This window comes from Pseudarthrobacter sp. NPDC058329, assembly GCF_042879835.1.
Classification (GTDB): domain Bacteria; phylum Actinomycetota; class Actinomycetes; order Actinomycetales; family Micrococcaceae; genus Arthrobacter.
Genome location: NZ_JBHVZR010000012.1, coordinates 1 through 56,973, shown reverse-complemented (window position 1 = coordinate 56,973; position 56,973 = coordinate 1). Strand labels below are relative to the sequence as shown.

At 66.3% G+C, this 56,973-nt stretch carries 49 protein-coding genes (1 of these 49 only partly in view); 17 read left to right on the top strand and 32 right to left on the bottom strand.

Annotated elements, in window-relative coordinates:
- Positions 1–1,038, bottom strand: partial view of a M20 family metallo-hydrolase gene (locus ACFVYC_RS15370; protein ID WP_387551727.1) — the 5' portion only. 246 nt of this gene lie to the left of the window's left edge; 1,038 of the gene's 1,284 nt are visible here — the first part of the coding sequence; its start codon is at positions 1,036–1,038; its stop codon lies off the left edge, out of view.
- 303 nt (positions 1,039–1,341) lie between these two features.
- Between ACFVYC_RS15370 and ACFVYC_RS15365 the strand changes: the two genes are divergently transcribed.
- Positions 1,342–2,715: a protein kinase gene (locus tag ACFVYC_RS15365; RefSeq protein ID WP_387551724.1), complete on the top strand. Its 1,374-nt coding sequence runs from the start codon at positions 1,342–1,344 to the stop codon at positions 2,713–2,715.
- 5 nt (positions 2,716–2,720) lie between these two features.
- On the opposite strand, the gene ACFVYC_RS15360 is transcribed toward ACFVYC_RS15365, so the two are convergent.
- The 4 genes from ACFVYC_RS15360 to ACFVYC_RS15345 form a co-directional block, all read right to left on the bottom strand.
- Positions 2,721–3,767, bottom strand: a complete 1,047-nt coding sequence (locus tag ACFVYC_RS15360) for a Gfo/Idh/MocA family oxidoreductase (RefSeq protein WP_387551722.1) — start codon at positions 3,765–3,767, stop codon at positions 2,721–2,723.
- Between the two features lie 95 nt (positions 3,768–3,862).
- Entirely contained in the window at positions 3,863–4,879 is a 1,017-nt protein-coding gene (locus ACFVYC_RS15355; RefSeq protein ID WP_387551719.1) for a sugar phosphate isomerase/epimerase family protein, read from the bottom strand.
- A gap of 17 nt (positions 4,880–4,896) precedes the next feature.
- Positions 4,897–6,339, bottom strand: a complete 1,443-nt coding sequence (locus ACFVYC_RS15350) for a sugar porter family MFS transporter (protein WP_387551716.1) — start codon at positions 6,337–6,339, stop codon at positions 4,897–4,899.
- A gap of 17 nt (positions 6,340–6,356) precedes the next feature.
- Complete coding sequence (locus ACFVYC_RS15345; protein WP_387551713.1) at positions 6,357–7,553, bottom strand: Gfo/Idh/MocA family protein; 1,197 nt, start codon at positions 7,551–7,553, stop codon at positions 6,357–6,359.
- 157 nt (positions 7,554–7,710) lie between these two features.
- Between ACFVYC_RS15345 and ACFVYC_RS15340 the strand changes: the two genes are divergently transcribed.
- Positions 7,711–8,730, top strand: coding sequence for a LacI family DNA-binding transcriptional regulator (locus ACFVYC_RS15340; RefSeq protein ID WP_387551710.1), 1,020 nt, complete (start codon positions 7,711–7,713; stop codon positions 8,728–8,730).
- A 72-nt stretch (positions 8,731–8,802) separates the two neighbouring features.
- Here ACFVYC_RS15340 and ACFVYC_RS15335 read toward each other — a convergent pair whose 3' ends face one another.
- From ACFVYC_RS15335 to ACFVYC_RS15320, 4 genes are all read right to left on the bottom strand, one after another.
- Positions 8,803–9,750, bottom strand: coding sequence for an ATP-binding cassette domain-containing protein (locus ACFVYC_RS15335; RefSeq protein ID WP_387551707.1), 948 nt, complete (start codon positions 9,748–9,750; stop codon positions 8,803–8,805).
- Between the two features lie 10 nt (positions 9,751–9,760).
- Positions 9,761–10,807 (bottom strand): ABC transporter permease, encoded by a 1,047-nt coding sequence (locus ACFVYC_RS15330; RefSeq protein WP_387551704.1) that lies wholly within the window; start codon positions 10,805–10,807, stop codon positions 9,761–9,763.
- A 66-nt stretch (positions 10,808–10,873) separates the two neighbouring features.
- Complete coding sequence (locus ACFVYC_RS15325; protein ID WP_387551701.1) at positions 10,874–11,869, bottom strand: substrate-binding domain-containing protein; 996 nt, start codon at positions 11,867–11,869, stop codon at positions 10,874–10,876.
- A gap of 154 nt (positions 11,870–12,023) precedes the next feature.
- A complete protein-coding gene (locus tag ACFVYC_RS15320; protein ID WP_387551698.1) occupies positions 12,024–13,082 on the bottom strand; it encodes a Gfo/Idh/MocA family oxidoreductase in 1,059 nt (352 codons plus the stop codon).
- A 215-nt stretch (positions 13,083–13,297) separates the two neighbouring features.
- Here ACFVYC_RS15320 and ACFVYC_RS15315 point away from each other — a divergent pair, with 215 nt between their 5' ends.
- Positions 13,298–13,678 (top strand): hypothetical protein, encoded by a 381-nt coding sequence (locus tag ACFVYC_RS15315; protein ID WP_387551695.1) that lies wholly within the window; start codon positions 13,298–13,300, stop codon positions 13,676–13,678.
- Complete coding sequence (locus ACFVYC_RS15310; protein WP_387551692.1) at positions 13,642–14,367, top strand: cupin domain-containing protein; 726 nt, start codon at positions 13,642–13,644, stop codon at positions 14,365–14,367. Before ACFVYC_RS15315 ends, ACFVYC_RS15310 begins: the two co-directional genes overlap by 37 nt.
- Positions 14,368–14,453: 86 nt before the next feature.
- Here the strand turns inward: ACFVYC_RS15310 and ACFVYC_RS15305 are convergent, their stop codons facing one another.
- Genes ACFVYC_RS15305 through ACFVYC_RS15290 form a run of 4 tightly spaced genes read right to left on the bottom strand, consistent with a single transcriptional unit; the run spans position 14,454 to position 19,209 of the window.
- Positions 14,454–15,695 carry a DUF3500 domain-containing protein gene (locus tag ACFVYC_RS15305; protein ID WP_387551689.1) on the bottom strand — a complete coding sequence of 414 codons (1,242 nt, stop codon included), beginning with the start codon at positions 15,693–15,695 and terminating at the stop codon, positions 14,454–14,456.
- A complete protein-coding gene (locus ACFVYC_RS15300; RefSeq protein WP_387551686.1) occupies positions 15,673–17,424 on the bottom strand; it encodes an FAD-dependent monooxygenase in 1,752 nt (583 codons plus the stop codon). Before ACFVYC_RS15300 ends, ACFVYC_RS15305 begins: the two co-directional genes overlap by 23 nt.
- Positions 17,424–18,281: a fumarylacetoacetate hydrolase family protein gene (locus ACFVYC_RS15295; RefSeq protein WP_387551683.1), complete on the bottom strand. Its 858-nt coding sequence runs from the start codon at positions 18,279–18,281 to the stop codon at positions 17,424–17,426. Before ACFVYC_RS15295 ends, ACFVYC_RS15300 begins: the two co-directional genes overlap by 1 nt.
- 16 nt (positions 18,282–18,297) lie before the next feature.
- Positions 18,298–19,209: an alpha/beta hydrolase fold domain-containing protein gene (locus ACFVYC_RS15290; protein ID WP_387551680.1), complete on the bottom strand. Its 912-nt coding sequence runs from the start codon at positions 19,207–19,209 to the stop codon at positions 18,298–18,300.
- 430 nt (positions 19,210–19,639) lie between these two features.
- Here ACFVYC_RS15290 and ACFVYC_RS15285 point away from each other — a divergent pair, with 430 nt between their 5' ends.
- On the top strand, positions 19,640–22,630 hold the full coding sequence (locus ACFVYC_RS15285) for an S-layer homology domain-containing protein (protein ID WP_387551677.1): 2,991 nt from the start codon (positions 19,640–19,642) through the stop codon (positions 22,628–22,630).
- A gap of 112 nt (positions 22,631–22,742) precedes the next feature.
- Here ACFVYC_RS15285 and ACFVYC_RS15280 read toward each other — a convergent pair whose 3' ends face one another.
- From ACFVYC_RS15280 to ACFVYC_RS15265, 4 genes are read right to left on the bottom strand one after another with little or no spacing between them, the layout of a single operon-like run.
- A complete protein-coding gene (locus ACFVYC_RS15280) occupies positions 22,743–23,687 on the bottom strand; it encodes an alpha/beta hydrolase (protein ID WP_387551674.1) in 945 nt (314 codons plus the stop codon).
- Positions 23,684–24,676: an alpha/beta hydrolase fold domain-containing protein gene (locus tag ACFVYC_RS15275; RefSeq protein WP_387551671.1), complete on the bottom strand. Its 993-nt coding sequence runs from the start codon at positions 24,674–24,676 to the stop codon at positions 23,684–23,686. The genes ACFVYC_RS15280 and ACFVYC_RS15275 overlap by 4 nt, the downstream gene beginning before the upstream one ends.
- Positions 24,673–25,545, bottom strand: coding sequence for an alpha-L-rhamnosidase C-terminal domain-containing protein (locus ACFVYC_RS15270; protein WP_387551668.1), 873 nt, complete (start codon positions 25,543–25,545; stop codon positions 24,673–24,675). The genes ACFVYC_RS15275 and ACFVYC_RS15270 overlap by 4 nt, the downstream gene beginning before the upstream one ends.
- On the bottom strand, positions 25,449–27,419 hold the full coding sequence (locus tag ACFVYC_RS15265) for a family 78 glycoside hydrolase catalytic domain (protein ID WP_387551666.1): 1,971 nt from the start codon (positions 27,417–27,419) through the stop codon (positions 25,449–25,451). The genes ACFVYC_RS15270 and ACFVYC_RS15265 overlap by 97 nt, the downstream gene beginning before the upstream one ends.
- Before the next feature lie 147 nt (positions 27,420–27,566).
- Here ACFVYC_RS15265 and ACFVYC_RS15260 point away from each other — a divergent pair, with 147 nt between their 5' ends.
- A complete protein-coding gene (locus ACFVYC_RS15260) occupies positions 27,567–28,397 on the top strand; it encodes an IclR family transcriptional regulator (RefSeq protein WP_387551663.1) in 831 nt (276 codons plus the stop codon).
- Positions 28,398–28,420: 23 nt separating this feature from the next.
- Here ACFVYC_RS15260 and ACFVYC_RS15255 read toward each other — a convergent pair whose 3' ends face one another.
- The 6 genes from ACFVYC_RS15255 to ACFVYC_RS15230 all read right to left on the bottom strand — a co-directional run bounded on the left by ACFVYC_RS15255 (position 28,421) and on the right by ACFVYC_RS15230 (position 37,880).
- Complete coding sequence (locus tag ACFVYC_RS15255) at positions 28,421–29,776, bottom strand: Nramp family divalent metal transporter (protein ID WP_387551660.1); 1,356 nt, start codon at positions 29,774–29,776, stop codon at positions 28,421–28,423.
- Positions 29,777–29,903: 127 nt separating this feature from the next.
- Positions 29,904–32,201 carry a family 78 glycoside hydrolase catalytic domain gene (locus ACFVYC_RS15250; RefSeq protein WP_387551657.1) on the bottom strand — a complete coding sequence of 766 codons (2,298 nt, stop codon included), beginning with the start codon at positions 32,199–32,201 and terminating at the stop codon, positions 29,904–29,906.
- A gap of 33 nt (positions 32,202–32,234) precedes the next feature.
- Positions 32,235–33,242, bottom strand: a complete 1,008-nt coding sequence (locus tag ACFVYC_RS15245) for an oligopeptide/dipeptide ABC transporter ATP-binding protein (protein WP_387551654.1) — start codon at positions 33,240–33,242, stop codon at positions 32,235–32,237.
- Entirely contained in the window at positions 33,239–35,314 is a 2,076-nt protein-coding gene (locus ACFVYC_RS15240; RefSeq protein ID WP_387551651.1) for a dipeptide/oligopeptide/nickel ABC transporter permease/ATP-binding protein, read from the bottom strand. The genes ACFVYC_RS15245 and ACFVYC_RS15240 overlap by 4 nt, the downstream gene beginning before the upstream one ends.
- On the bottom strand, positions 35,311–36,264 hold the full coding sequence (locus ACFVYC_RS15235) for an ABC transporter permease (protein ID WP_387551648.1): 954 nt from the start codon (positions 36,262–36,264) through the stop codon (positions 35,311–35,313). The genes ACFVYC_RS15240 and ACFVYC_RS15235 overlap by 4 nt, the downstream gene beginning before the upstream one ends.
- A gap of 59 nt (positions 36,265–36,323) precedes the next feature.
- On the bottom strand, positions 36,324–37,880 hold the full coding sequence (locus tag ACFVYC_RS15230; protein WP_387551646.1) for an ABC transporter substrate-binding protein: 1,557 nt from the start codon (positions 37,878–37,880) through the stop codon (positions 36,324–36,326).
- A gap of 224 nt (positions 37,881–38,104) precedes the next feature.
- Here ACFVYC_RS15230 and ACFVYC_RS15225 point away from each other — a divergent pair, with 224 nt between their 5' ends.
- Positions 38,105–39,391: a glycoside hydrolase family 1 protein gene (locus ACFVYC_RS15225; RefSeq protein WP_387551643.1), complete on the top strand. Its 1,287-nt coding sequence runs from the start codon at positions 38,105–38,107 to the stop codon at positions 39,389–39,391.
- On the opposite strand, the gene ACFVYC_RS15220 is transcribed toward ACFVYC_RS15225, so the two are convergent.
- Positions 39,366–39,779 carry a hypothetical protein gene (locus tag ACFVYC_RS15220; RefSeq protein ID WP_387551641.1) on the bottom strand — a complete coding sequence of 138 codons (414 nt, stop codon included), beginning with the start codon at positions 39,777–39,779 and terminating at the stop codon, positions 39,366–39,368. The genes ACFVYC_RS15225 and ACFVYC_RS15220 overlap by 26 nt on opposite strands.
- A 276-nt stretch (positions 39,780–40,055) precedes the next feature.
- On the opposite strand from ACFVYC_RS15220, the gene ACFVYC_RS15215 reads away from it, so the two are divergent.
- The 7 genes from ACFVYC_RS15215 (at position 40,056) to ACFVYC_RS15185 (ending at position 46,497) form a co-directional block, all read left to right on the top strand.
- The gene (locus ACFVYC_RS15215; RefSeq protein WP_387551638.1) at positions 40,056–40,505 is read left to right on the top strand and encodes a helix-turn-helix transcriptional regulator; all 450 of its coding nucleotides are present in this window, start codon (positions 40,056–40,058) and stop codon (positions 40,503–40,505) included.
- Positions 40,502–40,921 carry a VOC family protein gene (locus ACFVYC_RS15210; protein ID WP_387551635.1) on the top strand — a complete coding sequence of 140 codons (420 nt, stop codon included), beginning with the start codon at positions 40,502–40,504 and terminating at the stop codon, positions 40,919–40,921. The genes ACFVYC_RS15215 and ACFVYC_RS15210 overlap by 4 nt, the downstream gene beginning before the upstream one ends.
- Before the next feature lie 83 nt (positions 40,922–41,004).
- Positions 41,005–43,407 (top strand): ATP-binding cassette domain-containing protein, encoded by a 2,403-nt coding sequence (locus ACFVYC_RS15205; protein WP_387551632.1) that lies wholly within the window; start codon positions 41,005–41,007, stop codon positions 43,405–43,407.
- Positions 43,400–43,984: an MOSC domain-containing protein gene (locus ACFVYC_RS15200; RefSeq protein WP_387551629.1), complete on the top strand. Its 585-nt coding sequence runs from the start codon at positions 43,400–43,402 to the stop codon at positions 43,982–43,984. The genes ACFVYC_RS15205 and ACFVYC_RS15200 overlap by 8 nt, the downstream gene beginning before the upstream one ends.
- Before the next feature lie 70 nt (positions 43,985–44,054).
- Positions 44,055–44,663, top strand: coding sequence for a sugar O-acetyltransferase (locus ACFVYC_RS15195; protein WP_387551626.1), 609 nt, complete (start codon positions 44,055–44,057; stop codon positions 44,661–44,663).
- On the top strand, positions 44,660–45,241 hold the full coding sequence (locus ACFVYC_RS15190) for a TetR/AcrR family transcriptional regulator (RefSeq protein WP_387551623.1): 582 nt from the start codon (positions 44,660–44,662) through the stop codon (positions 45,239–45,241). Before ACFVYC_RS15195 ends, ACFVYC_RS15190 begins: the two co-directional genes overlap by 4 nt.
- Positions 45,238–46,497: an MFS transporter gene (locus ACFVYC_RS15185; protein ID WP_387551620.1), complete on the top strand. Its 1,260-nt coding sequence runs from the start codon at positions 45,238–45,240 to the stop codon at positions 46,495–46,497. The genes ACFVYC_RS15190 and ACFVYC_RS15185 overlap by 4 nt, the downstream gene beginning before the upstream one ends.
- Before the next feature lie 15 nt (positions 46,498–46,512).
- Here the strand turns inward: ACFVYC_RS15185 and ACFVYC_RS15180 are convergent, their stop codons facing one another.
- From ACFVYC_RS15180 to ACFVYC_RS15145, 8 genes are all read right to left on the bottom strand, one after another.
- A complete protein-coding gene (locus ACFVYC_RS15180; RefSeq protein WP_387551617.1) occupies positions 46,513–47,502 on the bottom strand; it encodes a cyclase family protein in 990 nt (329 codons plus the stop codon).
- Positions 47,499–47,753, bottom strand: a complete 255-nt coding sequence (locus tag ACFVYC_RS15175) for a hypothetical protein (protein ID WP_387551614.1) — start codon at positions 47,751–47,753, stop codon at positions 47,499–47,501. The genes ACFVYC_RS15180 and ACFVYC_RS15175 overlap by 4 nt, the downstream gene beginning before the upstream one ends.
- Positions 47,754–47,764: 11 nt before the next feature.
- The gene (locus ACFVYC_RS15170) at positions 47,765–49,102 is read right to left on the bottom strand and encodes a TRAP transporter large permease subunit (protein ID WP_387551611.1); all 1,338 of its coding nucleotides are present in this window, start codon (positions 49,100–49,102) and stop codon (positions 47,765–47,767) included.
- A gap of 79 nt (positions 49,103–49,181) precedes the next feature.
- On the bottom strand, positions 49,182–49,961 hold the full coding sequence (locus ACFVYC_RS15165; RefSeq protein WP_387551608.1) for a DUF1932 domain-containing protein: 780 nt from the start codon (positions 49,959–49,961) through the stop codon (positions 49,182–49,184).
- A 22-nt stretch (positions 49,962–49,983) separates the two neighbouring features.
- Positions 49,984–50,613: a methyltransferase gene (locus ACFVYC_RS15160; protein WP_387551605.1), complete on the bottom strand. Its 630-nt coding sequence runs from the start codon at positions 50,611–50,613 to the stop codon at positions 49,984–49,986.
- A gap of 35 nt (positions 50,614–50,648) precedes the next feature.
- Positions 50,649–51,653 (bottom strand): tripartite tricarboxylate transporter substrate binding protein, encoded by a 1,005-nt coding sequence (locus tag ACFVYC_RS15155; protein WP_387551602.1) that lies wholly within the window; start codon positions 51,651–51,653, stop codon positions 50,649–50,651.
- Positions 51,654–51,701: 48 nt separating this feature from the next.
- The gene (locus tag ACFVYC_RS15150; RefSeq protein WP_387551599.1) at positions 51,702–53,204 is read right to left on the bottom strand and encodes a tripartite tricarboxylate transporter permease; all 1,503 of its coding nucleotides are present in this window, start codon (positions 53,202–53,204) and stop codon (positions 51,702–51,704) included.
- Between the two features lie 2 nt (positions 53,205–53,206).
- Positions 53,207–53,710, bottom strand: a complete 504-nt coding sequence (locus ACFVYC_RS15145) for a tripartite tricarboxylate transporter TctB family protein (RefSeq protein WP_387551596.1) — start codon at positions 53,708–53,710, stop codon at positions 53,207–53,209.
- Positions 53,711–53,828: 118 nt separating this feature from the next.
- On the opposite strand from ACFVYC_RS15145, the gene ACFVYC_RS15140 reads away from it, so the two are divergent.
- From ACFVYC_RS15140 to ACFVYC_RS15130, 3 genes are all read left to right on the top strand, one after another.
- Positions 53,829–54,629 (top strand): IclR family transcriptional regulator, encoded by an 801-nt coding sequence (locus ACFVYC_RS15140; RefSeq protein ID WP_387551593.1) that lies wholly within the window; start codon positions 53,829–53,831, stop codon positions 54,627–54,629.
- Between the two features lie 213 nt (positions 54,630–54,842).
- Positions 54,843–56,522 carry a thiamine pyrophosphate-dependent enzyme gene (locus ACFVYC_RS15135; RefSeq protein WP_387551934.1) on the top strand — a complete coding sequence of 560 codons (1,680 nt, stop codon included), beginning with the start codon at positions 54,843–54,845 and terminating at the stop codon, positions 56,520–56,522.
- A 66-nt stretch (positions 56,523–56,588) separates the two neighbouring features.
- On the top strand, positions 56,589–56,973 hold a 385-nt coding region (locus ACFVYC_RS15130), incomplete at its 3' end, for an aldehyde dehydrogenase family protein (RefSeq protein ID WP_387551590.1).

Genomic DNA, 56,973 nt, shown 5'->3' with positions numbered 1-56,973 from the left:
TCCTTCCGGCTGGTAGGGCGTGACGGGCCAGCAGTGGGATCCGGTCTTGCGGATGTCCACGCGGGCTGCCTGTTGGATCTGCTCGATGCGCTCGTGGAGCATCCGGTCCGCCTCCTCGAGGAGCCCCCCGTCGGCGGACCTTAGGTCAAGGAGCAAGTTAACCAGCGAGGGCACGACGACGGGCGAGTTGGGATAGACGTCAAGCTGGCCTACCGAGGTGTGGACAGCGCCGGCGGGAAAGTGATCTGCGATCTCCCTCGCGGCGACCACAAGCATCGACGCACCAAGGAGGGCGTCCCGCCGGTCCGCGATGACCGTTGAGCCGGTGTGCGCCTGTTCGCCGAGGACCTCGAACTGGTACTTGTTGGCTGCCCAGTTGGAGTCGACGACGCCGATGGTGATGCCGTCGCGTTCCATGCTGCGGCCCTGTTGAATGTGGATTTCGGCGGCGTAGGCCGCCGTCGGCCCGGTGCCCCGGCCGAGCGAAGCGGTGGCTTCCAGCGCTTCCCGGACGGTGATGCCTGCCGGGTCGGTGATGGCGAGAACGTGCTCGGCCGTCATTTTTCCGGTGTAGACAGAGCTGCCCATCATCGACGGCTTGAAGCGGGCGCCTTCCTCGTTGAACCAGTTCACAACGGCCAGGTTGTACCGGGGAGTAGTCGCGCCGGCACGCCATTCCTCTGCCAGGCGGAAGGCGGCATGGGCGGCGGCGAGGACACCGTAGGCGCCGTCGTAGCGTCCGGCGGTCGGCTGGGAATCGAGGTGGGAGCCGACCAGAACGTACGGTGCACCGGGATTTAGTTCCAGCAGGCCAAACTGGTTGCCGACCTGGTCGAAGGACACGTCGAACCCTTTGTCCCGAAGCATGCCGGCCAGCCAGGCCCGCTGTTCCCCGTCCGCGGGTGAACCCGCCTGGCGCTCCACTCCCCCGCCGGGCGTGGCACCAAAAGCGCTAAGGGTGGCGAAGTCCTGCAGGAACACGGAGTCGGCTCCCGTGAATTTGGTGGGATCTGGTTCCGGCACGGCACCGTTGCTCATGATTGTCCTTCGGGCTCGATGAATGGTTCACACAATCGTCTCAAGACCACATCGCGCAGGCACTGGGACGGAACAACCAATCCAGCCGATTGCATTGTGAATCTGCACATCAGCCGGCGATTCCAGGGCCCGGGGGTGATGTCCTCAGCCGGTGCGCCTGACATGGAACTCGTTTACGATGTAGAGCGAACTGCTTCATCACTCCCACTCGGCCCGACGACGGTCTCCCGCCGCCCGCTGTGTCAGGGCAGCTGAGTAATTCTGCACGCCAGAAGGTGCAAGCAAGCGACGTGAGGAACGATGATGGCGGGATCGATACGGAGCGGTTACCTGCTGAGCGGGCGGTACCGGGTCGAGGAATTGATCGGCCTCGGAGCGCAGTCAAGCGTCTACCGTGCCGTGGATGAGTTGCTCCGCCGCGACGTTGCGGTGAAGGTGTTCCGCCAGCACCACGGGAACCTTGAGCAGGTCCGTCGGCAGGAGGCGGAGGTGCGCATCCTGGCGGGCATGAGCCACCCGGCGCTCGTCACCCTTTTCGACGCCGGGGCGGACCTGAGTGATCCGCAGGAACCGTGCAGTTACCTGGTGATGGAACTCGTCCGTGGCCCTGACCTGCGCCGCCGGGGCGCTTCGGGTCCGATGTCCGCTGCCCGCATCGCCCATATCGGGCATGACCTGGCCGATGGCTTGGCGTACATCCATCACCATGGCATCGTGCACCGGGACGTCAAGCCGGCGAATGTCCTGCTCGTCGAGGACGGCAACGGTGGGCACAGGCCCCGCGCCAAGCTCAGCGACTTTGGCGTCGCAATGCTGCTGGGCGAAGGACACGAAGTCATCGACAGCGGTTCATCCGGGACGCCGCACTACCTAAGCCCCGAACAGGCGGCCGGAGAGCCGGCAGGGCCGGCAAGCGATGTCTACTCACTGGGGCTCGTCCTCCTCGAAGGGCTGACCGGGGAAATCGCCTATCCAGGCGCTCCCATACAGTCAGCCCTGGCACGGTTGCTGCGTGATCCCCATATTCCGGCGGACATCGCCCCCAAATGGGTGGAGCTGCTGACCTTTATGCTGTCCCGCGACCCCGCCGCCCGGCCGGCGGCCCGCGAAGTGTCATTGTCGTTGCGGCAGGAAATCGCCACGAGTTCCGGCAGGCGGCGTACCGGGTCCCCGGACCCTGCCCAGGACGAGGAGGCCAGGATGCGGGCAGTCCACCGGTACCGCATCCTGGATACGCTCCCCGACGGGACGTTCGACCGTGTGGTCGCCGTCGCTGCCCGCATGTTTGCTGTTCCGGTCGCCATCGTCAGCATTGTGGACCACGACCGTATCTGGTTCAAGGCCCGGTACGGTACTGATGTTGAGCAGATCGGGAGGGACCCTGGACTCTGCGCCTCGGCAATCCTGCAGGACGAGGCATGGGTCGTGGAAAGCGCCGCCACGGATCCGCGCACCCTGGCGAATCCCCTGGTCGCAGGCGAAGCCGGCATGCAGTTCTACGCCGGTGTGCCGTTGCGCACCCCTGACGGCTACAACCTCGGGACGCTCTGCGTCCTGGACCACAAGCCAAGGGAATTCACGGTCCACGACACGGAAACGCTGGAGAACCTGGCCGCGATCGTGATGAATGACCTTGAGCTGCGGCTGCAGACAAGGCGGAGCCTCAGCCGGGACTGAAAGTACTAATACCTCGCGTCAGAATGAGGCGCGGGAAGCGTCAGAAACCGGTGGTCTGCTGGGGTCGGGACCCGCGTGCCGGCTGCTGCCGATTCAGCAGCGGCGAGGGCAAGGGCAAGCGCAGCGCGGCCATCATGCAAGGAGGCGATGGGCTTTTCCCCGCCCCGGGCAACGGAGACGAGGTGCTCGATCTCCTCGCGGTACGCCGCTTCGTAGCGGTCACCGTAGTGCGGGACAAAGGAGTCCCCGGCGTTGGTCCCGTCCCTGCAGGAGCCACGAACCAGCGTGCCGGTGGCGTTGGTGACCGCAAGTGTCCCCAAGGGCCCGGCTGCCTCCAGCCGCTGGTCGTAGCCTGACGCGTTGCTTCGTGAGTTCAGGATGGTCACCAGCGCACCGTTGGCCGCGGCGAGGGTCACCACGGCCCCGGACGCATCACCCAGGGCGGTCAGCTCCGGGTTGGTCTGCTGGATGGACGCCTGCACCGAGGCAAATTCCCCGGCCACCAGGAACCGGGCCATGTCCAGATCGTGGATCATCATGTCCCGGAACAGGCCACCAGAGCCTGGAACGTACTCCAAGGGTGGCGGGGCAGGGTCGCGGCTGATAATCAGCAGCTGTTCCACGTCGCCGATCTCACCGGCTAGAACCCGACGGCGGACGGCGGCAAAGGATGGGTCAAAGCGGCGGTTGAAGGCGACCACTACACGGTCAATGGAATCACCCACTGCCGCGATGCACCCGTCCACCCGTTCCAAATCGAGGTCCACGGGTTTCTCGACAAGCACGGCCTTGCCGCCGGCGACGGCCTGGACGATGTGTTCGGCGTGGAACCTGTTGGGCGACGCGATCACCACCGCGTCAATGTCCGGGCGCTCGAAGGCTTCATGGACATCCATGCTGGTGGAGCCGTACGCGGTGGCAAGGGCAGCCGCACCGGAACCGCCGGCAACCGCAGCCAGGCAGGCGCCGGGGCTGCGCGAGATGTTGCCCGCGTGGATCGTTGCCATTTTCCCGGACCCGATCACGGCGATCCGGACTTTTCGACTGCTCATCAAAGGCTTTCAAGTTGCTGTGCACTCACGCCGTGAAGGCAGCACAGCCCGGGGCGGCATCCCGGAAGATGCCGCCCCGGGCCAAGGGGGCAGGGTTAGTGGCTGACCAGCGAGGTCCGGAGCGCAGCGTCGGCATCGCGGAGGACCTTCGCGGCCACCTGCAGGCCCTCGATCCGGCCAAGTGACACATCCTCGTGCTCGATGTTCACCAGCATCTCCGGGTCCACCTCGTGCAGCGCCCGCAGGAACTCGGTCCAGTAGGCGGTGTCGTGGCCGCGGCCCAGGGCGACGAAGTCCCAGGCGGAGTTCTTGGGCCATTCGTTGGCCCACTCGTCGCCGCCGAGGTTGGTGCGGTTCTCATCAGGGGAAAGCCTGCGGAAGCTGTTGTCCAGCACGCCGTACAGCGCCGCGTTCTCCTTGTTGACCCGGACGTCCTTGGCTGCAGCCTGGAACACGAGCGGGCCAAGTTCGCGGACCACCGTCACCGGATCCATCTGCTGCCAGAACAGGTGCGACGCGTCCAGCTCCACACCAACATGGGTGGCGCCGGTCAGCTCAACCAGCTTGCGGACGTCGGCGGAATTGAACACCAGGTTCTGCGGGTGCAGTTCCAGGGCCACCTTGACGTCCAGCTCCCGGGCCAGCCCGTCAATTTCCTTCCAGAACTTCGCAGCGATCTCCCACTGGTAGTCCAGGACGTCCAGCGCAGCGGAGTTCCAGGCGTTGACGATCCAGTTGGGAACAGTCGCTCCGGGCTCACCGCCCGGCAGGCCGGACATGGTGACCACACGGTTCTGGCCCAAGCGGTGCGCCAGGCGGATCGCCCTGCGGATATCCTCCGCGTGCTTCTCACCGATTTCACGGTTGGGATGCAGCGGGTTGCCGTTGCAGTTCAGGCCGGCAATGGCAACCCCGGTGCCCTCGAAGGTCGCCAGGTACTCGTCCCGGGCTGCGTCGCTCTGCAGGATCTCGTCGATGTTGGGGACATGGACCGGCGGCAGGAAGCCACCGGTGTTGATCTCGATGCCGGTCAGGCCCAGGTTGGCGATGACCTGGAGGGCCTCGGGCAGGGGGCGGTCGTGCAGGATTGCGTTGTAGACGCCGAGTTTCATGTTGACTCCTTAGGAAATTAGGTGGTTTGAGCGGGTTCTGCTGTGCTGCCCTCGCGGATCAGCGCTTCGTTGCAGCCGTTTTTGAATTCCTCTTCAAGCTCTTCAAGGGATTTACCCTTGGTCTCCGGCATGTAGGCCTTGAGGAAAACCAGCCCGGCGATGCCCAGCACCACAAAGATGAAGAACGTCCCAGAGATGCCAATCATGCTGACCAGCACCGGGAAGAAGAGCCCGATGAGGAAGTTGATGATCCAGAGGGCGAACACGCACACACCCATCCCGGCGCCGCGGAGCGTCAGCGGGAACACCTCCGAGAGCATCAGCCACGTCACCGGGCCAATGGAGCCCTGCATGAAGGCGAGGAACGTAGTCATCAGCGCCAGGAACAGCACCGCACGCAGCATGCCCGGTTCCGTCACCAGGGAAACGATGCCGATCAGGAACAGCGACGAGGCTGTGCCCGCCAGTCCGACGAAGAGCATGGGCCTGCGCCGGACCCTGCCGAGCAGCGCCATGCCGGTGATGGCCGCCGCGACGGACACTGCACCGTTGGCGATGGTCGCCCACAGCGCCCCCGTGGTGCCGAAGCCTGCTTCGGAAAGGATGGAGGTGCTGTAGTACATGATGGCGTTGACTCCGCTGATCTGTTGGATCACCGCAACACCCAGCCCCACGATCAGGATCCGTTTGGTCCAGGAGTGCGCGAGCAGCTCCCGCCACCCGCCCTTGCTGGACTCGTAGTCCTCACGCGCCATGCGGATGACATCGTCGAATTCCCGGTGCAGCTCGTTCTCCGGCCGGACCCGGCGCAGCACATCAAACGCCTCTTCGCTGCGTCCCCCGGCTGCCAGCCAGCGGGGCGATTCTGGCAGCACCAGCGTGCCGAACCAGAGCACGACGGCGGGCAGCGTGGCAAGTGCCACCATCCACCGCCAGATGTGGTCGTCTCCAAAGAACGTCCCCAGCAGGGCGTTCGACACGTAGGCGATCAGCTGGCCGGAGACGATCATCACCTCGTTCTGCGTGACGATCCGTCCCCTGTCCTTGCTGGACGCCATCTCGGCCAGGTACACGGGCACCGTCACTGACGCGCCGCCCACGCACAACCCCAGGAGGAACCTGGCCACCACCAGAAGTTCAGTGGTGGGCGCAGCGGCGGCGGCCGCCGTCGTGATAAAAAACGCGACGGCGAGCCAGCGGATGGTGCGTCGCCGGCCGTTCCGGTCCGAGAGGCGTCCGGTGTACATGGCACCGAAGGCCGCACCAAGCAGAAGCGCTGACGTGACCAGGCCTTCCTGCAGCGGGTTCAGCGCCAGGTCGTCCCGCATGAACGGCAGTGCGCCGTTGATGACGCCGGTGTCGTAGCCGAAGAGCAGGCCGCCGAACGTGGAGAAGAACGCGATCTTCCGCATGAACTTCCGCGGGGCCGCCGCCTCGGATGTTGTTGCCCGGGCTGTCATCCGTTCACCACCGGCGCTTACGCGAACGCCGGCTGCGGGATGGCGACGCTGCGCCCGCCCAGCTGCGCGGATTCGGTGACGGCCGCAAGGATCTCCATGTTGCGGACGCCTTCTTCGAACGTGGCGCAGCGCGGCAGGGACTGCGTGGCGGGCAGGCCGGCCACCTCTTCGAGGAAGGCGCGGGCCTGGTAGCCGAAGGCGTCGTTCTGGCCGAAGCCCACGCTGGGGGCGTCCATGGCCAGGCCGCCGGCGATGTAGGGGTGTTCCGGCCCAAGGACCACCTGGCGGTAGCCGTTCCGGGCCGAGGCGCCTTCGTTGAGGAACAGGCCGATTTCGGCCGGGCGGCGCTGGTCGAAGAGTGCGGCGCCGTTCTCGCAGAAGACCTCGAACGTGAGGGTGTTGGCGTGCCCGGCAGCAACGCGGGAAACGGCAAGGCTGCCGACGCCGGTGGCGAACTCCGCGGAGAAGGCGGCAACGTCGTCGTTTTCGACGGGTTCAAAGACGTTGCTGACGGCGGAATGGTCGTGGCCCATGACGGCGCCCAGGGGCAGCGGGCGCTGCGGGATGACTGTGCTCAACTGCCCGCCGCTTACGGACTGGATGTCACCGCAGAGGAATTCTGCCACGTAGGCGAGGTGGCTTCCGACGTCGGCCAGCGCGCCGCTGCCGGCACCGCCCTTGTAGCGCCAGCTCATAGGTGCTTCGGGGCTGCAGCCGTAGTCGGTCCAGTAGCGGCCGCTGAAGTGGAGGACCTTGCCCAGGGTGCCGGACTGGATGAGGTCGCGGATGTAGGCAATGCCGGGGGTGCGCCGGAAGGTAAAGCCGATGCGCCCCAGGGACGTGGCGTTGCGGGCAGCCTCGGCCATGGCACGGGCATCTTCCATGGTGTCGCTGAGGGGCTTCTCACACAGGACGTGCTTTCCTGCGGCCAGGAGGCCTTCGACAACTTCGCGGTGGAGCTTGTTGGCAATGACCACGCTGACCACGTCGATGTCCTCCGCCTCGGCAATGGCCTGCCAGGAGCTGTCGTGCCGCTCGTAGCCAAACCGCCGGGCTGCGGCAGAACCGAACTCAGCGTTGACGTCGCCGATGGAGACGAGGCGGATCTCCGGCAGGTCCGGGGAGTAGAGGGTGGAAGCTGTCCGGTAGGCCGCTGCGTGCGCCTTGCCCGCCATGCCGGCGCCGATTACTGCGACGCCCAGGGACTTGCTCATGTGTTTCTCCTTTGAAAACCTGCCCGAACCCTGCTGATCGGGTACCGGGATGTGCCGGGAAGTTGTACGCTGTTTGGAGCGCTCCATAAAACTGTAAGGACCACACTTTGTCCTGTCAATCCCTTTTGGCAACGACTTGGAATGGGATGATTGCACGGTGAAAGCTTCAACGGATCCCGGATCTGCCCGGCCAACGATCTACGACGTGGCGAACCGCGCCGGTGTCTCCAAATCCCTGGTTTCGCTGGTCCTGCGCGGCTCTCCGAATGTCAGCGGGGCACGGCGCGAAGCGGTGCAGACGGCCATCGATGAACTGGGCTACCGGCCAAGCCGCGCTGCGAGCGCGCTGGCCGCGAACCGCACGCAAAGCATTGGCCTGCTGATCGACGACTTCCACAACCCCTGGTTCGTGGAATTCCTCCGCGGCCTCCGCTCCGTGCTGGATTCGGCGGGGTGGAATGTCTCCGTGGCGGACCTCCAGCTTGAGGCGCTCTCCGGACGCAATCCCTTGGACGGCTTCCTGGCCATGCACGTGGACGGGCTGATCATCGCCGCTGAGCCGCACACTGCGCCTCCACTGCGCCACCTGGATGTCCCCTTTGTGGTGGCAGGCGTCCGCGAGCTCGACGCCGGCCCGGCAGATGTGGTGGCCAGCGACGAGGTACGCGGCGCGGGGCTTGCTGTGGAGCACCTGGTGCAGCTCGGTCACCGCCGCATCGCCCACATCACCGGGTTGGGTGGATCCGCCAAGGCGCGGCGGGAGGGCTACCTGCGTGCTGTCTCGACGGCGGGGCTGCCGCCCCTGCTGGCGGGCGAGGCCGGGGGCACCACCGAGGAGGCCGGCTACGCCGCCACACGGGAACTGTTGAGCCGTGACCATGGCGTGACTGCCGTCTTCGCCGCCAATGACACTATGGCGCTGGGCGCCCTCGCCGCACTCAAGGAGCAGGGGTTGCGGACCCCTGAGGATGTCTCGGTGGTGGGGTACGACAACACGGCATTGGCCGAATCCCGCTATCTGGACCTGACCTCCATTGACAGCCACAACGCCTCGATCGGTGCCGAAGCGGCCCGGGCGCTGCTCGGCCGCATCGCGGAGCCGAAAGGCCCGCACCGGCAGCTGCTGCTGGCGCCGTCCCTCATAGCGCGGGGTTCGACGGCGGCTCCCGCTTCCTGACCGGGCGTTGCCGCACACGCCGCAACCCGCCGTCGTGCTGGCGACGGCGGGCACGGAGCGGCGGCGACGGGATCAACGCCCGGTTTGGCCGGTGACAGAGGCTGTTTCGGCCTTTACTTCCGCCAGGACCTCGCGGTGGCCGCCCAGGGACTCGAGCTCGTGGGCAAGCTCGGCCAGTTCGGCTCCACCGGCCATCTGGGCGGTGAGCTCCTCGAGCGTGATGTCCTTCTTGTCGTAGTAGCCGATGGAGCGGCCGCGCTTGAGGAGCAGGAAGCGGTCCCCCACCGGGAACGCGTGGTGCGGGTTGTGGGTAATGAAAATGACGCCCAGGCCGCGGTCGCGGGCCTGCAGGATGTAACGCAGCACCACGCCCGACTGCTTCACGCCCAGGGCCGCCGTCGGCTCGTCCAGGATCAGCACCTTGGCGCCGAAGTAGACGGCCCGGGCGATGGCTACGCACTGGCGCTCACCGCCGGAGAGCTGCCCGATGGGCTGCTCCACGTCGCGCAGGTCGATGCCCATGTCCGCTAGTTCCTTCTTGGTGATCTCCTTCATTCTCGGGACGTCCATGCGCCGGAACGGACCTGAGCCAGTGGTCAGTTCGGAGCCCAGGAAGAAGTTGCGCCAGATGGGCATGAGGGAGACGACCGCGAGGTCCTGGTACACGGCTGCGATGCCGGCATCGAGCGCCTCGCGCGGGGAACCGAGCTTGCGTTCCTCGCCCATGATGGAGAAGACACCCTCGTCGTGCTGGTGCAGGCCGGCGATGATCTTGATCAGCGTCGATTTGCCGGCGCCGTTGTCGCCCAGGACGCAGGTGACACGGCCGTTGTCCACGGCCATGGTCACATCATGCAGCGCGATGATGTTGCCGTAGTGTTTGCCCACGGCATCGAGCTTGAGCAGATGCACCGCCCGGTCCGTCAGCGGGTCGGTCTCCCCCTTGAGCAGGGTCTCATTGGTGATGCGCGCCCGCTTGCCGGTGGCCTTAGCGGTGGTGTGGTTGGTTTCGGCGGTCATGGTCCTACTCCTACTTCAGGTCCGCGCGGCGTTTGACGATGAGGTTCACAATGGTGGCCAGCAGCAGCATCAGGCCCAGGAAGAACTTGAACCAGTCAGGGTTCCACTGAGCGTAGACGATGCCCTTGTTGGCCATGCCGAAGATGAACGCCCCGATCGCCCCGCCCACCGCCGAGCCGTAGCCGCCGGTCAACAGGCACCCGCCGATCACCGCGGCGATGATGTAGAGGAACTCGTTGCCGATTCCCTCACCGGACTGGACGGCGTCGAACGCGAACAGGTTGTGCATGCCCAGCACCCAGCCGCAGAACCCCACGGCCATAAAGAGACCGATCTTGGTTTTGGTCACGGGGACCCCCACGGCGCGGGCAGAGTTGGCGTCGCCGCCCACCGCGAAGATCCAGTTGCCCACCTTGGTGCGCATGAGGATCCAGGTGGCCACGGCCACCATGGCGATCCAAAAGAACACCGTCACCTTGATTTCGACGCCGGCCAGGGTCACCGAAGAGGCGAAGATGGCGCGTGCGGAGTCGAAACCGTCCATGTCTGCGATGGACGGGGAGGAAACCCCGCCGCCGATGGCCCGGGTGAGGGCAAGGTTGAGGCCGGTGAGCATAAGGAACGTGGCCAGGGTGACGATGAAGCTGGGCAGTTTGGTTTTGACCAGTATCCAGCCGTTGATGAAGCCGATGGCAAGGGACATCACCAGAGCCAGGGCCACCCCCACCCAGACGTTGACGGAGAAGTACCAGGAGAAGAGCGACGCCGTCAGGGCTGAGCTGATAACGGCCACACCCGTAGAAAGGTCGAACTCTCCCCCGATCATCAGGAGGGAAACGCCCACTGCCATGATGCCGATGGTCGAGGCGCCGTATAGCACCGTGGCGAAGGCGTTGGGCTGCAGGAATGTGCTGGAGACCAGGGAAAAGAAAACGAAGAGGACCACGGCGCCCACCAGGGCGCCTACCTCGGGCCGGCCGAGGAGCTTCTGGAACGGATTGCGCCGCCCCACCCGTTCGTCGAGGACCGGGGGTACTGCCAGTGCTGTCTGTGTCATCGGAATACTCCTTGTTGGTCAGGGCTGCGGCTGCAGGGCAGAGTGTGCAGCCCTTGTCCAGGGTGGCTAGCGGATACCCGCGTCGGCGAACTTCTTGACGTCGGCCACGTTGTCCTTGTCCACGATGGTGGGACCGGTCAGCACCGGCTGGCCGCCGCCGATGAGGAAGCCGCCACGCTTGAACTGCCACAGGGCGTCGACGGAACCGTACCCCTGCAGCCACGGCTGCTGGTCCACGGTGAACAGCAGCGAACCGTCTTCGATCTTTGCCGCGAGTTCCTTGTTGAGGTCGAAGCTGGCTACCTTCGCCTGGCTGCCGGTTTCCGCGACGGATGTCAGCAGCGTCAGCGTGATGGGGGCGCCGAGGCCAATAATGACGTCGGCGTCCCGGGAGGCCTGGAGTTTGGCGGTGGCCGTGGAGGCGACAGCCGTCATATCGGAACCGGTGACATACAGGACTTCAGTTCCGGGGACCTTGGCCTTCACACCGTCACAGCGGTTTTCCAGGCCTACGTGGCCCTGGACCTGGATGACGCAAATGGGGCGCTTATAGCCCTGGTCTGCCAGCTTCTGGCCCACGGCCTCACCGGCCAGCTTGTCGTTCGAGCCGAAGTGCGTGAACGCACCCAACTGCTTGGAGACGGTCTCTCCGGCGTTCAGGCTGACCACCGGAATGCCGGCATCGGTGGCCTTCTTGATGGCATCCTTGAGAGCTTCAGGGGTCGCCAGCGTTACTGCGATGCCGTCCACCTTCTGGTTGATGGCCTGCTCGATCAGCTGCGACTGGCGGCCTGCTTCGGGATCGTTGAGGTACTGAAGCTCAACATTGTCCTTTGCCGCAGCCTCCTCGGCTCCCTTTCGGACAATGTCCCAGAACGTGTCCCCGGCCGGGGCGTGCGTGATTAAAGCCACTTTCATGCGGTCGGTGGTGGCCACCTGGCCTGCCGAACCGGCTCCGGCGGTGTCGGTGGACCTGCCACCTTCACTTGAGCAGGCCGTCAGGGCCAGCATGGGGATTGCGGCGGCGGCAACGGCGGCGCGGCGCCAGGCAAACTTCTTCACTCGTGATCTCCTTCGATCATCTGACTCGTAAACTCGCGCCGGGCGGGGCGGGAATGGAGCCCGCAACCCGGGAGCGTGACGCACCCCACATTTGGAGCGCTCCAGAAAAGCATAAAAAGGACGACTTTGTCCTGTCAATAGATCGCGGAAACGTTTAAGGCTCGGTGATGACTTCTGTGGTGCCCTCCCGTGCGCTCTTCCGGGCGGCATCCAGTACTACGAGGGTTCGGATGGCCTCCCCGGCAGGCACAGGCGCCGGCCCGCCGTCACGGATGGCGCCAGCGAATGCCGTGTAAAGATCGTGCCATCGCCCCTGCGCTGAAGGGATGTGCTTCCGGCCGGCAGCGGTGGACAGGGTTCCCCAGTGCTCCGGGGCCTCGTAGCCCCATTCATCCGGCGTGGCTGCGGGCCGCAATCCCGAAAGAACAGCCCCCGCCTGTACGTCCATGGCCAGGGAGAGGTAGCTCCCCTTGCTGCCATAGGCACGGATTTCCCTGGCCTCGGCGTGGTTGGCTTTGCTTGCTTCTGCGTAGGACCGGACACCGCTGGCATGGAGGAGGTCGAGGGTGAAGCCGGCGTCGGCGGGGCCGGAATCCGTCTCCACCCAGTCAAGGTGCGCAGTGACCGAGCGCACCGGACCCAACAGCCAGATCAGCTGGTCCACCAGGTGGCTGCCGATATCCAGCAGCATCCCGTCCGCTTCGCCGGCCTTAACGGAGCCGGGATTGTCCTGGTCCATACGCGAATGGACACGCCAGATGTCCCCCAGCCGGCCCTCGGAAACCACTCCCGCCAGGGTCTGGGCATCCGCGTCCCAGCGCCTGTTGTGGTAGGCGCTGAGGACAACGCCCGCCTTCTCCGCTGCGGCGCCGAGGTCCCGTGCCACGGCCGCCGAAGGGGCGAATGGCTTGTCCACCATGACGTGCAGGCCGGCAGCAATCGCCTCAAACGCCAGTTCCGGGTGCGTTTGAGGCGGCGTGGTGATGGTGACTGCGTCAACTCCGGATGCGATCAGTTCCTTTAGCGTCTGAAACACCGGGACGCCGGGCCAGTCCGCGGCCACCGAAGCGGCGCGTGACGGCGAGCGCGTGACCACTCCACCCAGGGCCAGCCCCTGCGCCGCCTCGATGAACGGGGTGTGGAAGTTCCGGCCCCCTGTGCCGTAACCCACTACGCCAATACGAAGATCGCCCACTGCCAGCCTTTCGCTCATCCAAATGGCGCTCTTGACTTGGAGCGCTCCAACCTAACCTGACGATAATGCATGCGTATCGCAGCCGCCAGGTTGGCGGCGTCACCCCGTACCCTTCCGGCAACCGCAGCACACTCGGCTTTCACCCATTGAAATTCCGGGTCGTGACCCATACCCAAGCGCGTCATGATGGGAGTCACATTCCGGCCCCGCCGGACGACTGGAAAGAAGGAACAATGTCCCTCAGCGTGGAGGAAATGAACCAGCAACTGCCGGCGGCCAACACCCTGCCCGGCGAAGCTGTCCCCTATTACATGGCGTCAGGCGAAGGCGCACGCTACGAGATCAACGGCCAGCTGGTCACCGTCATCGCCCGCGCGGCGGACACCGGCGGAATCTTCAGCGCGGCCTACATCTCCGGCGGCCTGGGCGCGGAATCACCGTTCGTCAGCCACAACGTCGAGCACAAAACCCTTTACATCTTCGACGGCATCCTCCACGTCTGGCTGCCTGCGAAAGCCGCATCCTCACCCCCGGAGACTCCGTGGTCATTCCGCCCAACACACCCCACGCCTACCGCATGGCCAGCCATTACACGCGGTTCCTCAACTGGATGACGCCCGGCGGGGCGGAGGCCTATTACGAGCGCGTCGGAACGCCCGTCGACTCCCACGTCCCGCCAGTGCGCGCAGGCCGCACCGCCAGCCTCCAAGAGCAGGCGGCAGTGGGTGCCGAGTTCGGTATCACCTTCCCGGACGTTGAGCGCGTGGAGCCCTCCTTCAAGCACGACGCCGGCCTGCCGCCCACGCTGAGCCCCTACTTCCTCAGCGCCCACGAGGGCGAGCGCCTGGCCAGCTACCAGACCATGTTCACGTACCTGTCCCGGCCTGCCAACACCGGCTCGAACTACTTCGCCGTGCACACCAAGGGCGCCAAGACGCCCTACATCCCGCTGCACTTCCACGAGCAGCACACGGAGAACTTCCTGGTCACCGAGGGCAGGATGTGGCTGTACGCCAACGGCCGGGAAATGCTGCTGACCAAGGGCGACTTCGTCCACGCCCCGGCGGGAACCATCCACTCCTTCGCCCTGGATTCGCACAACACCCAGATGCTGGGCTTCCTGACGCCGTCGGTGTTCAACGGCTTCTTCGAGTACTTCAACAAGCCCACCGAGGACTACATGTACACCGAAGGCGGCCAGCCCTACATGGACATGGAAGGCTTCGCCCGCGCCCAGGCAGAGATGGACCTGACCGTGGTGGGCCCGCCGCCGCAGCGCCGGATCGCGTTGGAGATCTCCTAGCGTTCCATGGCAAACGAAATGGCCCGGACCTCCGAAAGGAAGTCCGGGCCATCGCTTTGTGCAGCGTCCAGTCGCCAGCGTTGATCTTAGCCGCCGGCGAGCGCCTGTTTGACCAGTTCGCGGCCGTAGTCGTTGCCGTTGGGCGTGCGGACCACGGTGTGCATGTGGAACGGGGCCGGTTCGTCGTTGCTGAGGAAAACCCCTGTGTGGTGGTCCAGTTCCAGCACCACCACCGGGCTCTGCAGCCGGAAGTAGAACGCTTCCTGTCCCTCCCAGCCGCCGATCCAGCTGAAGAAGCTCTCGCCGTAGTGTTCCTGGATCTCCCGGCCCCGGCCAGCCCTCGGCCCGTCCGGCAGGTACGCGATAAAGTCGTCCACCAGTGCGTCCAGGACTGCGCGGGCCTTTGCCGGCAGGTCGGCAACACGGATGCCCTCGTAAGGGATCACCCGGTTGTCCTGGAAGCACCCGCCCAGATGCCGCTCGTCCCCGGAATGGAGCCTGCCTTCGGGCATCGCGGGGTCCACCATTGATTCATACACGGTGGCCTCGGCGCGCAACGCAGCAGGCAGCGCCCCCATCAGCTCGCGGGCCAAGGCAATGCGCTCCTTGAACACCGCCACGCCCGCGTAAGGACCGGCGTCGATAACGTCCGGCTCGGCGCCCATAAACACCGGCGAGATCACCAGCCGGGTACCGGCCACCAGGCAGTTGAGCGCCGCGTGGTGGCCGAACAGCTGCCACCCCCACGGCTCCGTCTCGGAAGGCTCCCCGTACAAAGCGAAGTTGTAGCTGAACTCGTTCATCAGCAGCGGCAGCTCCACCAGATCGCCGAGGAAGCCATTGATCCGCATAAGGTTGCGGACCAGTTCAAAACCGGCGGGACTGAGGGATGCCTCCACCACCGCGAACACTGCGTCGCGCGCAGGCCCGTCCAGCTCGTCGAGGCGGAGACCGGTGTCGTGCTGCATAAACTCCGGGTTTGCCCAGCTCTGCCACTCTGGAGCATCCACGGCGTAACTCAGCCGGGAGGCCTGCTCGAGGGTCAACCTATCGAGGAGCTTGCGGGCCGCCGCAACCATCTCTGGAGCGGGGGCCTCCTCCCCCGCATGCGCCGGAAGGAGCGGATACAGCCCGGGGCGGAGGACGCCGTCGTTCGTGATGCCTGTGAACGGCTGCGGATACAGCTTCTTCCAGCCTTCGATCATTGGCCCGGCGAATGAGTCCTTGGTGGCCGCCTCGGCGTACTCCCGGGCGTTCAGGCCGCGGATCTCCGCCACGCGCGGGTGGTCAGGGGCAAAAAGATAATTACGGAACGACGACGCTGACACGGGCCTTGCCTTCCTGCTCAGTGTGCTGGTTCTGCTGTTGATTGTGCTCAGCCGGGCGCCAACCCGCGGCCACGGCCAACGCGGCAGCGGCCGCCTCCGCCGAGGACCCGCGCCAGGCAACGTGTTGGTCCGGGCGGACCAGGACTGCGTCGGCACCCCACAGCTCGCAGGGTGCAGTCCCGTCGTCGAAAGGCCCGACGGCGGCGATCACCACCGGGATGCCCTTCCGGTCCGCCGCAACGGCCACAGACGCAAAGGCCTCGGCGGCAGGCGTGCCCGCGAGCGCTGCCGAATCAACAAGCAAGGTGAAGCCCTTGCCCAAAAGGTCGTAGACCGAGGCTGTTTCATCAAGCCACGCGTGCGGAAGCAGGGCCCCCGGGCTGGCCGACGGCACGTACACAATGGGGTCCTCCACCGGAGCCTGCGACCCGTCCGGGACCACCACCGGCGAGTCCCCGTAGGCGTATCCCAGGACCAGGCCGAGGGAATCGAACTCGCTCTGCTTCACCGCGAGTGCTTCGCGGGCCGTTTCCCGGGCTGCCGCGCCGCCAGCACCGGAGGCCAGGAGCGCGGGGTCGGCGAAGTGGTAGGCGAGAGCCTTGCCGTTGGTGGCCGCATCGCTGATGGTCCGGGCCGCGACCGGGCGGCGCTCCGCCCAGTAGCTGTCCAGCAGGTCCGCACCGGCCCAGCCGGTGAGCACCGCGGCCAGCTTCCAGGCAAGGTTGGCGGCGTCCCCCACACAGGTGTTGAAGCCGTGCCCGCCCCACGGCGGGTTCAGGTGCGCGGCGTCGCCCACCAGGAACACGCCCCCGCGGCGGTACTCCGGGGACAGCAGCATGCGCGCCGTCCACGGATCGGTGGCGAGGACCTCGATGTCGACGTCGGTGCCCACCAGCGAGCGGACCATCCAGCCGGCCGTGGTGGTATCCACTGTCTCCTGCGGATCGATGCCCTGGATGATGGCCCACCAGGTGCCGTCGAGGTCCATTGGCCCCACCATCCCGGACGTATCCGCGCCCACCACCCAGTACTGCACCGCCGGGTCCAGTGCCACTGCTGCGGCGAGCCCCTCGGACCGGAACAGGATGCTCATGTTGGACAGCGCCGCGGAGCCGCCTTCGAGGCGGACGCCCAGGCTGCGGCGGACGGCGGACGAACCGCCGTCGGCTCCGATCACAAACTCTGCGGCGATGGTGTGCCGGCTGCCGGAAGGACCGGAAACCATGACCGTGCAGCCGGCCCCTGAATCCTCAATGGTCTCCACGCTCCAGCCGGTCACCATCGTCGCCACAGGCGACGCGGCGACGGCGGCGCGCAGCACTTCCTCGAGCACGGGCTGCGGCACCTGCTGGCCGCACTCCGGCTGCGGGCCGTAGCGGCCGGACACCAGCTGGAAGGCGTTCCGGAAGCGGCGCAGTTCGTGGGCTCCCGGACCGGTGAGGCCGGTGCAGAAGCTGACGTCCTGCGAGTAATCCACCGGAAGCGGCGAGGCGGCACGCAGTGCATCCGCCAGGCCCAGCCGGCGGAGGTGGGTCATGGTGCGGGCGTTGGTGGTCTTGGCGCGGGGCCGGGCGTGGTCCACGGAATCCCGCGGCTCCACCACCAGGCTCGGCACGCCGCGGGAGGCCAGGTCCAGCGCCAGGAAAAGGCCGCTGGGTCCGCCGCCGGAGATCAGGACCTGCGTCTCGGAGGGCAGCTTACCCGGGGAGGCGAAGCGATGGGTGACCATCAGGCACGGCTCCGCAGGGACAGTCCGCCCACCGGGGTGGTCAGGGTGCCGAGCTTGTCGATTTCCACCTCGACGGTGTCGCCCGGCTGCAGGAGCCACTGCGGTGTGCGGGCGTAGCCCACGCCTTCGGGGGTGCCGGTGGCGATGACGTCTCCCGGGTGGAGCGTCAGGGTCTGGCTGATCAGGGAGATGATGGCCGGGACGGAGAAGATCATGTCCCGCGTGTTGCCGTTCTGGACTTCCGCGCCGTTGACCCGGGTCCGCATCTGCAGGCCGTCCCGGAGATCGCCCACTTCGTCCCGGCTGACCAAGGGTCCCAGGGGGCCGGTGAAGTCGCCGTTTTTGCCCAGCGTCCACTGCGTGGTGAGCTTCTGGGCGCGGCGGGCGGTGATGTCGTTGAAGGTGGAATAGCCGAAGACGGATTCGGCGGCCTCGGCCTCGTCAGCCGATTCCACGCGCCGGCCGATGTAGGCGGCCACTTCGCCTTCCCAGTCCAGCCCGTCCTCCCCGGACGGTACGGGTACCGGTACGTTGCCCACCGAGAGCGAGGCCGTCCAGCGCCCAAACAACGTGGGGTACGCGGGCAGGTCCTGGTCCTTGTAGCTGCCTTCGGCAACGTGCGCCTTGTAGTTCAGCCCCACGCAGATCACGCGGGCGGAGGCGGGGACCAGCGGCACCTCGGTGACAGAACCGCGCTCAAGCGAGGTGCCGGCGTCGGCCGTTAGCGTGGCTGCCTTGTCCTGCCAGCCGGAAGGATCGGTCCAGAATTCCGCGACCGGTGCGAGCGGGAAGAGGTGCGGGTCCACGAGGGCTGCGGCCCAGGGTTCGCCTTGGTGGGTGATGCCAACAAACTGCATGGGAGGGCCTTTCAGATCAGGGTTTTTGTGCCTGGCGGCGGAAAAAGTCGATGGTAGCGTCAGCGGCTTTTGCAGCGGCGGCAGGGTCCTGCCCGGGCAGCTGCCACATGTGGTCGGCGCCCTCAATCAGCAAAAGTTCGACGTCGGTGCCCGCGGCTTCCAGCGCCGCGGCCAGCGTGGCGGATTGGGCCGGCGGGACAAAGCGGTCCGCGGTGCCGTGGGCCAGGAAGAAGGGCGGGGCGTGCGGTCCCGCGTAGGTCAGTGGGCTGGCGGCCGCTGCCTTTTCCGGCGCATCAGCAGGCTGGGCGCCGAGAAGGAGCGCCTCCCGCGAGCCGGCGTCGTCAGCGGTCGCGACGGCGTCAGGCAGCGCTTGTTCCCCCATGCGGACAAGGTCGGTGGGCGGGTACCAGGCGGCCACGGCTGCAACGGTGTCGCTGACGTCTGCATACCCGCGTGCCTCGCCGCGGAACACTGCGGACCCTGCCGTCAGTCCCACCAGACCGGCCAGATGCCCGTCTGCGGAGTCCCCCCACGCGTAGATCCTGTCCGGATCCACGTCGTAGTGGGCGGCATGTGCCCGGAGCCAGCGGACCGCAGCTTTGGCGTCCAGCAGCTGCGCAGGAAAGTGCGCCACGGAGCTCAGCCGGTAATCGGCAGAAGCCACCACAAAGCCGGCGTCCACCAGCCGCTCGATCGGGCTCACGCCAAGGGAGTCCACCTGCGGGCCAAGGGATGAGCGGCCGCCCACTCGCCAGCCACCTCCATGGAAGTGGACCACGGCCGGCAACGCCTTGGACTGCTTCAGGGCCGCGGACTGCTGTGTCCCAGACTGCTGCTGCGGGGCGGGGAGGTAGAGGTCAAGCAGCAGCGGGACCGAGCCCTCGGGGTGGGCAAATTCGATGCCCTTCAGAACCCGCCCTGCCGTCATCGCTGACTCCATGTCCTACCGCGCCGTTTCGTTCATGCGCCGGGCCACCGATGTGGACCGCGTCACTACTCAACCTTCGCCCACAGGAAGTCCCCCGCGCGTGGCTCGTTTCACTGAATGAAACAGCATCGGAGCGTCAGCAAGCTGAGCAGGCGAGCGTCTTCAATGTCGGGGATCTCGCGGCCACCCTGCCTAAGGAAAGGGGACGAACAAGTGCCGGCCAGCTTTCGCCGGAAAGACGGTGGAGTCAAGAACCCCTCTATGCCACCACAGTTTTTCCCAAGTTCGCGCCGCAATGCTTTGTAAAGCGGTTCCCGATCGGGTTCCGCAAAACTCACATGAGGGGTAGGTACCAAGAGTGCCAAGCAAAGGTCTCCCCCCGATCACCGGGGGAATAATGAATTGGTCGGGAAGAAGGCGAATGGCCGCCATGGCAGCCGCAAGCGCTGTCTGCCTGACTCTGGTGGCAGCGCCATCAACAGGAACAGCGGCCGTGCCGGGGGACGCAAGCCTCGCCGCCGTCGGCCCGATCGACAACGCCAACGGCTACCCGTTCTGGTACCAGGATCATGGGCTGGATTCCGGCCTTGAGCCCCTTCGGCTGGAGCTTTGCCTCGAAGCCGCCATGTGCGGTGCTGAAATCCCGGACCCGACCGCCGACATCAAGCTTCCGGAGAATTACCCGGATGAGGGCTTCTGGTGGGCTGCGGAGGCTTCCATCGACCGTGCCGTCGGCAAGAGGGCCATCCTGGTCATGGCCCAGGAGGCCGCATTTGGCGACGCCGGCAGCGTCGCAGTGGGCAAGCAGGTTGCCTTCTCCCGGCAAAGGGTCCGCGTGGATGGCCTTGTGCCGGGCGCCACCTACAAGGTGACCGGTCCGTACGGGGTAACCGAATTCGTGGCGGACGCTGACGGCGAGATCAATGACACCCAGGACATCGGCTGCCTCACAGCTCCCTGCGGCTTCGATCTGGCAATGACGGGCCATATCGGCCCGTTCCTGCGGTGGACCGACTGGGAAAACAATCCGTCCCTCAAGCGCACGGACCCGGTGGACGGCAGCATCAACCAGTACGTCGGGGATCCGGCCATCGAACACACGGTCGAGGGAAGCCCGGACAACACCAATTTCTTCCGGATCGAGGGCCCCAGCGTCGGCGGCCCCGGAATCGACATGGTGGAACAGGACCTGTTCTCGGTGACGGGCAAGGTCGCCGAACTGAAGGCCACGATTGACAAGCCGTCCGACCTGTTTGGCACCGCTACCGACGTCAACATCCAGTCCTCCTTCCCCGCTGAAACGGACATCGTTTACAGCACCGACCCCGATGTTGTCCCTGCCGTGGACGCCGAGGGCAATGTCACCGCCGGCGAATTGCACTCGAGCGATGGCACAGCAGATTCAACCCTTACGGTCCAGATTCCTGGCCCGGCACTCGACCCCCTTACCGGCCTGCCCGGCAGCACCGTCCAGCAGACCACCCTGCGTTACCTGGCAGTTGACCGGAACACCGGGACGGCGAGCCCGCTGTACACCCAGGAATACACCGTTGACACGTCCCTGCCCGTGGTGTCGGCCGCCAACCTCGGCCCCGCCGGCACCTCCCCGGAAACCGGCCCCTTCCTGCAGGGACCGCAGGAAATTGAACTGACCGCCCACACGGGCTCAGATCCCGAAGCAACCTCGCGCATCTACTACACCCTTGACGGCACCCGCCCCGCCCTGGACGCTGACGGTCAGCCCACCGGCTCCACCCTGGAGTACGACGAGCCGTTCCTTCTCACCCGCAGCACCATCGTCAACGCGGTAGCCGTAAATGATGACGGCACGAAGGGCCCGAACCTCAACAACAGCTACAAGGTTCACCACCTCAAGGCCATTGGGCCCGTCGGCCGGCACGGCTTCCCGGAATGGGTGGAAGACTTCGGCGTCCCTGCTGCCGATGATCCGAACGCCGCTCCTGTTCCCGCAAGGCTCGCACTGTGCCTCGACGACCCGAACTGCGCACTGGAAGTACCGTTCGACACCCAGCGGGCATCATTCCCCGACAACTTCCCGGATGAATCCTTCTGGTGGGCAGCTGACGCGGAGATTCCTGTCGGCGCTGACGGCAGGGCCCGCCTGGTGCTCGCACTGGAAGCAGCATTTGCCCAGGGCGCGGTGGCTCCCGGCGACCAGATCGCCTTCGGACGTACCCGCTACAGCATGCGGGGCCTGACTCCGGACGTGACCTACCGCATCACCCATCCGTACGGCGTCGATGTCATGACAGCTGACACGGCCGGTGACATCCGATACACCAACGACATCGGTTGCATGGACAGCGGATGCTCCTTCACCAATCTCTTCGAGTCCGGCATCGGACCGTTCCTGAAGCAGGAAGGCGCTCCGGAAGGATACCTGGGCGACGGCGCAACGGAGGCACCTGTCACCGGAAGCCCGTTCGACACCAACTTCTTCCGGTTGGAGGCCCTCTCGGCCAACGGCGAAGCCACCCTGGTGGGCGAAACGCGCAACTTCTCGATCGTCGGCCGCCTGGCATCCACTCCCGTGCCGCTGCCGGCCGAAGCGCCCGCAGCTGCCGCAGCACCGGTAATCAATGCAGCAGCAGCCCGCATCGGTGAGGCCACGGTTCAGCTCGCAGCCCCCGCCGATGGTGGCTCGCCCATCACCGGCTTCGTGGTCCGCGCCATCGATCCCGCCGGCAACCAGATCGGCGCGCTGACAACCGCTGATGCAACAGCCACCAGCGTCCTTGTCACCGGACTGAGGAGGGACGTCGACACCCGCTTCCAGGTGGCCGCTGTCAACGCCGTGGGAACCGGCAGCTTCTCGCCTGCCTCCGCTACGCTGCCCGCCCTGTCTGACCCCTTCTCCGACGTACAGCGCAACGCGCAGTTCTTCACGGAAATCAGCTGGCTGGCGGATCGGAAGATCACCACGGGGTACCCGGGTGGAGCATTCCAGCCGATGACGTCGGTCAGCCGGGCCGCCATGGCAGCCTTCCTGTACCGGTCCGCGGGATCGCCGGACGTTGAACTCCCGGCAACGTCTCCCTACACGGACGTTCCCGTCAACCACCAGTTCTTCAAGGAGATTATCTGGTTGAAGGACAGTGAAATCACTACGGGCATGACGGCCACCACGTTCGCACCGGAAACGGCCGTCAACCGTAAGGACATGGCTGCCTTCCTCTACAGGTTCAGCGGCTCCCCCGAGTACACGGAACCGGCCACTTCCGACTTCACCGATGTGCCCAATGGCTATCAGTTCTACAAGGAAGTCATGTGGCTCAAGGCAACCGGCATCACCACCGGTTTCACGGCCACGTCCTACGCACCCTTCATGGATGTCAACCGCAAGGACATGGCAGCCTTCCTCTACCGCTTCGACCGCCTCGCTGAAGGAAACGAGAGCTGATCCAGGCTCAGTAATTCGCAGAAAACCGGAACCCCGGCACTGATTCCAAGTGCCGGGGTTCCGGTTTTCTGCGGTATGCGGTTGTCACCTTCTCCCCCACACGGGGCGGGTGCTACTGCGCCTTCGCCGACTTCAGTTCGTGTGCCAGGAAGTCCAGGACGGGCTGCGCCTCCGGACTGCCCGCAGCGTGGTTGAGGTGGCCGTGGACCGTGCCGCGGGCAAGGAAAAAGGACACCGGAACGCCCGCCTGCTCCAGGTTGGCGGCAAAGAGCTCCGAGGAACCCCGGGCATCGTCGTATTCGCACGCAACGATGGCTGTGGGCGGCAGCCCGGAAGGATCGGCGTAACCGGGCATGGCATACGAGGACGCCATGCTCACCGGGCCGCCCACATAGTTTTCCGCTTGCCGTACCGCGTCTTCGAGGGTGACGCGAAGATGCCTGGGCAGCGTCGCCATCACGTCCTCGTCCAGCCCGCCGGCAGGCGGCGGCAACTCGTCGTGGAGAAACGGGTAAGCCAGCAGAAGTTTCGCGGGAAGCGGTTTGCCGGCGTCCGTTAGGTACAGTGCAGCGCCCACGGCCAGGTTGCCGCCGGCGCCGGCTCCTCCAAGGCACAGGAGCTCCGGAACCAGCCCCAGCTCCGCCGCGTTCCTACGGACCCAGAACCAGGCAGCCAAAGCGTCCTCGTGGGGCACGGGAAAGTGCACACCGTCCCGGGCAAGCCGATAATCCACTGAGAGCACCGGGGTTCCGGAGGCAGCCAGCACCCGGCCCAGGTAGTCGGATTCGGGCATATCCAACCCGCCGCTGACGAAGCCGCCGCCATGCAGCCACACCACTGCCGGCCCCGCTGTCTGCGACGGCTCGCCATAGATACGGATCGCCACCGGCCCGCGCCTTCCCTCGGCAGTGACGGTGCGGAGGGGAACGTCAGGACCGGCCTGGCTGGGCAGGGTCATCGGGCCTTCCGGCGCCGCCAAGTACTGGGCGAAGCCGGCGTCGGGTGCCGGCGTCCCGCCCCCGGCGGGAGCCGCAGACCCCCGCTGCCGGGCGGTCATGGCCGGGCCAGCTTGTCAGAGAAGAAGCCGACGGCGGCAGCAAGGATGGCGTCCAGCTGGTCCTCCGCGCCGAAGAAGCAGTGGTCCCCGCCCTGGATGGTGACCACCCGGTGCTCCACCCCGGCGTCCGCGAGCGCTGCGGCAAGAAGATCCGTCTGTGAATGGGGCACCAGCCCGTCGCTGTCTCCGTGGATCAGCAGGAACGGCGGCGCCCCGGCAGCCACGTAACTGACCGGGCTCGCCGCCGCCAGGAGCGCGGGGTCGTCCGAGCCACCCACCAGCATGTATTCGGGTTGCATCGGCATCCCGGCCGGAACGGCGGCGGTCAAAGCCGGCGGGAACAGTCCGGCCGGAGTGTTGAGGGGCGGGATATCCACGAGCGAGGAAACGCCGTAGAAATCGACGACGGCGCTGACGCCGCTGGGGTTCCCCTGCGCACCGAGGCCGCCGTGCAGGTCTTCCCGGTTACCGGTCAGCCCAAGGAGGGCCACGAGGTGGCCTCCGGCAGACTCGCCCCAGGCTCCGAACCGTTCCGGGTCGACGCCCAGGTCCGCCGCGAATTCCCGCAGGTAGCGGACAGCGGCTTTAAGGTCATGCAGCTGCGCCGGAAACGGTGCTTCCAGGGAATGCCGGTAATCAGCGCTGGCGCACGCAAGCCCCGCCTCGTTCAAGAGGCGAAACACCGAATCAGGCGCAAAGGTGGGGGGCAGCTCCCGCCGGTCACCCAGCTGGAAGGCGCCACCATGGACCCACACCACCAGCGGGGCGGGTCCGGTGGCCTGGCGCGGCAGCCAGATGTCCATCTTGAGCGGCCGGAAGCCGATGGCCCGGGCGTACGTGACTTCGCGGTGCACAGCCGAGATGTCCGAGACGTCCTCGGGAACACCGGGCGGGTCGTAGACGGGGAACGACGGGACGTCCTTATCGCCGGGCCGGGTGGTATCCGGACGTTCGGTTTCGTAGGCCTCGGTGGCTGCGTTGACACTCACGGCGTGCTCCTTGCAAGCAGGGGATTTTCGGTGGTTCCGCCGCCGGCTGCGGCGGTGAAGTGGTGCTTTCCGGGTCCGACGACGGCGGGAAGCCCGCCGGGGAGGCGGACTTCGGCGGTGGTCCCCGGCGGGACGGTCGCACACAGTTGCAGCCCGCCGTCGTCCGTCTTCCACTGCACGTCGATCAGGCCCTGCGGGCCCTGATGCGAGGTGGTGGCAGCGGTCAGACCCGCGCCGGGCCGTGGCTCGATGATGATCCGTTCGTAGCCGGCGTTGCCGGGCGCCTGCCGCAGTCCAGCGGTGTAGCGGTGCAGGAAGGACACCACTGCGCCCTTGCTGTAGTGGTTCAGGGATTGGTGCGGGGTGCCGCAGGCGTCGAGGCCGTTCCAGAGCTCCCACATGGTGGTGGCACCGCGGTCCACCATCGCCAGCCAGGACGGTTCGGAGTCCTGCATGAGGAGTTCGTACGCCAGATCCAGTTCACCGTTGTCGGCGAGGACGGGCAGCAGGTAGGGCGTGGCCAGGAAGCCGGTCCCCACCTGCGTGCCGGCCGCCCTGATCAGCGAAACAAGCTGTGCCGTCACGGCCGCGCGCCCTTCCTGGCTGACCAGATCAAATGCGAGTGCGCGGACATAATTGGCCTGGCTGGGCTGGGTGACCTGCCCGGCCGCGTCCAGGTACTCCGTCTCCCAGGCCTGCCGGACGTGCTCCGAGAGTTCGGCAAGCGCGGCTGACTCATCCGCGCGGCCAAGCGCCTCGGCAATCTTCGCCATCAGGGCAGTGGTGTTCCGGTAGTACGCGGTGGCCACGATGCCGTGATCGGCGGTGCGGGCGCCGAACAGGTCCGGCTCCGGCCCGTCCGGTTCCATCCATTCGCCCAGTGGAAGCCGGTGTCCCAGAGGTACTCCTCATGTGGCACCGGTGTTGGGTTGGCGGCCGCACGGTCCTGGTGCCGGCTGGATTCGGCGGTGGTCCGGACGAAGTCCAGCCAGCGCCTCATGGCGTCCCAGTTCTCGGCGAGGATTCCGGGATCCCCGGTGGCCAGGTAGAGCTCCCACGGCACCATCACGATCGCATCGCCCCAGCCCGCAGACCCGTTTACGAAGGCCATGAAATCGGCCGCCGTGGTGTCCGGGCCGGGCGACGGCGAGATGTTGGCGATGACACCGTTCTCCCATTGGTCGGCGCGGACGTCGTTGAGCCACTTCCGGGAGAAGCCGGTCACGTCGTAGAGGTACGCGGCGGTGGGCACGAACAGTTGCCAGTCCCCCGTCCAGCCGGCCTTCTCCCGCTGCGGGCAGTCGGTGGGGACCTCGCACGCGTTGTCCCGGAAGCTCCACCGCACGATTTCGTGGAGTTTGTTCAGGCGTTTGTCGCTGCACATGAAGGTGCCCAGGGGCTCCAGGTCCGTCTGGACGAGGCAGGCGGTAATGTCCTCCGGGGCCAGGTCCGCGGTGAGGCCCCGAACGGACACGTATTGGAAGCCGTGGGTGGTGTGGCGAGGTTCAAACACTTCGCCAGCAGCGCCCGACGCCGTCACCTCGTCAACCTGCCCGGCGGACAGGAACCGGCCCGGGTGGCGGAAGTCGTGCGGGCGCAGGTGGTCCTGGGTCACGTCGCCGGCGGCGTCCAGCGCCTCGCCGTAAACAAGGGTGACGGTTTCGCCCGCCGCGCCGAGCCTGGAGAGGCGCACCCAGCCGTGGATGTTCTGGCCGAAGTCCACCACCTGGTGGCCTTTCGCCGTTCGCGAGACGCCTACCGGAGTGAGCTCCTCCACGATCCGGGTGGGCGGCGCCAGCGGGCCGGTCAGGGTTTGGTAGCTGCCAGGGCGTACGACGGCGGTGCTGCCCGTGAGTGCCTTCGATTCCCGGGCTGCCTCACTGATGAGCAGCCGGAAGTCCACCCGCTGTCCGCCCATCAGGTCGGCGCTGAGGATCTCCGTCCGTGCAACCAGCCAGGACTCATCGGTGCCGATGACCGTCCTGCTGTCCCCGGACTGCAGCTCCAGCTGTGCAAGGAGGGCTGTGTGCGTGCCGTACATGTCGGCGTCGCGCGTGTAGCCGAACGTTCCCCGGTACCAGCCGTCCGTGAGGACGGCACGGATGGTGTTGGTGCCGGCGCGCAGCAGCGCGGTGATGTCGTACGTCTGGACCTGGAGGGTGGTGTTGTAGCTCGTGGAGCCGGGGGTGAGCTGCTGGTCGCCGACCCGTTCGCCGTTGAGGAACAGTTCGTAAATGCCGTGGGCGGTGGCGTAGGCGCGGGCGGATTCGGGTGCGGCTCCCACGGTGAAGGTTTTCTTCAGGGCGTAGCCGGGGCGCCCTCCGGGTGCCGGAACTCGGGGCTCGTCCGGCCCGATCCACTGCCCGGTCCAGTCGGAGGCGTGCAGGAGTCCCAGCTCCACGGGCATCGGTTCGGACCAGGCGCTTGCGGTCTCTGAGCCGTCGGCATCAGTGCTCCAGGTCCGCACCCGCCACTCGAACCGGCTGCGGGAGCCCAGGGCGGGGCCGGAGTACGGAACCAGGTTGTGCTGCGGGGATTCCACCCGGCCGGTGTCCCAGCCGTTGCTTGCCGTGATCCGGTAGGCGCTTTGTGCAATGACTCCAGCCGGCGGCGACCAGCTGAGGCGCGGCCGGGTGGTGGTGATGCCCATCGGCTCCCGGAGGTGCTCCGCGCGAAGCCGGGTGGGCGCACTCGCTACCATGAGGGTTTCCTCGACGGCGGCGTCGGGACTGGTGGAGGTCATGCAGGGGCTCCTGAACGTGGAGTGGCTGGGGTTCCAGCTTCGTTTCCAGCCGGGGGACGCTCCCAGCGTTCTTTCATTGGTTGGAAGAGTATTGTGGGGTAGCTCACGGACTGCGGTCCGAACCCTCAACGGCGCAAGGACCCCGGCATGGCTGTCCCTTTGGAAACCGAAACCACCCCCACCCGCGGCAAGCGGCCCAAGCAGGGCGAACCGGTGATCGACCGGGCGCTGAGCCTGCTCGCCGTCTTCTCCGACCGCCGTCGCGCGTTGACCCTTTCGGAGCTGGCCCGCCACGCCGGGATGCCCGCGCCCACGGCGCTGCGCCTGATCGCACGCCTGGTGGCATGGGGTGCTCTGGAAAGGCTCGACGACGGCCGTTACGTTGTGGGGGTGCGCTTGTGGGAGGTGGCATCCCTGTCGCCCCGGGGCCATGGCGTGCGGGAAATCGCGCTGCCCTACCTTGAGGACCTGTTCGAGGTAACCCGACACCACGTGCTGCTGGCCGTCCGGGACAACGAGCAGGCGGTGCTCATCGAACGCCTGTCTTCGAAGGATGCCACGGAAGTGGCGTACCGGGTGGGCGGACGCGCGCCGCTGCGGTCCACCGCCGTCGGGCTGGTGCTGCTGGCCGGTGCGGACCAGCAGTTCCAGGAGGCCACGCTGCGGAAGCCACCCGAAAACGAGCCCGGCGTGGACACCATGCCGGAAGGCCAGCTGCGCCGCACGCTGTCCGACGTGCGGCGAACGGGCATTGCCATGATCCGTCGCTCTGCCCCTTCAAGGACGGTGTCCGTGGCGTCGCCGATCTTTGACGCGCAGGGTTCCGTGGTGGCTGCCCTGTCCATTGTGGTCCCGGACGGATCAACCCCGCCCAACGTGCTGGCGCCCGCGGTCCGGGCCACCGCGCGCGCGGTTTCGAGGAACCTGGGGCACCTTGCCGAGGTCAGCCCCGACGTGCGGACGCACTCGGAAGGATAGGCCTTTCAACTGCTCCGCCTTTCCTACCCGCCGAAGAGCGGCGAAAGGGAAGTCCAGAACTGGCGGATGCCCAGGACCACAAACAGCAGGGCGCAAACTCCCAGGGCAATATTGGAGTGAAGTTTGTTGGCCCAGGCCTTGGGGATCCGCCTGCCGTTGAGGAGGCCGAGCAGGGTCAGTGCCAGGAACGGCATGAACAGCGAACCCAAAGCACCGTAAAGCAGGATCAGTCCGATGGGCTGGCCAAGGGCGAAGAGGACCATGGGCGGGAAGGTGAGCCACAGAATGTAGAACTTGAAGTATTTGCCGCCCACCCGGGTATCAGGGTGCCCGGATTCCTTACCTCGCATGTTTCCCCAGAAGTCGGCGAACATCAGGGAAACACCATTCCAGACGCCGATGATGGAGGAGAAGGAAGCGGCCCAGAAACCGACGAGGAAGCCGGTACCCACCACGTCGCCGTACTCCGCCTTTAGGACGTCATAGAGATCCAGGAGCCCTTCATCGCTCGCACTGAGGGAGACACCCGCGGAGCGGACAACCTCCGCGCCCACGATGAGCATGGCGATCACGAAGATCCCGGTCATCACGTAAGCCATCGAGTTGTCGATCCGCATGACCTTCATCCACTTCGGCGTGTACCAGCCCTTTTCGCGGAGCCAGTACCCGTAGGCCGCAAGCGTGATGGTTCCGCCCACGCCGCCAGCCAGAGCCAGGGTGTAGAAGATGCCGTCGTCGGTTGAGGGGATCATCGGGATCAGGCCGGTGAGCATTTCCGGGATGTTTGGCGCGGCAATGATGGCCAGGCCCACCACAGTCACGAACATCATGCCAACCAGCACGGCAGTGATCTTCTCGAAGGTGGCGTACTTGCCCCACCACACCATCGCGAAACCGGCCAGACCCATCAGGATGGCCCATGCCCACAAAGGCAGGATGGGGAACACTGCCGCGAGCGGCAGGGCCGCGGAGGACATGGCAGTGGCTCCGTAGACGAAGCCCCAGATCATGATGTACGGCCCGAAGTACCAGGTGGTCCACTTGCCGAGGGAACGCCACCCCTCGAAGATCGTCTTTCCGGTTGCCAGCGTGTAGCGTCCGGCGCCTTCAACGAGGATGATCTTCAGGACCACGCCAACGATGACAGCCCAGAAGAGGCCGTAACCGTACCGGGAGCCCGCCACCAAAGTGGCCACCATGTCAGCAGCGCCTACGCCGGTGGCTGCAACCACCAGGCCGGGCCCGACGACGCGCCATTTGGCGGGACGGCCGCCATCGTCATCAATCCGGTCGGCATGGCCGGCCTTTGACGCAAGCTGCTGCGGCGGGTTGGCCGGACTGTTCGTTGGGCCGGTGCTGTCCATGGCGCCGTCGCTCATGGCTCCTCCTCGGTGTCGGCTGGTAGACAAAGAACTCCTGCCAACCTACGCGCGAGTGGGGCCACCGCCAAGGCAACCCGCCCGTAATGTCAGCTCCCCGGTCCCTCAGCCATTGCTGTCAACGCCCCTACGCCCCTGTTGGGACCGCCAGCGCTGCAGGCGAGGTGAACTGGTGCGTCCCGCCGCTGACGCTGCGGTGCTCACCGCCCGGAAGTACGACGTCGGCCTCCACTCCCTCAGGTACCGTCGCCTCGAGGAAGAGCCCGTCGTCGTCGAGCTTCCATTCCACGCGGACGGTTCCGTGCGGGGTTTTCAGGGACGTCTTCGCCCAGTTGATGCCTTCGCCCGGCTGCGGTGCGATGAGCACCTTCGCGTAGCCCGGCTCGAGCGGCCGGATGCCGCCGATGGCCTTGTGCAGCCAGTCCGCCACAGCACCCAGTGCGTAGTGGTTGAAGCTGGTCATATCACCAGGATTGATGGTGCCGTCCGGGAGCATTGAATCCCAGCGCTCCCATACGGTGGTGGCTCCCATGGTTACGGGGTAAAGCCAGGACGGGCAGCCTTCCTCAAGCAGCAGGCGGCAGGCCTCGTCCACGTGGCCGGTATCGGTGAGCGCGTGCGTGATGAACGGGGTGCCGGCGAAGCCGGTGGATACGCGGTAGTTGTTTTTCCGGACCAGCTCGGCCAGCCGGTTGCCGGCGAACTCGCGCAGGGCCGCGGTCGCCAGGACGTCGAAGGCAATGGCCAGGGAGTAGACGGTGGTGCAGTCGCTGTGGATGGTTCCGTCCGCCGCAACGTAGTGCTCGGCGAAGGAAGCGCGCACCCGGGCGGCGAGCGCCTCGAAGTACGCTTCGTCGTCGTGCTTCCCCAGGAGCCGGGCGGTTTGCGCGGTGATGCGAGCCGTCCGGTACATGCAGGCGGTGGCCACCACGCCGGTGTCCGCCTTGGCTGCCCACGGCTCGTTGGGGGCAGCATCCGGATCCAGCCAGTCGCCGAACTGGAAGCCGGCGTCCCACAGTCCGGCGGGCGAGAGCAGTCCCTCCACCCGGCGGGAATGCGAAACCATGGACTCGTACTGGTTCTGCAGCACGCTCACATCGCCGTAGGCCTCCCACAGCGCCCAGGGAACCCACACCGACGCCTCGCTCCACAATGCCGAGGACTCGGGCGTGGGATATTCCGGCGGCTGCGGGCAGTACTTCAGCGCGTCAGGTACGGTGATTGGCACCAGCCCGTCCTGTGCCCTTTGTTCGACGGCGAGGTCCAGCAGCCAGTCCTGCAGGAATCCCTTGACGTCGTAAAGGAAGGCCGCGGTGGGGGCGAACACGGCGATGTCACCGGTCCAGCCAAGCCGCTCGTCCCGTTGCGGGCAGTCGGTGGGCAGGTCCAGGAAGTTTCCCCGGAGCCCCCAGACGATGTTGCGGTGCAGCTGGTTGACCAGTTCGTTGGAGCACTCGAAGGTGCCGGTCCGCTCCAGTTCCGAGTGCACCACCACGGCTTCCAGTGAATCCTTGGTCAGGTTCCCGGGCCAGTTGGAAACCTCGGCGTAGCGGAATCCGTGGAACGTTTTGGTGGGCTCGAAGGAGTCCTCACCGCCGGACAGGATAAACGTGTCGGCGGCCTTCGCGGAGCGCAGGGGGCGGACGCCCAGCTCGCCGTCTTCCAGCACTTCTGCGTGGCGGATCGTGATGGTGCGCCCTGCCTCGCCTTTCACGGTGAACCGAATCCAGCCCACCAAATTCTGGCCGAAGTCCACCAGCGTCTTGCCGGTGGGTGACTTGAAGACTTCCCGGGGTTTGACGACGTCGGTGCGCACCACGGGCGGGCCTACCGGCTCGGCCAGCCGGTCGACGTCGAACTCCAGCGCTTGCACACCGCGCCAGGCACCAGCGGACGCGCCGGCGTCGAAGTTCAGCTCCGCCCAGCCGGGCTGATTCCTGCGGGCGTCGATGGTCTGCCCGTCATAGAGGTCGTTGAAAGTGGTGGCGGAGGGGCCGGACTGCCAGGTGGTGTCTGAGGCGACGGACTGGACGAAGCCGTCCTCAAACTCGACGTCCAGCTGCCCGAAGAAGCCAAGCCGGTCCCCATAGAGGTTGGACGTGCCGTGCCAGGCGAGGTGCCCGCGGTACCAGCCGTTGCCAAGGGAGACTCCGATGACCGTGGTGGGCTGCACCAGATCCGTCACGTCGTAGCTGCGGTACCGGAGCCGCCACTCGTATGAGCTCCAGCCGGGGCTAAGTACGTCCTCCCCCACCGGAACGCCGTTGATCGCTGCCTCGTAGACGCCGAAGGCCGTAGCCCTCAGCATCGCCTTGGCAACGCCGCCGTGTCCCCCCTCCAGCCGGAACTCCTTGCGCAGGAGCGGGGCGCCGTCGAAGTCTTCAGTGGGCGTAATCATGGCTGCTTGCCAGGGGGTGGAGGTCATGGAGAAGCGGTCCTTCTGGAGTAGGAAAAAAGATCAGGCGTAGTGGCAGGCGACGGCGGAGCCGCCAACCACCCGGAGTGCAGGCCGTTCAGTGGCGCACAGTTCGGTGGCGAGCGGGCAGCGGAGCCGGAAGGGGCATCCGCCGGGTCCGGGGGTGGCGGCCGCTCCTGTGCGGACGCCGAGGGACTCTCGGGCTTGACGGCGCGCGGCCTGCTCGGCGGGCCGCGGAACCGGGGACGCTGCCACGAGGGCCTGCGTGAAGGGGTGTTTGGGATTCTCGGTGACGGCGGCGGCAGGTCCGCTTTCCATGACCTGCCCGCGGTAGAGCACCACCACCCGCTGGGCCAGGAATTGCACTACGGCGATGTCATGGGCGATGAACAGGTAGCCCAGGCCGCGTTCGTCGCGCAGGTCGGCCAGGAGGTTCAGCACCTGGGCCTGGGTGGAGAGGTCCAGGGCGCTCACGGCTTCGTCGCAGACCACGAGCCTGGGATCGCAGATTAGGGCGCGCGCCACGGAAATGCGCTGCCGCTGGCCTCCCGAGAACTGGCTCGGGTATCGGTCCACGGCCTCGCGCGGCAGTCCCACGCGTTCCAGCATGTCCTCCGCACGCTGCCGGGCTTCGGCAGCATTCACGCCACGGAGCCGGAGCGGTTCGGCCAGCGAGGAACCCACCGTGTTCCGCGGGTTCAGCGAGGAATTTGGGTCCTGGAAGACGGCACGCAGTTCCCCGCCCAGGGCCCGGCGCTGCGCTGCTCCGGCAGCGGCGATGTCCTTGCCTTCGTAGGTGATGGAGCCGTCGGAGACCTTCTGCAGGCCCAGTATCGCCTTGCCAATGGTCGACTTGCCGGACCCGGACTCCCCCACCAACCCCACGGTTTCCCCGGGGGCGACGCTGAAGCTGACACGGTCGACGGCGGGGGGAGCGGCGGCTGCCTTGCGGCCCCGCCCGTACCGGACCACCAGGTCCTTGACTTCCAGCAGCGGCCGGGCGGCAGCGGGAAGCGGGGCTTCCGGGCGGACCGAGGTTGCGGTGCTCATGCGTGATCCTTTTCAACGGTCCGGGTTTCGGACAGGCTCAGAATGTGGTGGCTGGGGACGTCGGTGGCCACCCAGTCCAGGCCTTCGACGGCGAGCTCGTCCGCTTTGACGCAGCGCACCACGCCGTCGCCCGTCCCGGACGGGAGCAGCGGGACAGGAACCAGGCAGGCGGAGCCGGCGAACTGGCAGCGGGCGGCAAAACGGCACGTGGTGGGCCAGTCCTTGGGCTGTGGAACCTGGCCGCTGATGGTGGCCAGCCGTTCCGGCATGTCCGCTGCGTGGTTGGCATGCGGATCCGCGGCGAGCAGGGCCAGCGTGTAGGGGTGGCGCGGGTTGTCCAGGATGTTGTCCGTCCTGCCGCTCTCCACCACCTCGCCCGCATACATCACGGCCACCTGGTCGCAGAGGCCGGCCACAACACCGAGGTCGTGGGTGACCATCACAACGGACATCCCTGTGTCCTTCACCAGGCTGCGCAGCAACGAGAGGATCTCGGCCTGCACGGTGACGTCCAGCGCGGTGGTGGGTTCGTCGGCGACCAGCAGGCGGGGCTGGCCGGAGAGCGCCAAGGCAATGGCGACGCGCTGGGCCATGCCGCCGCTGATCTGATGCGGGTAGGTTTTCAGGATCCGGGCGGCATCCACGATGCCCACCTTTTCCAGCAGGCTGAGGGCCTCGGACTTCGCTTCGGTCCTGCCCATTCCGCGCAGCCGCCGGACGGTGGCGGTGAGCTGGTAGCCCACGGTGAACATGGGGTCCAGGGCGCGCATGGGTTCCTGCGAAATGAGGGCGATGTCGCGGCCGCGGATGCCTTCCATGTCCCTGTCCGTAGCCGCGGCCAGGTTCTTGCCGTTCCAGAGGATCTGGCCGCCGGCCACGGACACCCCGGAGGGCAGCAGGCCCAGGAGGGACAGTGCGGTCATGGTTTTGCCGCAGCCGGATTCGCCCACCAGGCCCAGGACAGTGCCGGGTTCGACGTCGAAGGAGACGTCCGTGACCAGCCGGACCCCCACGCCGCCACCTGCCGAGTCCACCCCTACGGAGAGGTTGCGGACGCTGAGTGTGTCCTTTGGAGCATCCTTTGGAGCCGGAGTAGCGGCCGCGATGGCTGCAACTGCTTTGGCGCGCTGGCGACGGGCCGCGGCGGAGGGCAGGTGCGAGGCGGTGGCGTTCGGCGACTTGCCCAGGGCATTGCCGATGGCGTTGGCGGCCAGGACCGTCAGGGCCAGCACTGCGCCGGTGGGGACCATCAGCCAGGGTGCGTCGTAGACGTGCTGGGAAGCGCCCTGGATCATGCCGCCCCAGCTCGGCTGAGGGATGGGCGGACCGAAGCCGATGAACGCCAGGCCTGCCTGGATGAGCATGCCGACGGCGAAGATCAGGGCGGCCTGCACCACGATCGTATTCGTGAGCCCTGGCAGCACGTGGCGGAGGCTGATGCCGGCCGTGCCCATGCCGTCCACCTTGGCCGCGTCCACGTAAAGCTGGGACTGCAGGGACTTGGCCTGGCCCAGCACTACCCGGTACAGGCCCGCGGAAATCAGCACGCCGAAGATCCCCATGACCAGCGGGATGTTGGTCCCCACGGCGCCGATCACGGCCAGGATGATCACCATGCCCGGCAGCGACATCATGATTTCAGTGACGCGGCTGATCACGTTCTCCGTGCGCTCACCCCCCGCTGCGGCGAGCATCGCCAGAGTCGTGCCAAGCCCGACGGCGACAATCACGGTGATCATCGACGATCCCAGCGTGCCGGCTGCGGAAGCGAAGATGCGGCTCAGCAGGTCACGGCCCAGTTCGTCGGTGCCGAGCCAATGGGCGGCTGTGGGTCCGGACAGGACCGCGGTGAAGTCCTGGTCCTCGGTCTTGAAGGGCAGCCACAGCGGCGCGGTGAGGGAGGCGGCCACCAGCGCAGCCAGCCAGATGACTCCGGCGATGCTGGCAGGCGAGCCGAACAGCTTACTGCCGGAGAACTTCTTCGCGGCACTCTGGCGCCGCGGTCCGGGAACAACGGCAGGCGCCGTCGGCTCCGCGGAATCTGCAGATACGGGGGCAACGTTGGGGATCATGAGGCACGCAACTTCGGGTCGAGGAACTTGGTGGTGAGTTCCAGCACCAGGTTCACGGCAACCACCACAACGGTGGCGATTACAACCACGCCCTGCACGGACGGGGCGTCATGGGTGCTGACGGAGTTCTGGACGGCCTGGCCCAGGCCCGGCATGGCGAACAGCTGCTCGGCGATGACGGAGCCGCCAAAAAGCTGGATGAACTGCAGCGCAATGCCGGCCACGATGGGGAGGCTGGCATAGCGCAACGCGTGGACGTACAGGATCTTCCACGTGGGGGTGGCCGTGGCACGCAGGGTACGGATGTGTTCCTGCTGAAGCGCCTCGAGCATGGAGGCCCGGGTTTGGCGGGCAATGAACGCCGCCCCGCCCACGGCCAGGGTGATCACCGGCAGTGCCAGCGAGAGCGCCCAGTCCTGCGGGGAGTCCTCGAACGGCACGTAGCCGGTGGCCGGAAAGACTGAGGACTGGACGGCCAGGAGGTAAACGAAGATGATGCCGATCCAGAAAGCCGGGAGGGCCACGGCCATGCCGGCCACGCCGCCGATGATGCGGTCCACCATGCCACCGCGGACAGCTGCGGTAACACCCAGGGCGATACCGAAGACTGCGCTGAGCAGGGTGGCTCCGGCCGCAAGGGAAGCGGTGACGGGAAGCCTGCTGGCCAGATCCGCGCTCACGGAGCGTCCGTCAATGAGCGAGATGCCGAGGTCTCCTTGGACGGCGGCGCTGAGCCAGGTGAAGAACTGCGCCACGAGCGGATCATTCCACCCGAGCCGCTGGTTGACTTCGTTGATCGCTTCCTGGGAGGCGCCTGCGCCGAGGGAGACGGCTCCCGGGCTGCCGGGCATTGCGTGCACCAGCAGGAATGCCAGCACCGCAACCACCAGCACGGTGGCCAGCGCCATGAGCAGGCGCTTGGTGATAAATAGTGCCAAGGTGACCTCCATCGGTCAGGCTTTCCGGGCGGCCGTCCCGCCAGGGGCGGCCGCCCGGAAAGTTCTGGGTATTAGCTGGCCGGCTTGTAGGACGAGAGGAGCGGGTAGGCGTTGGTGCCGGCGAACTCCACCGGGGCTACCTTCTTGGTGTTGTAGCCCTGGTTGGTGAGCGCCTCGTACAGCGGGATCATCCAGCCGGACTCCACCAGTCGGGTGTTCAGCTTGGTGGCTGCTGCCTTGACGGCGGCGTCGTCCTTGGCGGCAGCCAGCTCGCCGGTGGCTGCGCTGAGCTGGTCATCGGTGGCCTTCTGCACGTTGGTGAAGCCGTTCAGGACAGCTCCGTACATCACGCCGACGGGGTTGTCCCAGTTCAAGGGCGCGTAGCCCAGGGGCGTGGTGGCGACAGCTGCGAAGGCTTCGTCAGTGGAGGAGGACATCTTCACGTTCATGGTGACTCCGACGGCGGCGAGGTCCTTCTGGACTGCCTGCAGGTCCGTCTGCGTCTGGGCGCTGGCGATGATGGTGAACTCGAAGCCGTTCGGATAGCCGGCTTCGGCCAGGAGGCTCCTGGCCGTGTCCGGGCTGTAGGCGAACTTGGTTTCAATGTCCCTGGTGAAGCCTGCGGAGTCCTTGGGCAGGGCGTTCCAGGCGGGGATGTCACCCTTGTGCAGTGCGTCCACCAGGGCCTGGCGGTTGATGGCGTACTGGAAGGCCTGCCGGACCTTTTCTTCTGCGAATGCGGGGGCGGTCTTGCCGATCTTGTCGAACGAGATCATGGTGTTGACCGTGCCGCCGATCTGCGAGACGCCAATGCCCTTGGTCTTGACGAAGTCAACGGTGTTGGAAGTCAGCATTGCCACGTCCGCCTGGCCCGAAACCACGGCGTTGGCGCGGGCCTGCGGGTCCTGGACCACGCTGAAGATGACCTTGTCGAAGGCGTACTTCGTTGCTTCCGGGCTCTTGCTGTTCTTTACCAGGACGTACTTGTTGCCCTTAACCGTGCTGGGATCCAGGGTGTAGGGGCCGGACCCGTCCGGGGTGGCGGCGAGGCTTGCGGTGTCCGTGACGCCGTTTTTGCCAACGATCATGCCGGTGGTGGAGGCCAGGTTCTTCTCGAAGCCGGGCTGGGGCGTGGCAAAGGTCAGGGCCACCTGGGTGGGGCTCACGACGTCGACGGAGGCGATTTCCTGGGCGCCGCCCTTTGCGACCGCCGAGTAGGCGCTCAGCGCGGGATCGGACCGGCGGTCGAGGTTGGCCTTGACCAGTTCGGCGTCGAGCTTGGACCCGTCCGTGAAGGTCACGTCATCCTTGAGCGTCAGCGTCAGGACGGTGTTGTCTGCGTTGTAGCTGAACTCCTTGGCCAGGCCGGGCCCGGCCGAGCCGTCCGGCTGCAGCGTCATCAGGCTCTCGTAAAGGCCCTCGAAGAACTGCCGCTGGGCAGCCGAGACGCGCAGCGGATCGAAACCGAACGATGCCGAGTCGCTGTCGATGGCCAGGGTCAGGGAGCTGGTGTCGGCTTTGGCGGCGGCCTGGCTGGAACCGCCGCCGCAGGCGGTCAGCGATCCCAGCAGGAGGGCTCCGGCCAGAACGGCGGAGCTCGCACGGGCCGTGGAGTTCAGGAGTTTCATGTAGTGCGCCTTTGCATTCTGATGTGACGACGGAGAAGAACGTTGTGGGGCCTGGCTGCTCGCCGGCTCCCCACCAGCATCAGCCGCGGGCAAGCGCGGCTCACATCAGAATGTCATTGATTGAAAAAGTATTGTGGCCCCGGTCACGCGGCGCGAAAGGATTGGAAGCCAGGGCAGAGAGGCCCCGATGCGCCTTCGCACGGCGCTGAATTGAAAGGATCCACATGACCGTCCCCACAACATTCCCCCAGGACTTCCTCTGGGGCGTCGCGAGCGCAGGCCACCAGGTGGAAGGAAACAACGTCAACAGCGACACCTGGTTCCTGGAACATCTGCCCGGCAGTATGTTTTCCGAGCCGTCAGGTGACGCTGTGGACCACTACCACCGCTACCGCGAGGACATCGCCCTGATCGCAAGCCTTGGATTCACCACTTACCGCTTCTCCATCGAGTGGGCACGCATCGAGCCGGAAGAAGGTTTGTTCTCCCAGGCCGAGCTGGACCATTACCGCCGCATGCTGGAGGCCTGCCACGAGCACGGCCTCACCCCCGTGGTCACGTTCCACCACTTCACGTCCCCGCGCTGGCTCCTTGCCCTGGGCGGCTGGGAAGGTGCTCGGACAGCCGAGCTTTTTGCCCGCTACTGCGAAACCGTGATGGCGCACCTGGGTGACCTGATCGGCGTCGCCTGCACGCTGAATGAACCTAACCTGCCGTGGCTGCTGGAGTCCTTCGGCATCGGCGGCGTGGCCCCGGAAAACAGGGGTTCCGTTCCCGTGTGGGCCGCAGCAGCGGAACGCCTTGGCGTGGAGGCCAGCACGATTGCCCCCTTCCAGTTCTGCTCCACGGAGGCCGGGTTCGACGTGAAGCTGGCCGCACACCGGGCCGCGACTGCTGTCATCAAGGCCCGCCGGCCTGAGCTTCAGGTGGGGTGGACGCTCGCCAACTCGGACATCCAGTCGATAGAGGGAGGCGAGGAGCTTGCCGGCAAGGTACGCCGCGACGTCAACGAACGCTTCCTGGAGGCCTCGCGCGGCGATGACTTCGTGGGCATCCAGACTTATGGCCGGACAGTCTACGGACCGGATGGCCACGCACCCGCCCCGGACGGCGTCCCCACCAACCAGATGGGAGAAGAGATCTACCCTCAAGCCCTGGCGGCAACCATTCGGGAAGCTGCCCGTATTGCCGGCATCCCGGTGATGGTTACCGAAAACGGCCTGGCCACCGAAGATGACACACAGCGCGTGGACTACCTCGGCGTCGCCGTGGACTGCGTGGCCTCCTGCCTTGCGGACGGCATCGACGTCCGCGGTTACATCGCATGGACGGCCTTCGACAACTTTGAATGGGTGTTCGGGTACGGGCCGAAGTTCGGCCTTATCGCCGTGGACCGGGAGACCCAGGAGCGGACCCCGAAGGAGAGCGCGCGCTGGCTGGGCCGGCAGGCGCAGGTGCACGCGGCGGGGGCAAGCGAAGCAGAGGTCAGCAGGGCACCCCAGCCGGCCTGACCGCCGTCGCGCAGTCACTGGGCGCGCGGTGCACGTCCGTGACAAGTGGCATTGACCCGGTAAGGACCTCAACAACAGCAAGCTGACCGGTGGTGTCCGGGACGCCAGGGAACTGAACTTCTGGGTGTTCCGCCGGCACCACCGGCTGAGGGCTCGCGGCGCGCATGCGGAACAGCGCGATGGCGGAGATGAGGAACCACGCCACGTTCGTCACCACGGAAGGCCAGGCCCCGTGGAACGTGCCGTTGATGATGAAGGCAACGGCACCAAAGAGATTGGCGGTCTGAAAGCCCCTGCCGGCTTTCAGCCAGCCCATGGAAACTGACAGGTATGCACTGAGAATCGCGACCGCGCCGGCCCAGCCGGCGATTTCCCACAGCAGTTCCATGGTGTCCTTTCAGGGTGTTGCCTGCAGGGGGCAGGGCAGGGGTGTTGATGGGGTCTTGCAAGGGGGTGGTTTTTTGCCTGGCTCCAAGGCCGGATTAGCTGGCTGGATCAGGCATCGCCGGACAAATCGTTTACTCGAGCCCGTACCCGGGCGAGGACCTCATTTTGTTGGTCGGCGGGATAATCATACTCTGCGGAAAGGGCCTCTTTTGACGCGATGATCCGGCTGCCCGCGAACCTCTGGACATCTCCCCCGGGGCGTAGCACGATCTGAGATGTGACCACCAGCCCCGACTCCGATCCGCGCCTGCGTGAGCTTCGAGAGCTCCGCCGCGTCAAGGACAGGATCGACAGGGAGTACGCGCAGCCGCTGGACGTTGAATCCCTGGCCCGTGGGGTCCACATGTCCGCCGGGCACCTCAGCCGCAGGTTCAAGCTCGCCTACCAGGAATCGCCCTACAGCTACCTCATGACGCGGCGCATTGAACGGGCCATGGCGCTGCTGCGCCGTGGTGACCTTTCCGTCACGGACGTGTGCTTCGCCGTCGGCTGCTCCTCCCTGGGAACCTTCAGCACCCGCTTCACCGAGCTGGTGGGCATGCCGCCGAGCGTGTACAAACAGGAAGCGGCAAGCTCGACGGCGGGCATCCCCGCGTGCGTGGCGAAACAGGTCACCAAACCGGTCAGGAATCGAGAAGCGGCCGCCCCGGAGCCGCAACTAGCATGACTGCCATGAACATCAACATCAGCTCCAGCTTCCTTCCGCACACCGATCCGGACGCCTCCCTGGCGTTCTACCGCGACGCCCTCGGCTTCGAAATCCGCAACGATGTTGGCCGCGGCACCATGCGGTGGATCACCGTGGGCCCCGCCGGGCAGCCCGACGTTTCGATCGTCCTGTACCCGCCTGCGGTGGACCCCGGCATCACAGACGACGAACGCCGCACCATCGCCGAAATGATGGCCAAGGGCACGTACGCCACCGTCATCCTCTCCGCCCCGGACGTGGACGCCGCGTTCGCCCAGGTCGAGGCGAGCGGGGCCGACGTCGTCCAGGAACCGGTCGACCAGCCCTACGGGATCCGCGACTGCGCCTTCCGCGACCCGGCCGGCAACACCGTCCGCATCAACCAGAAGCCCTGAGCTGGGAGGATTGAACCAGCGACGCCGGGGGGGAGGTTGCGAGCGCGGACTCCCCCGGCACAAGCCCAACAGATGGAGACCCGATGAGCACGGACACCAGTACCGCCACCAGCAGCGATCCCCGGACGAACGGGCAGCACGCTGCCGACACCCACGACCTGATCCGTGTGCAGGGCGCGCGGGAAAACAACCTCAAGAACGTCAGCGTGGAGCTGCCCAAGCGCCGGCTGACGGTGTTCACCGGCGTGTCCGGCTCAGGCAAGAGCTCGCTCGTGTTCGCCACCATCGCCGCAGAGTCACAGCGCATGATCAACGAAACCTACAGCGCGTTCGTCCAGGGCTTTATGCCCTCACTGGCCCGCCCCGAGGTGGACTTCCTGGAAGGACTCACGACGGCGATCATCGTGGACCAGGAGCGCATGGGCGCCAACCCCCGCTCCACGGTGGGCACCGCCACCGACGCCAACGCCATGCTGCGCATCCTCTTCAGCCGCCTCGGATCCCCGTACGTTGGCCCGCCCACGGCCTATTCCTTCAATGTGCCCACCCGCAAGGCCAGCGGCGTGATGTCCACCGAGAAGGGCGGGCGGGTGGAAAAGGCCGTGGTCCAGCAGGCGGTGTACCTGGGTGGCATGTGCCCGCGGTGTGAAGGAATGGGCGCCGTCAGCGACATCGACCGCACAGCACTGTACGACGACGAAAAGTCCCTGGCCGAGGGTGCGCTGACTGTTCCGGGCTACTCGATGGACGGGTGGTACGGGCGATTGTTCGAGGGCATGGGCCTGCCAATGGACAAGCCGATCGCGAAGTTCACCCCGAAGCAGCTGGACACGATGCTGTTTGCCGAGCCCACCAAAATCAAGGTGGAGGGCGTTAACCTGACATTCGAGGGGATCATCCCCAAGATCCAGAAGTCCATGCTGTCCAAGGACCCCGAGGCGATGCAGCCGCACGTGCGCCGGTTCGTGGAGCGGGCCGTGACGTTCCAGACCTGCCCCGAGTGCGACGGGACCCGGCTGACCCGGCAGGCCCTGTCTTCCAAAATCAACGGCAGGAACATCGCCGAGCTGTGCCAGATGCAGATCAGCGACCTCGCCGGATGGGTCCGCGACCTCAAGGATCCCTCCGTGACTCCCCTGCTCAAGGGCCTCCAGCACCTGCTCGATTCGTTCTCCGACATAGGCCTGGGCTACCTCAGCCTCGACCGGCCCGCCGGCACCCTGTCCGGCGGTGAGGCCCAGCGCACCAAGATGATCCGGCACCTTGGGTCCTCGCTCACCGACGTCACCTACGTTTTTGACGAGCCCACCATCGGGCTCCACCCCCACGACATCGAGCGGATGAACCAGCTCCTGCTGCAGCTGCGGGACAAGGGCAACACTGTGCTGGTGGTGGAGCACAAACCGGAAACCATCGCCATCGCTGACCACATTGTTGACCTGGGGCCGGGAGCGGGCAGCGCCGGCGGCACGGTCTGCTTCGAGGGCCCGGTCGAGGACCTGCGGGACAGCGGCACCATCACGGGGCGGCACCTCGGGGACCGCGCGGCCCTCAAGGACGCGGTCCGGAAGGCCTCGGGGGCGCTGGAGGTGCGGGGTGCGTCGACGCACAACCTGCAGGGTGTCGACGTCGATATCCCCTTGGGTGTCCTCACGGTAGTTACCGGGGTGGCCGGCTCGGGCAAGAGTTCGCTGATCCATGGCTCGGTGGCCAAGCGCGACGGCGTGGTGGTGATTGACCAGGGTGCCATCAAGGGTTCCCGGCGCAGCAACCCCGCGACGTACACGGGTCTGCTGGAGCCCATCCGCAAGGCGTTCGCGAAGGCCAATGGCGTGAAGCCGGCGCTGTTCAGCTCCAATTCCGAGGGCGCCTGCCCCACCTGCAACGGTGCCGGCGTCATCTTCACGGAACTGGGCGTGATGGCCACGGTCGAGTCACCCTGCGAGGACTGCGAGGGCCGCCGCTTCCAGGCTGCGGTACTGGAATACACCCTCGGCGGGAAGAACATCGCCGAGGTCCTGGCTATGTCCGTCACCGAAGCCGCCGCCTTCTTTGCGGAGGGCGAGGCCAAAACACCGCCTGCCCGGACCGTCCTCGACCGGCTTGAGGACGTGGGACTGGGCTACCTAAGCCTCGGCCAGCCGCTCACCACGCTCTCCGGCGGCGAGCGCCAGCGGCTCAAGCTCGCCACCCAGATGGCCGAGAAGGGCGACGTCTACGTTCTTGACGAACCCACCACCGGCCTGCACCTCGCCGACGTCGAAAACCTGCTGGGCCTGCTGGACCGGCTGGTTGAGTCCGGCAAGTCCGTGATCGTTATCGAGCATCACCAGGCAGTGATGGCCCACGCGGACTGGCTCATCGACCTGGGTCCGGGAGCAGGGCACGACGGCGGGCTGATCGTTTTCGAGGGAACGCCGGCTGATCTTGTGGCTGACGCATCGACGCTCACCGGCAAGCACCTGGCCGCCTACGTCGGTGGGTGAGCCTGTCCAAGCCCGCCATCGGTACGACGTCGAGATCCTGCACCTGCTGGTGTCGCCGGCGCACGCCTATTTCGGGCGGGCACGGGATGGTGTGGCGGACGTCCCGACCGTTGACGCTGAAGCTGCCGAGGTGGTGGCGGGCAAGGGCATTGTGGGCGACCGGTTCTTCGGCAAGGCGGCACACATGGACGCCGCGGTGACCCTGTTCGCCGTCGAGGCCCTGGAAGCGATGGCCGCGGAGCTTGGTGTCGGGCCTTTTGATCCGCTGGCACCCCGGCGGAACGTCGTCCTGCGGGGTGCGCACCTGGCTCCGCTCCTGGGCCAGGACTTCGCGCTGGAGTCGGGCGGCTCCGTGGTGGAGTTCCACGGCGGCCGCCCGGCCCATCCTTGCGCCTGGATGAACGAGGTTTTGGCACCCGGCGGGCACGCCGCGATGCGCGGCAGGGGCGGCATCCGTTGCCGCGCCTTGTCCAGTGGCCTGCTGCACCGCGGTCCGGCGGTGCTGATCAGCCCCGTTCCGCTGGATCCGGAGCAGGCTGGGGTGCCGAGTTTGCTGCGGCCGGGCCGGTTGCCATAGGCATGCCTGTGTACGTTCGTACGCAACTAATGTACGATCGTACCTAAGCGAGTTGCGCCGAGGGAGCCCCATGCAAAACGAGTATTTGGTCGATGACGGCCGCACCATGCGTCAGCGGATGCTGGACGGCGACGACTACATCGCCGATGATCCTGACCTGGCGGTAGCCAATCGACGGGCCATAGAGCTGTCGTTCCGGTTTGCCCGGACGTGGCCTATTGATCCGGCCGCCGGCCGCGCCATCCTGGCGGACCTGCTCGGTGCGCTGGGCTCCGATACCGAAGTCCGTCCGCCGCTGCGCGTGGATTACGGAAGTCACATCTCCATCGGGGCCAGGACGTTCATCAACTACAACCTGACGGCCCTCGACGTCGCCCGCATCTCGATTGGTGACGACGTCCAGATCGGCCCGAACGTCCAACTGCTGACGCCTACCCATCCGGTGGCGCCGGAACCGCGGCGCGCGAAGATCGAAGGTGCGAAGCCCATCACCATCGGCGACAACGTCTGGATTGGTGGCGGGGCCATCATCCTGCCCGGGGTGACCGTGGGGGAAAACTCCGTTATCGGGGCAGGCGCCGTGGTCACGCGTGACGTCCCGGCGAATGTGGTGGTTGCGGGAAACCCTGCCCGGATGGTGCGGAACCTGAACGAGTCCAGCCAGGCGGGTCCGGCGTGACCTCCCCGGCTTCTGCCGATGCCGGCACACCTCAGCAACGCCGGCGCCGACACGATCCGGACCGCCGGGAACGCCTCATCGATGTTGCCCTCGAAGTGATCGCCGAACACGGGGTGGCCGGGACGTCCCACCGACGGGTCGCGGCCGCCGCGGAGGTTCCGCTTGGGTCCATGACCTACCACTTCGCCGGGATGGACGAGCTGCTGGAGGCTGCGTTCACCAGGCTTGCCGGGCAGGCCGCCGACGCCTTCGACCAGGCCATGCTGCAGGCCCGGACCACCGACGACGCCGTGGAAGCCATCGTTGGCCTGGTCACCGGCGACGTCCTCAACAAACCCGAGGCAATGGTGGCGACCTACGAGTTGTACTCACTGGCGGCGCGGCGGCCGGAAATCCGTTCCATCACCAACGCCTGGATGGAGCGGAGCCGGGCCGCCCTCGAACGCCATTTCACCCACGACACGGCCCACATGCTCGACGCGCTCATTGAAGGCCTGACCCTCCACCGAGCACTGTCCCTCGACCCCATGCCGCTCAGTACTGTCCGTGCAGCCATCCGAAGGATCACCACCGCATGACATCCCTCACCACTACCGCCGCAACCGCGCACTCACCCAAGCGGCTTGGCCAGGCCCGCGCCGCCGTCGCCGTCCTGTTCCTCACCAACGGCGCCCTCTTCGCCAACCTCCTCCCCCACTACCCCGCCATCAAGGCTGAACTCGACCTCAGCAACGCGGCGCTGGGCATCTCGATCGCAGCCTTCCCCCTGGGTGCGATCATCGCCGGGCTGGCCGCGGGCAGCCTGATCAGGCGCTTCCGCTCCGCCCGGGTGGCAACTGCCGGCACCATTCTTATAGGCCTCGCCATCCTTGTCGCGGGCCTCGCCCCGTCCTGGACCGCCCTCACAGTGGCCCTGTTCATTGCCGGCTCCATGGACGCCATCGTTGACGTGGCCCAAAACTCGCACGGCCTGCGCGTCCAGAAGCTTTACAAGCGGTCCATCCTCAATTCCTTCCACGCCGTGTGGAGCATTGGCGCCGTGCTCGGCGGCCTGATGGGAGCCGCTGCTGCCGGCCTTGAAGTGCCGCGGGGCGTCCACCTGTCCATATCCCTCGTGCTCTTCAGCACCGTAGCGCTGGTGTTCTACCGGTTCCTCCTGCCGGGTGCGGAGCCCGAAGAACCAGCCGGGGATGCCGGCGTACCTTCAGCCGGTCCGGCAGCCGGAAATGCCGGCGGGAACGTCCGGCGCTGGGTCATGGCCGGCGCGCTGGCGGCACTTGTCCTCATTGCGGCGGCAGGGGCGCTGGTGGAAGATGCGGGAAGCTCCTGGGCCGCGGTGTACCTCGCCGGGCCTCTTGGCGCTTCGGCCACCATCGCCGGCCTGGGATATGTGGCCTTGGTAGGGCTGCAGTTTGTCGGCCGGCTCGTCGGCGACCGGCTCGTGGACCGCTTTGGCCAGCGGGCCGTCGCCCAGGCCGGTGGCCTGCTCGCCGCAGCAGGCATGGGCATCGCGCTGCTCTTCCCCTCCGTGCCGCTCACCATCATCGGCTTCGGTCTCGCCGGCCTCGGCGTGGCAACGCTCGTACCCGCCGCCATGCACTCGGCCGACGAACTTCCCGGCCTGAAAACGGGAACCGGACTCACAGTAGTCAGCTGGCTCATGCGGCTGGGCTTCCTGCTCTCCCCACCAATCGTAGGCGCGATAGCGGACAACACCAGCCTTCGTACCGGTCTCCTGGTGGTTCCCCTGGCCGGACTCCTGGTCCTGCTGGCATCGCCGGTGCTGCCGAAACGTGCTGCGTCCGGCAGCCACCACTGGATCAACGAAAAGTAGTGCTGCGCTCTTTTGTTAGATCAGCGCGGTCGCATTCGCCGGTGATCCCGTCCCGCCGATGATGTTCAGCGGTTTGATGGTGACAAAGGCATCCCAGGATCCGGTACTTCGCAGGAGCCGCGCCAGCGGGCCAAGCCGCCACAGCTCACCCAGGGGCATGCCGAGCTTGGCGAGGAGTTGCTGGTGCATCATGCCGTGGTCGTTGAAGGCGCTCTCGCGGTAGGGGCTCGACGGCACAGCCGGCAGGCACTCGAAAGCGAAGTTGTCGGAGGCAAGAAGGGCGAGACGCTGGTCCCATGCCCAGGCGACGAACTCCGCCGACTGGGCAACACCGGTGGCCTTCCGGCTGTCGCGGATTCGCTGCTTTTCCTCCGGCAGCAGAGCCAGGAACCATTCGCACCACCCGGTATGGAGCATCAGGATGTCGCCTTGCCGGAGGCTGACGGATTGCGCCTCCGCTGCCGCCTCAATGAGATCGAGTCCAAGAGGCTCACCGGCGGCATGGTCAATGGGAACGCCCCGGCCGGCGCGGTACCCCTCGAGGTCGAGCAGCACTCCCCTGCCAACGATGGGTTTGTCCGCCCATTCCTGGATGCCGAGCTCCGCCGTACCTTCGCGGACGAGGTGGTCGGGGGTGCCGTTGTAGAAGCCGACGTCGTCCGCCCGGCGGTGCCGCAGCCCGTCGATCTGCGTGGACCCCTGCAGATAGTAGCCGTCCAGGAAGTCGTCCCGGTGTGCCGGGTGCGAGGCGTAGATGGTGTGCCGGGGAGCCCCGCGCTTGAGCGACATGCCGGGATCAAAGGCGTCGGCCGGGTAGTCCAGGCCCACCGCCGTGCCGGTCCGGATGCAGCTCCGGGCTTCCAGCGCCGCTTCAGGAGTAATGAACGACGGCGTCCCCCGGGTTGCGTCCGGAAACAGCCCCCAGGAGGTTCCGGCCAGCGCGCCCTCCCGCCCAAGCAACTGCGCGAAGGCGGGATAGGCTCCGTTGGCGGCTGCCGAGGTCATCGGGCCCCGGCTTCCTGCGGCTGTTCCTGGTTTTGGCGGCGCTTGTAGCTGAGGAGGAACCCGGTGATGGCGCAGATCGAAGCAGCGATGCACATGGGCGTCTTGATGGTGTCATTGAGGAGCTCCAACCAGTCGCCCTGGCCCGCGATCAGCGCAACCGCCTGGCCAGTCACGTACACCACTCCCCCAAGAAGGAGCGCAGCCAGGGTCAGGACGAAGGGGACCTCAAGGGCCCTTTGGATCTTGTGCATAAGGGTTTCCTTTAGATCGGCAGGATGCCGAGGATGATCAGGACGCCGATGCCGAGCAACGGCAGCGCGTAGTGGGTCAGCAGCCGGACGAACGTCTTGATCGGATCAACGTCCGCGATGCCACACGCCACGTACAGCGGGGCACCTCCCGGGGGAACCGCTGCCTCACAGGAGGAGAACACCAGGACAGCCACGGCTGCCGTGGTTGCCGGAACGCCGGCCGCGACGAGGGTTGCGACGCCGACGGTTCCGACGGCGGCCATCGTCGCCGTGGCGGAAAGGGGCGCAGCGACGGCGATGATGATCAGCCCGATCAGGATCGCCAGGAGCCAGAGGGGCAGGTTCATCCCGTTCAGGAGTTCCGTCATCTGCTGTGGCAGACCCGTGGCGGCGAGGGCGTTCGCGCCGGCGAAGGCGAAAACCACCGTGACGCCCACAATTCCGAAGCGTGGTGCCGAATTCTGCAGCAGCGCCCACCAGGCCCGCCCACCGGTGGGAAACTTCTTCCGGCCCAGCAGGAAGCCGGTGATAATCAGGACCACAGGGATCCAGACGATCACGCTGACGGACTTCGTGACATCGCCGCCGGTCCAACCAGACAAGGCTTCGCCGATGGCGCCGGAGGTGATGACCAACGGGATGGCCACCACGACGAACAACAGCAGGGTGGCCCAGCCACGGCCGAACGCTGAACCGACGGAAAGCCGGTGCGCGGCGTCAAGCGGGGTCATTCCGCTTTTGCGGACCAGCAGCCAGGTGACGATCAGCCGGTGCAGGAAGCACCACAGGCCGCCGAACAGCAATGGCAGGACGAGCGCGTTGATGTCCAGCAGCGGTCCCACCGTGGCGGACCCGACGAGAACGAACATGGAGGCGCTGAACGGGAAGGTGATTCCCATACCCGCGTTGCCGGCCACGAGCGTCGCCGCCGACGGCTTGTCCAGTTTGGATTTTTCCATCCAGGGGATGGTGACCGAGCCGACCGTGGCGGCGATGGCGGCCTGGTTGTGGACTACCCCGCCCAGGCCGGCAGAGGCCACGGTGGATACCCACGCCGGGCCGCCTTTGACCCCGCCGATGAGGGAGTTGAGCAGGTCGATCAGCCGGTCCAGCACACCGCCTTTATCCAGCAGGTATCCCATAAAGACGAACGCCATGGTGGCGTAGACGATTTCGTCGGTGACGGCCGAGTACAGGGCCGTCCAGCCGATCTGGCCGGCTGCTGCACCGGTGAACGGGAGCACAACCAGGAACCCGAGGATCATCGCCTCGCCGACGCTGCGCTTGATGACGGTGGTCCACAGCAGGATGACGGCCAGGTAGGCCCCCAGTGCCCAGATGCCCATCATGCTGCTGCTCCTGACGGCGGATTGCGGGATGCGTGGGAAATCAAAGGATCCCTGTTCATGATTGTGCCCCAGCCCGCGGTCAGCGCAAGGCCGGCGCTGTTTCCCGGGCCATGCGTTCGAGGGCGGCGGCCGATGCGGTGGTCATTTCTGCCGGTACTCCGAGGTCCGAGAGGTAGCTCGCGGTATCCTGCATCTCCTTGGAGCGGCGGACGGCGTGCTTTGCCGTGCCGGTGAGGAACCTGTCAATGACGGCCTGGCCGTCTCCCGCCAACTGGCGTGCGATCTGGGTCCGGATCCACTCTTCGAGTCCTGCTGCCTTGCCAGCGTTGACCGCTTCAACCACCACCGAGGCGAGGCCCTTCATCAGGACGCTGCGCAGGAGCTTGTGGGCCATCGCCGCGCCGGGCTCACCGTCTGCGATCTCGACCTCCACACCCAGCGGGCGGAGCAGGTCCGCGACCGTCTGCGAACCGGGGCCGCTGACCATCAGGGGCGTCTTTTCCCCCAGTGCCGACACGGGTCCCAGGATGGCAACGTCGGCGAAGTCGGCTTTGCCGGGAAGCTGGCCCAGTTCCTGCATCACGCCGGGGGAGGATGAGGTGAAGTCCGCGTAGCAGCTCCCCGCGTCCAGCACCGGAAGGCAATCCCGGGCGACGCTGCGTGCTGCGGCTGCTCCTGTCATCACCAGGACGATGTCGGCCCCGGTGCAGGCTTCCGCAGCTGTCGCGGCGCGGGTGACGCCGGCAGGGGTGGACGGGGCAACGGGGTCAAACCCGGTGACCTTGTGGCCGGCGGCTGTGAGTGCCGCGGCGTAGGTGGCTCCGGCTTCGCCGAGGCCGATAACAGTTACCGCTGTCATGATTTTCTCTGTCCTTCTTGCGTTACTGGCGGGCAGCGACGATGGCTTGCCGGCGGTTGGTTTCGTCGGCGAAAACTGCTTCCGCGGCTTCGGCTACTGCGGCTGCCTGTTCGCGGGGAATGACCACGACGCCGTCCGAGTCGCCGATGATGACATCGCCCGGGACGACGGGGACGCCGCCGAACGCGAGCGGCGTTCCCAGGCGGAAGGGGCCGTTCTTGTAAGGGCCTGCAGGAGTAGTAGCCCGGGCGAAGACGGGCATGCCGATCTCGGCCAGCGCTTCGGCGTCGCGCGCTGCTCCGTCCAGGGCGAAGCCCGCGATGCCAAGGTTGATGGCACGCTCACCGATGAGTTCGCCGAGGAGGGCGCGGGACTCATCGCCGCCGCCGGCCACAACAATGACATCTCCGCGCCGGGCGTGCTCCAGGGCCTTATGGATGCCCTGGTTGTCTCCGGGCCGGGTCCAGACGGTGAAGGCGGGACCGGCCAGGAGGGCGCCGGGCCAGATGGCCTGGATCGCGGAGTTGGCTACGCCGAGGCGGTCCATGGCGTCGCCAAGGTTGGCGGCAGGAAGCTTGGCGAGCCGTTCCACCACGTCCTTGTCGGGGCGGGGAAAGTCGGCGTCGATGGTGTCAATGGCTGGAGTTGTCATGGTGAATTCTTCCGTCGGGTAAGGGTGCGGGAGGGCTAGTCGGTCTTCTGGACCAGCGGGAGGACCTTCTTGAAGTCCTCTTCCTGGCCGGCCCAGAACTGCTTGTAGTCCTCGCCGGTGAGGTAGCTGGTCTGCAGGCCGAGATCGTTCATCTTCTGCACTACTGCGGGGTCTTCGATGGCCTTCTGGATGGCCGCTTCGAGCTTCGCTGCTACTGCTTCAGGCAGTCCCGCGGGGGCGGAGTAGCCGCGCACGGTGCCGGCTTCGAGGTCGTAGCCGGATTCCTTGAACGTGGGAACGTCCGGCAGGGAGGGTGCGCGCTCTGAGGTCATAACGCCCAACACGCGTGCTTTGCCCTGCTTGGTCAGATCGTTCACGTCGCTGACGTTGGCCACGAGGATGTCCACGTGCTTGCCGAGGAATGCGGTGGTGGCCTGCGATGCGCCTTCTGAGAAGTGGACCGGTGCGAACTCGGAGCCGGTGGCTTCCTGGATCTGAGCCAGGGCGAAGTGCTCGCCCGTCTGGAGGCCGGTGGTGCTGGCCGTCATGGACTTCGGGTTGACCTTGGCGGCATCCAGGAGATCCTTCAGCGTCTGGTATGGGCTGTCATGCTGGACTGCGATGACGGTGGGGTCGATGACCTGGCGGCCAAGGGGCTGGAAGCTGTCGCGGGTGTACTTCGCACCCCGGGCCGGGTCCAGGGGTGACACCACCACTGAAGGTGAGCCGGTGGCGCCGATGGTGTAGCCGTCAGGGGCGGCGCTGGTCAGCTGTGTGTAGCCAATCTGTCCGCCGGCGCCGGGCTTGTTGATGACCTCGACATTCGTGCCGAGCTCCTTCTCCAGGATGGGCTGGATGAGCCGGGCTGCCGTATCGACGGCGCCACCGGAGGAGAAGGCCACGACGAGGTCTATGGTCTTGCCCTTGCGGGGGAAGTCATTGGCAGCGGTGTTGCCGGATCCTGCGTTGGCGCCGCAGCCGGTGAGTGCGATCAGTGTTGCTGCTGCGACGGCAGCGGCGAGACGTGAAAGGGTTTTCATTGTTCTTCTCCTTTGAAGGGGGTGTTAGGGGGTCCGTGCGGGGTCGATTCAGGTTTCGGGGTCTTCGTTCAGTGCTTTGGGCTTGCGGAGCTTGAGCAGCGGGCTGAAGACGATCAGGAGGCCGAGTCCGATGAGGACCGCGGAGAAGGGACGGTTGACGAAGATGCCGAAGTCGCCTTGCGAGATTTCCAGCGATTCGCGGAGTGAGCGTTCCATCAGGGGTCCGAGCACCAGGGTCAGCACCATGGGTGCCAGGGGGATCTCCAGGTGCCGCAGGGCAAGGCCCAGGAGGCCGAAGCCGATCATCACGAAGACATCGAAGACGCTGAAGTTGATGGTGTAGGCGCCTATGACCATAAAGAGCAGAATCAGGGCGGTGAGGATCGACGACGGGACGCGGAGGATGGAGGTCCACAGCCCTACCAGCGGAACGTTCAGGACCAGCAGGAGGAGGTTACCGATGAAGAGGCTGGCGATGATGGCCCAGGCGATTTCGGAGTGCTCGGTGAAGAGGGTCGGCCCGGGCGTGAGGCCCTGCTGGAGGAAGGCTCCCATCAGGACGGCGATGGTGGGTGATGCCGGGATGCCGAGGGTGAACAGCGGGATCAGCGCAGCGTTCGCATGGGAGTTGTTGGCGGTTTCGGGACCTGCGACGCCTTCAATGGCGCCCTTGCCGAGTTCGTTGCGGTGGCGGGAGAATTTCTTTTCCGCGCCGTAGGCCAGCAGGGACGAGACCGATCCGGTCATGCCCGGGATGAGTCCCAGGCCGAAGCCGATACCGGTGCCGCGTGCCATGGCCGGTGCGCTCCGGCGCCATTCCTTGCCGGTGGGAAGCAGCGAGCGGAAGTTGGGTGCGTGCACCGCAGCAGGCTGGTCCCCCTTGCGGTAGGACAGAAGTTCCGAAAGACCGAAGACACCGACAATCACGGCAACAAAGCTGACGCCGTCCAGCAGCCGGTCCATGCCAAACGTGAACCGCGGAGCACCGGCCACGGGGTCGATGCCCACCATGGCGATGAGAAGGCCCAGGGCGCCGGAGATCACTGCCTTGACCATTGATTTGCCGGCAAGCGCCACCAGGAGTGATATGCCGACGACCATCAGGGCGAAGAATTCCGGTGGCCCGACGAGCAGTCCCAGTTCCCCGAGCGGTTTCGCGGCGGCCACCAGGCCCAGGGTGGCGATCGTGCCGCCCACGAAGGATCCGACGGCGGCGATAGTCAGCGCGGCTCCGGCCTTGCCGATCTTAGTCATCGCGTAGCCATCGATGGTGGTGATGGCTGAAGCGGCTTCACCGGGGGTGTTGAGCAGCACGCTGGTAATGGTTCCCCCGTACGCGGTGCCGTAGAAAATGGCACACAGCATGATGATCGCGCCGGTGGCATCCAGGTTCAGCGTGAGTGGGATCAGGAGAGCGACGCCGGCGACGGGCCCGATTCCGGGCAGCACACCGATGGTCGTTCCGAGCAGGCAGCCCAGGAAAGCAAAGAGCAGGTTTTGCCAGGTCATGGCGGACGCGAAGCCGCCCATAAGTTCGTTGAAGATATCCACGTCTAGAGTCCGATCGTGTTCAGCAGGGGGAAGGCCGAAACGGGCAGGGACACGTTCAGCCCGTAGTTGAAGGCGTAGAACGCGCCCACGCTGCCGGCGAGGGCCGTGATCAGCGAGGAGGTCCAGGACCGGCGTCCGCGCATCTTCAGGTGGTACATCAGGAAGAGGAACATGCTCAGCTGGAAGCCGATCAGGTCCATCACGGCCGCGAGGATTACCAGGCTGACAACCACGGCGATCACCAGTCCACGGTCAACGCCTTTTACAGTCTCGCTGGGGCGGCGCAACTCCTGGATCAGCCAGACAACGGCCATCGCGGCAAACACTGCCCCCATTGCGAAGGGGAACAGGCCGGGTCCCGGCCCAAGGGACGTCCAGAGGCCGAGGGCGATCGAGGTGACCAGGACGTAGACGCCGACGGCGGCGAAAGCGCCGATGCCCACCAGCACAGAGGGAGCCACTCGTGCGGCGCTCTCGGGTTTCGTCATTACTGACTCCGTTGTCATCGGTTCCTTCTAACTTGCGTCATTTTATTTCATAGAATGAAATTGTATTGCGTACAGAGAAATAGTGACAGCTGACACACGAGCTGTCAAGCGCAAGGAAGTTACATAGAATGAAAGGATGACGACGACCTCCATACACTCGGACGGCCCGGCAGAAGATGCCCCGAAGGCCTCGAACATGCGCTCACTGTCCCGGGCCATGGAGGTATTCGCCGAGCTTCAACGGGCGGAGCGGCCACAACGGCTGAGTGACCTCGCCAGGACTTGCGGCATGAGCCTGCCCACCACCCTGAGGATCCTGCGGGTGCTGCAGGATTTCGGGATGGTCAGCCAAACGGACAAGTCATACCGGATTGGTCCGGCAGTTTTGCCCGCCGCCCGAAGCTTTCTTGAGAACGATCCACTCGTCGTCTCCGCCCGCCCGGTCCTTCAGCAGGTGGCCTCGCAGACCGGCCTTACCGCGTCTCTGTACACACGGCTCGGGTTTGAGCGCATCCTCGTGGCGCGCGTGGACGGCGAGGCGCCCCTGCGCTATGACCTCCCGCTGGGAAAGCGTCTCCCCCTGACCCTCGGCGCGGCCGGCAAAATCCTGCTGGCCTCCGCTTCCGATGACGAGCTCCAGCAGGTGGTGACGGCGGCAATTGCGGCCGGCCATGAGGACCGGGGGTTCACTGCCGAGGCCCTCCGCTCCCGGCTGCCGGAGCCCGGTGCCGACTACGCCTACTCGGCCGATGAGCGGGCCACCGGTGTCAGGTCCGTGGCCATGGCCATCCAGAACAGGGCTGGACGGCCCAGTGAGTCCGTGTCGCTCACCAGCCCCGTGGAAGCAGCCGATGAAGCCACGCTCAAGGCCGGGGTTCCCGAGCTGCGGCGCGCGGCAAGCCGGCTCTCGGAACTTCTTGAGGGCTCCGTCTATTAAGACGCCCGCGTAGCATTCGTGGAGTACGTCACGTTCCCGCGAATTTGGCGCAATCGCCGCGGATGATTGACACATGGGTGCGGCTCTGCCAATATTTCACTCGACGTAAGAACATTTCATTCTATGAAACAGCAGCATGTGCTGCATGACGATGGAGTCAGCTTTGGCCGAACCACTTTCTTCCAGCCCCTTCGCCTGCCCGGGAGTGTCCAAATGACGGCGGCAGTGGAAGCACAGCCCGGCGTAAAGCACACCGCCCTGGCCCAGAAATCTGCAGGCCACGTGATTGTGGACTCGCTGGTGGCTCACGGGATCAAGCGTGCACACGTTGTCCCCGGGGAAAGCTTCCTGGACGTCCTTGACGGGCTCCATGATTCGACGATCGAAACTATTGTGTGCCGCCATGAGGGCGGTGCTACGTACATGGCCGAGGCTGACGGCAAGATGAACCAGCTGCCTGGCATCGCCATGGTCACCCGCGGGCCGGGCGCTGCGAACGCGCACGTTGGTCTGCATACTGCGTGGCAGGACTCCACCCCCATGGTGCTGTTCGTGGGGCTGATCCCGTTCGCCCACCGGGACCGTGAGGCGTTCCAGGAGTTCGACATCAAGGCCTGGTTCGATACCGGAGCGAAGCGCGTAATGGTCCTGGACCACGCCGAACGTGCCTCCGAGATCGTGGCCGAGGCGCTGTTTGCGGCCATGAGCGGGCGCCCCGGCCCCGTGGTTATCGGCCTTCCCGAGGACGTCATCCGCCAGCAGATCCCGGCCGAACTCCACCCGCCGATCCCGGTAGCCACCGGCGGCATGACCACTGTGGATTCCGCCGCCCTGGCCGAAGCCCTGGCCGCGTCCAGCAAGCCGCTCTTCGTCACCGGCGGGAACGACTGGACCCAGGAAGGCGCCGACCAGCTCACCGCCTGGCTGGAGAAGCACCACATTCCCGCCGCTGCGGAGTGGCGCACCCAGGGAACCGTCCCCTTCGACTCCCCCTCGTACGTCGGCCCCATCGGCTACGGCCGGCACCGCCCCACCTACGACCTGCTTGAGGAAACCGACCTGCTGGTCTTCGTTGGCACCGTTCCCGGCGATGTTATTACCGACGGTTTCCTCTGCCGGCAGGACTGGAAGAAAAAGAACTTCCTCGTCACCATCGACCCGTCCCTCCGCGGCCGCTCCGGACCGGTCTCCTACCAGATCGTCGCTAAACCCGACGTGTTTATCCGGGACCTGGCCAAGCTGGAGCTGCCCGTCAAGGACGAGTGGAAGGACTGGACGGCACGGATGCGCGGCGAGCAAGTTACCTTCGCCGCTCTCCCGGCAGCGGCGCCGTCGTCCGGCCAGGCACGGATGGACACCCTGATGGCCAACCTCGTCCCCACCCTGCCGGCGGACGCGATGGTCACCCTGGGTGCGGGCGAGCACACCAACTGGGCGCATCGCTATTTCCCCACCCAGCGCTACGCCTCCATGATCAGCGCCCGCAATGGCTCCATGGGCTACTCCGTCCCCTCAGCCATCGCCGCGTCTTTGGAGTACCCGGGCCGGCGTGTGGTGACCATCGCCGGTGACGGCGAGTTCCTCATGAACGGCCAGGAACTCGCCACCGCCGCCCAATACGGCGCCACTCCCTTGGTGATCGTGATGGACAACCAGGAATACGGCACCATCCGCACGCACCAGGAACGCCACTACCCGGAGCGGGTATCCGGAACCCAGCTGAAAAACCCGGAATTCGCGCTCATGGCCCAGGCCTTCGGCGGCGTCGGCATCAAAGTGGAACACGACGCCGACATCCCCGCCGCGATCGAAGCAGCCCTGAAAGCCATCGATGAGGACAAGGTGTTCGCCCTCATCCACCTCGTCGTTGAACAGCGCGTCAAGGCCTACTAAAGCCCTGTCCCTGCGGTTGAGCCCCATCGCGATCCAGCTAGTAAAACTTCTTGTTAGGACTTCCTCATGACTGTTTCTGAGCTTTCCCCTGCCGTTTCCCGGGAGCGCGAAGCTGCGCTCCTCGCCTCGGTCCCCACCGGCCTGCTGATCAATGGGCAGTGGCGGGAGGCGTCCGACGGCGGCACGTTCGACGTGCACGACCCCGCCACCGGCGAGGTCCTCGCCACCCTCGCCTCCGCCACCAGCGAGGACGCGGTCGCCGCACTGGACGCCGCCGACGCCGTCCAGGCGTCCTGGGCCCGCACCGCACCCCGGGCGCGGGCCGAGATCCTGCGCCGCGCCTTCGACCTCGTCACCGAACGCGCCGATGACTTCGCGCTGCTGATGACCCTGGAAATGGGCAAACCCCTGACCGAAGCCCGCGGCGAGGTCACCTACGGCGCCGAATTCC

Bases quoted from the DNA above. Each gene is read 5' to 3' on its own strand.
- ACFVYC_RS15180 (WP_387551617.1), bottom strand. From the start codon at position 47,502: ATGACCTCGGCAGCCGCCAACGGAGCCTATCCCGCCTTCGCGCAGTTG.
- ACFVYC_RS15310 (WP_387551692.1), top strand. From the start codon at position 13,642: ATGGCCAGCCATTACACGCGGTTCCTCAACTGGATGACGCCCGGCGGG.
- ACFVYC_RS15185 (WP_387551620.1), top strand. From the start codon at position 45,238: ATGACATCCCTCACCACTACCGCCGCAACCGCGCACTCACCCAAGCGG.
- ACFVYC_RS15285 (WP_387551677.1), top strand. From the start codon at position 19,640: ATGGCAGCCGCAAGCGCTGTCTGCCTGACTCTGGTGGCAGCGCCATCA.
- ACFVYC_RS15195 (WP_387551626.1), top strand. From the start codon at position 44,055: ATGCAAAACGAGTATTTGGTCGATGACGGCCGCACCATGCGTCAGCGG.
- ACFVYC_RS15220 (WP_387551641.1), bottom strand. From the start codon at position 39,779: ATGGAACTGCTGTGGGAAATCGCCGGCTGGGCCGGCGCGGTCGCGATT.
- ACFVYC_RS15290 (WP_387551680.1), bottom strand. From the start codon at position 19,209: ATGACGGCAGGGCGGGTTCTGAAGGGCATCGAATTTGCCCACCCCGAG.
- ACFVYC_RS15350 (WP_387551716.1), bottom strand. From the start codon at position 6,339: ATGACAGCCCGGGCAACAACATCCGAGGCGGCGGCCCCGCGGAAGTTC.
- ACFVYC_RS15245 (WP_387551654.1), bottom strand. From the start codon at position 33,242: ATGAGCACCGCAACCTCGGTCCGCCCGGAAGCCCCGCTTCCCGCTGCC.
- ACFVYC_RS15265 (WP_387551666.1), bottom strand. From the start codon at position 27,419: ATGACCTCCACCAGTCCCGACGCCGCCGTCGAGGAAACCCTCATGGTA.
- ACFVYC_RS15140 (WP_387551593.1), top strand. From the start codon at position 53,829: ATGACGACGACCTCCATACACTCGGACGGCCCGGCAGAAGATGCCCCG.
- ACFVYC_RS15205 (WP_387551632.1), top strand. From the start codon at position 41,005: ATGAGCACGGACACCAGTACCGCCACCAGCAGCGATCCCCGGACGAAC.
- ACFVYC_RS15270 (WP_387551668.1), bottom strand. From the start codon at position 25,545: ATGGAACCGGACGGGCCGGAGCCGGACCTGTTCGGCGCCCGCACCGCC.
- ACFVYC_RS15210 (WP_387551635.1), top strand. From the start codon at position 40,502: ATGACTGCCATGAACATCAACATCAGCTCCAGCTTCCTTCCGCACACC.
- ACFVYC_RS15315 (WP_387551695.1), top strand. From the start codon at position 13,298: ATGTCCCTCAGCGTGGAGGAAATGAACCAGCAACTGCCGGCGGCCAAC.
- ACFVYC_RS15170 (WP_387551611.1), bottom strand. From the start codon at position 49,102: ATGATGGGCATCTGGGCACTGGGGGCCTACCTGGCCGTCATCCTGCTG.
- ACFVYC_RS15295 (WP_387551683.1), bottom strand. From the start codon at position 18,281: ATGCAGTTTGTTGGCATCACCCACCAAGGCGAACCCTGGGCCGCAGCC.
- ACFVYC_RS15225 (WP_387551643.1), top strand. From the start codon at position 38,105: ATGACCGTCCCCACAACATTCCCCCAGGACTTCCTCTGGGGCGTCGCG.
- ACFVYC_RS15365 (WP_387551724.1), top strand. From the start codon at position 1,342: ATGGCGGGATCGATACGGAGCGGTTACCTGCTGAGCGGGCGGTACCGG.
- ACFVYC_RS15345 (WP_387551713.1), bottom strand. From the start codon at position 7,553: ATGAGCAAGTCCCTGGGCGTCGCAGTAATCGGCGCCGGCATGGCGGGC.
- ACFVYC_RS15335 (WP_387551707.1), bottom strand. From the start codon at position 9,750: ATGACCGCCGAAACCAACCACACCACCGCTAAGGCCACCGGCAAGCGG.
- ACFVYC_RS15250 (WP_387551657.1), bottom strand. From the start codon at position 32,201: ATGACCTCCACCCCCTGGCAAGCAGCCATGATTACGCCCACTGAAGAC.
- ACFVYC_RS15235 (WP_387551648.1), bottom strand. From the start codon at position 36,264: ATGGAGGTCACCTTGGCACTATTTATCACCAAGCGCCTGCTCATGGCG.
- ACFVYC_RS15230 (WP_387551646.1), bottom strand. From the start codon at position 37,880: ATGAAACTCCTGAACTCCACGGCCCGTGCGAGCTCCGCCGTTCTGGCC.
- ACFVYC_RS15320 (WP_387551698.1), bottom strand. From the start codon at position 13,082: ATGAGCGAAAGGCTGGCAGTGGGCGATCTTCGTATTGGCGTAGTGGGT.
- ACFVYC_RS15135 (WP_387551934.1), top strand. From the start codon at position 54,843: ATGACGGCGGCAGTGGAAGCACAGCCCGGCGTAAAGCACACCGCCCTG.
- ACFVYC_RS15160 (WP_387551605.1), bottom strand. From the start codon at position 50,613: ATGACAACTCCAGCCATTGACACCATCGACGCCGACTTTCCCCGCCCC.
- ACFVYC_RS15255 (WP_387551660.1), bottom strand. From the start codon at position 29,776: ATGAGCGACGGCGCCATGGACAGCACCGGCCCAACGAACAGTCCGGCC.
- ACFVYC_RS15240 (WP_387551651.1), bottom strand. From the start codon at position 35,314: ATGATCCCCAACGTTGCCCCCGTATCTGCAGATTCCGCGGAGCCGACG.
- ACFVYC_RS15155 (WP_387551602.1), bottom strand. From the start codon at position 51,653: ATGAAAACCCTTTCACGTCTCGCCGCTGCCGTCGCAGCAGCAACACTG.
- ACFVYC_RS15300 (WP_387551686.1), bottom strand. From the start codon at position 17,424: ATGGTCACCCATCGCTTCGCCTCCCCGGGTAAGCTGCCCTCCGAGACG.
- ACFVYC_RS15165 (WP_387551608.1), bottom strand. From the start codon at position 49,961: ATGACAGCGGTAACTGTTATCGGCCTCGGCGAAGCCGGAGCCACCTAC.
- ACFVYC_RS15280 (WP_387551674.1), bottom strand. From the start codon at position 23,687: ATGACCGCCCGGCAGCGGGGGTCTGCGGCTCCCGCCGGGGGCGGGACG.
- ACFVYC_RS15360 (WP_387551722.1), bottom strand. From the start codon at position 3,767: ATGAGCAGTCGAAAAGTCCGGATCGCCGTGATCGGGTCCGGGAAAATG.
- ACFVYC_RS15355 (WP_387551719.1), bottom strand. From the start codon at position 4,879: ATGAAACTCGGCGTCTACAACGCAATCCTGCACGACCGCCCCCTGCCC.
- ACFVYC_RS15145 (WP_387551596.1), bottom strand. From the start codon at position 53,710: ATGACAACGGAGTCAGTAATGACGAAACCCGAGAGCGCCGCACGAGTG.
- ACFVYC_RS15175 (WP_387551614.1), bottom strand. From the start codon at position 47,753: ATGCACAAGATCCAAAGGGCCCTTGAGGTCCCCTTCGTCCTGACCCTG.
- ACFVYC_RS15330 (WP_387551704.1), bottom strand. From the start codon at position 10,807: ATGACACAGACAGCACTGGCAGTACCCCCGGTCCTCGACGAACGGGTG.
- ACFVYC_RS15260 (WP_387551663.1), top strand. From the start codon at position 27,567: ATGGCTGTCCCTTTGGAAACCGAAACCACCCCCACCCGCGGCAAGCGG.